This is a genomic window from Paracoccus aestuariivivens (genome assembly GCF_009711225.1).
GTDB classification, from domain to species: Bacteria; Pseudomonadota; Alphaproteobacteria; order Rhodobacterales; family Rhodobacteraceae; genus Paracoccus; species Paracoccus aestuariivivens.
Map to the genome: position 1 here is coordinate 1 of NZ_WMIE01000023.1, position 56,091 is coordinate 56,091.

The 56,091-nt window shown below is 60.4% G+C and carries 56 protein-coding genes and 1 pseudogene; 36 read left to right on the top strand and 21 right to left on the bottom strand.

Features of this window, described 5'->3' with window-relative positions; genetic code table 11:
• Positions 1–324 (bottom strand): hypothetical protein (locus GL286_RS22355; RefSeq protein ID WP_211596438.1); only part of this gene is annotated, 324 nt, incomplete at its 3' end.
• 1,531 nt (positions 325–1,855) lie between these two features.
• Here GL286_RS22355 and GL286_RS19590 point away from each other — a divergent pair.
• Positions 1,856–2,296 (top strand): PPC domain-containing DNA-binding protein, encoded by a 441-nt coding sequence (locus GL286_RS19590; protein ID WP_155097264.1) that lies wholly within the window; start codon positions 1,856–1,858, stop codon positions 2,294–2,296.
• 565 nt (positions 2,297–2,861) lie between these two features.
• Here the strand turns inward: GL286_RS19590 and GL286_RS19595 are convergent.
• Positions 2,862–3,533 (bottom strand): YciE/YciF ferroxidase family protein, encoded by a 672-nt coding sequence (locus tag GL286_RS19595; protein ID WP_155097265.1) that lies wholly within the window; start codon positions 3,531–3,533, stop codon positions 2,862–2,864.
• A 234-nt stretch (positions 3,534–3,767) separates the two neighbouring features.
• Between GL286_RS19595 and GL286_RS19600 the strand changes: the two genes are divergently transcribed.
• From GL286_RS19600 to GL286_RS19610, 3 genes are all read left to right on the top strand, one after another.
• Positions 3,768–4,376, top strand: coding sequence for a class I SAM-dependent methyltransferase (locus GL286_RS19600; RefSeq protein WP_155097266.1), 609 nt, complete (start codon positions 3,768–3,770; stop codon positions 4,374–4,376).
• Positions 4,373–5,482, top strand: coding sequence for a YihY/virulence factor BrkB family protein (locus GL286_RS19605; protein WP_155097267.1), 1,110 nt, complete (start codon positions 4,373–4,375; stop codon positions 5,480–5,482). The genes GL286_RS19600 and GL286_RS19605 overlap by 4 nt, the downstream gene beginning before the upstream one ends.
• A gap of 498 nt (positions 5,483–5,980) precedes the next feature.
• A complete protein-coding gene (locus GL286_RS19610) occupies positions 5,981–7,369 on the top strand; it encodes an alpha,alpha-trehalose-phosphate synthase (UDP-forming) (protein ID WP_155097268.1) in 1,389 nt (462 codons plus the stop codon).
• 278 nt (positions 7,370–7,647) lie between these two features.
• Here the strand turns inward: GL286_RS19610 and GL286_RS19615 are convergent, their stop codons facing one another.
• The 3 genes from GL286_RS19615 to GL286_RS19625 all read right to left on the bottom strand — a co-directional run bounded on the left by GL286_RS19615 (position 7,648) and on the right by GL286_RS19625 (position 9,067).
• A complete protein-coding gene (locus GL286_RS19615) occupies positions 7,648–7,923 on the bottom strand; it encodes a hypothetical protein (protein WP_155097269.1) in 276 nt (91 codons plus the stop codon).
• A gap of 18 nt (positions 7,924–7,941) precedes the next feature.
• The gene (locus GL286_RS19620) at positions 7,942–8,400 is read right to left on the bottom strand and encodes a host attachment family protein (RefSeq protein WP_155097270.1); all 459 of its coding nucleotides are present in this window, start codon (positions 8,398–8,400) and stop codon (positions 7,942–7,944) included.
• A gap of 304 nt (positions 8,401–8,704) precedes the next feature.
• Positions 8,705–9,067: a hypothetical protein gene (locus GL286_RS19625; protein ID WP_170295314.1), complete on the bottom strand. Its 363-nt coding sequence runs from the start codon at positions 9,065–9,067 to the stop codon at positions 8,705–8,707.
• Positions 9,068–9,069: 2 nt separating this feature from the next.
• On the opposite strand from GL286_RS19625, the gene GL286_RS19630 reads away from it, so the two are divergent.
• The 8 genes from GL286_RS19630 to GL286_RS19665 all read left to right on the top strand — a co-directional run bounded on the left by GL286_RS19630 (position 9,070) and on the right by GL286_RS19665 (position 16,710).
• A complete protein-coding gene (locus GL286_RS19630) occupies positions 9,070–9,441 on the top strand; it encodes a DUF2231 domain-containing protein (RefSeq protein ID WP_343038945.1) in 372 nt (123 codons plus the stop codon).
• A complete protein-coding gene (locus GL286_RS19635) occupies positions 9,438–10,835 on the top strand; it encodes a PQQ-dependent sugar dehydrogenase (protein WP_155097273.1) in 1,398 nt (465 codons plus the stop codon). Before GL286_RS19630 ends, GL286_RS19635 begins: the two co-directional genes overlap by 4 nt.
• Positions 10,836–10,934: 99 nt before the next feature.
• Complete coding sequence (locus tag GL286_RS19640) at positions 10,935–11,891, top strand: cytochrome c oxidase subunit II (RefSeq protein WP_155097274.1); 957 nt, start codon at positions 10,935–10,937, stop codon at positions 11,889–11,891.
• A complete protein-coding gene (gene ctaD, locus GL286_RS19645; protein WP_155097275.1) occupies positions 11,888–14,479 on the top strand; it encodes a cytochrome c oxidase subunit I in 2,592 nt (863 codons plus the stop codon). Before GL286_RS19640 ends, ctaD begins: the two co-directional genes overlap by 4 nt.
• Positions 14,479–14,838, top strand: a complete 360-nt coding sequence (locus tag GL286_RS19650; protein WP_155097276.1) for a hypothetical protein — start codon at positions 14,479–14,481, stop codon at positions 14,836–14,838. The genes ctaD and GL286_RS19650 overlap by 1 nt, the downstream gene beginning before the upstream one ends.
• Positions 14,835–15,395 (top strand): cytochrome c oxidase assembly protein, encoded by a 561-nt coding sequence (locus GL286_RS19655; RefSeq protein ID WP_155097277.1) that lies wholly within the window; start codon positions 14,835–14,837, stop codon positions 15,393–15,395. Before GL286_RS19650 ends, GL286_RS19655 begins: the two co-directional genes overlap by 4 nt.
• A complete protein-coding gene (locus GL286_RS19660) occupies positions 15,392–16,465 on the top strand; it encodes a c-type cytochrome (RefSeq protein WP_155097278.1) in 1,074 nt (357 codons plus the stop codon). The genes GL286_RS19655 and GL286_RS19660 overlap by 4 nt, the downstream gene beginning before the upstream one ends.
• Complete coding sequence (locus GL286_RS19665; protein WP_155097279.1) at positions 16,462–16,710, top strand: hypothetical protein; 249 nt, start codon at positions 16,462–16,464, stop codon at positions 16,708–16,710. Before GL286_RS19660 ends, GL286_RS19665 begins: the two co-directional genes overlap by 4 nt.
• 224 nt (positions 16,711–16,934) lie before the next feature.
• Here GL286_RS19665 and GL286_RS19670 read toward each other — a convergent pair whose 3' ends face one another.
• The 4 genes from GL286_RS19670 to GL286_RS19685 form a co-directional block, all read right to left on the bottom strand.
• Positions 16,935–19,130 carry a xanthine dehydrogenase family protein molybdopterin-binding subunit gene (locus GL286_RS19670; protein WP_155097280.1) on the bottom strand — a complete coding sequence of 732 codons (2,196 nt, stop codon included), beginning with the start codon at positions 19,128–19,130 and terminating at the stop codon, positions 16,935–16,937.
• Complete coding sequence (locus GL286_RS19675; protein WP_155097281.1) at positions 19,114–20,100, bottom strand: FAD binding domain-containing protein; 987 nt, start codon at positions 20,098–20,100, stop codon at positions 19,114–19,116. The genes GL286_RS19670 and GL286_RS19675 overlap by 17 nt, the downstream gene beginning before the upstream one ends.
• Complete coding sequence (locus GL286_RS19680) at positions 20,097–20,612, bottom strand: (2Fe-2S)-binding protein (protein ID WP_211596442.1); 516 nt, start codon at positions 20,610–20,612, stop codon at positions 20,097–20,099. The genes GL286_RS19675 and GL286_RS19680 overlap by 4 nt, the downstream gene beginning before the upstream one ends.
• Positions 20,613–20,969: 357 nt before the next feature.
• Positions 20,970–21,614, bottom strand: coding sequence for a hypothetical protein (locus GL286_RS19685; protein WP_155097283.1), 645 nt, complete (start codon positions 21,612–21,614; stop codon positions 20,970–20,972).
• 261 nt (positions 21,615–21,875) lie between these two features.
• Here GL286_RS19685 and GL286_RS19690 point away from each other — a divergent pair, with 261 nt between their 5' ends.
• The 9 genes from GL286_RS19690 to GL286_RS19725 all read left to right on the top strand — a co-directional run bounded on the left by GL286_RS19690 (position 21,876) and on the right by GL286_RS19725 (position 26,028).
• Positions 21,876–22,226, top strand: coding sequence for a PRC-barrel domain-containing protein (locus GL286_RS19690; protein ID WP_155097284.1), 351 nt, complete (start codon positions 21,876–21,878; stop codon positions 22,224–22,226).
• An 88-nt stretch (positions 22,227–22,314) separates the two neighbouring features.
• Positions 22,315–22,611 (top strand): PRC-barrel domain-containing protein, encoded by a 297-nt coding sequence (locus tag GL286_RS19695; protein WP_155097285.1) that lies wholly within the window; start codon positions 22,315–22,317, stop codon positions 22,609–22,611.
• 58 nt (positions 22,612–22,669) lie between these two features.
• Positions 22,670–22,855, top strand: coding sequence for a DUF3008 family protein (locus GL286_RS19700; RefSeq protein ID WP_155097286.1), 186 nt, complete (start codon positions 22,670–22,672; stop codon positions 22,853–22,855).
• 142 nt (positions 22,856–22,997) lie between these two features.
• Entirely contained in the window at positions 22,998–23,381 is a 384-nt protein-coding gene (locus GL286_RS22360; RefSeq protein ID WP_155097287.1) for a hypothetical protein, read from the top strand.
• 7 nt (positions 23,382–23,388) lie between these two features.
• Positions 23,389–23,523: a DUF421 domain-containing protein gene (locus tag GL286_RS22820; protein WP_281352161.1), complete on the top strand. Its 135-nt coding sequence runs from the start codon at positions 23,389–23,391 to the stop codon at positions 23,521–23,523.
• A gap of 120 nt (positions 23,524–23,643) precedes the next feature.
• Complete coding sequence (locus tag GL286_RS22680; protein ID WP_281352162.1) at positions 23,644–23,838, top strand: YetF domain-containing protein; 195 nt, start codon at positions 23,644–23,646, stop codon at positions 23,836–23,838.
• 107 nt (positions 23,839–23,945) lie between these two features.
• Positions 23,946–24,803 (top strand): SDR family oxidoreductase, encoded by an 858-nt coding sequence (locus tag GL286_RS19715; protein WP_155097288.1) that lies wholly within the window; start codon positions 23,946–23,948, stop codon positions 24,801–24,803.
• A gap of 13 nt (positions 24,804–24,816) precedes the next feature.
• Positions 24,817–25,029, top strand: coding sequence for a hypothetical protein (locus GL286_RS19720; protein ID WP_155097289.1), 213 nt, complete (start codon positions 24,817–24,819; stop codon positions 25,027–25,029).
• 3 nt (positions 25,030–25,032) lie between these two features.
• A complete protein-coding gene (locus GL286_RS19725; RefSeq protein ID WP_155097290.1) occupies positions 25,033–26,028 on the top strand; it encodes a DNA topoisomerase IB in 996 nt (331 codons plus the stop codon).
• Here the strand turns inward: GL286_RS19725 and GL286_RS19730 are convergent.
• The gene (locus tag GL286_RS19730; protein WP_155097291.1) at positions 26,025–26,264 is read right to left on the bottom strand and encodes a hypothetical protein; all 240 of its coding nucleotides are present in this window, start codon (positions 26,262–26,264) and stop codon (positions 26,025–26,027) included. The two genes, GL286_RS19725 and GL286_RS19730, sit on opposite strands and share 4 nt — an antisense overlap.
• A 420-nt stretch (positions 26,265–26,684) precedes the next feature.
• On the opposite strand from GL286_RS19730, the gene GL286_RS19735 reads away from it, so the two are divergent.
• Together GL286_RS19735 and ku (GL286_RS19740) are read left to right on the top strand one after the other, a co-directional pair.
• Positions 26,685–26,888 (top strand): hypothetical protein, encoded by a 204-nt coding sequence (locus GL286_RS19735; RefSeq protein ID WP_155097292.1) that lies wholly within the window; start codon positions 26,685–26,687, stop codon positions 26,886–26,888.
• Positions 26,889–26,891: 3 nt separating this feature from the next.
• Positions 26,892–27,692 carry a non-homologous end joining protein Ku gene (gene ku, locus GL286_RS19740; RefSeq protein WP_155097293.1) on the top strand — a complete coding sequence of 267 codons (801 nt, stop codon included), beginning with the start codon at positions 26,892–26,894 and terminating at the stop codon, positions 27,690–27,692.
• A 33-nt stretch (positions 27,693–27,725) separates the two neighbouring features.
• Here ku (GL286_RS19740) and ligD read toward each other — a convergent pair whose 3' ends face one another.
• From ligD to GL286_RS19765, 5 genes are all read right to left on the bottom strand, one after another.
• A complete protein-coding gene (ligD, locus tag GL286_RS19745; RefSeq protein ID WP_170295315.1) occupies positions 27,726–30,128 on the bottom strand; it encodes a DNA ligase D in 2,403 nt (800 codons plus the stop codon).
• A gap of 3 nt (positions 30,129–30,131) precedes the next feature.
• Positions 30,132–30,974, bottom strand: a complete 843-nt coding sequence (gene ku, locus GL286_RS19750) for a non-homologous end joining protein Ku (RefSeq protein ID WP_343038946.1) — start codon at positions 30,972–30,974, stop codon at positions 30,132–30,134.
• Between the two features lie 122 nt (positions 30,975–31,096).
• Entirely contained in the window at positions 31,097–31,648 is a 552-nt protein-coding gene (locus GL286_RS19755) for a PRC-barrel domain-containing protein (protein WP_155097295.1), read from the bottom strand.
• Between the two features lie 197 nt (positions 31,649–31,845).
• On the bottom strand, positions 31,846–32,940 hold the full coding sequence (locus GL286_RS19760) for a sensor histidine kinase (RefSeq protein ID WP_155097296.1): 1,095 nt from the start codon (positions 32,938–32,940) through the stop codon (positions 31,846–31,848).
• 198 nt (positions 32,941–33,138) lie between these two features.
• Positions 33,139–33,558, bottom strand: a complete 420-nt coding sequence (locus GL286_RS19765; protein ID WP_155097297.1) for a lysozyme inhibitor LprI family protein — start codon at positions 33,556–33,558, stop codon at positions 33,139–33,141.
• Positions 33,559–33,885: 327 nt separating this feature from the next.
• On the opposite strand from GL286_RS19765, the gene GL286_RS19770 reads away from it, so the two are divergent.
• Positions 33,886–35,124, top strand: a complete 1,239-nt coding sequence (locus GL286_RS19770; protein ID WP_155097298.1) for a DUF2254 domain-containing protein — start codon at positions 33,886–33,888, stop codon at positions 35,122–35,124.
• Positions 35,125–35,884: 760 nt separating this feature from the next.
• Here the strand turns inward: GL286_RS19770 and GL286_RS19775 are convergent.
• Both GL286_RS19775 and GL286_RS19780 read right to left on the bottom strand, forming a co-directional pair.
• A complete protein-coding gene (locus GL286_RS19775) occupies positions 35,885–37,939 on the bottom strand; it encodes a catalase (protein ID WP_155097299.1) in 2,055 nt (684 codons plus the stop codon).
• A gap of 77 nt (positions 37,940–38,016) precedes the next feature.
• Complete coding sequence (locus tag GL286_RS19780; protein ID WP_155097300.1) at positions 38,017–38,490, bottom strand: pyridoxamine 5'-phosphate oxidase family protein; 474 nt, start codon at positions 38,488–38,490, stop codon at positions 38,017–38,019.
• A 509-nt stretch (positions 38,491–38,999) separates the two neighbouring features.
• Between GL286_RS19780 and GL286_RS19785 the strand changes: the two genes are divergently transcribed.
• The 3 genes from GL286_RS19785 (at position 39,000) to GL286_RS19795 (ending at position 40,038) form a co-directional block, all read left to right on the top strand.
• A complete protein-coding gene (locus tag GL286_RS19785; protein ID WP_155097301.1) occupies positions 39,000–39,407 on the top strand; it encodes an antitoxin VbhA family protein in 408 nt (135 codons plus the stop codon).
• Positions 39,408–39,496: 89 nt separating this feature from the next.
• Positions 39,497–39,739, top strand: coding sequence for a type II toxin-antitoxin system CcdA family antitoxin (locus tag GL286_RS19790; protein ID WP_155097302.1), 243 nt, complete (start codon positions 39,497–39,499; stop codon positions 39,737–39,739).
• Positions 39,739–40,038, top strand: coding sequence for a CcdB family protein (locus GL286_RS19795; protein WP_155097303.1), 300 nt, complete (start codon positions 39,739–39,741; stop codon positions 40,036–40,038). The genes GL286_RS19790 and GL286_RS19795 overlap by 1 nt, the downstream gene beginning before the upstream one ends.
• Before the next feature lie 453 nt (positions 40,039–40,491).
• On the opposite strand, the gene GL286_RS19800 is transcribed toward GL286_RS19795, so the two are convergent.
• Together GL286_RS19800 and GL286_RS19805 are read right to left on the bottom strand one after the other, a co-directional pair.
• Positions 40,492–41,589: a ParB/RepB/Spo0J family partition protein gene (locus GL286_RS19800; RefSeq protein ID WP_155097304.1), complete on the bottom strand. Its 1,098-nt coding sequence runs from the start codon at positions 41,587–41,589 to the stop codon at positions 40,492–40,494.
• Positions 41,586–42,890 carry an AAA family ATPase gene (locus tag GL286_RS19805; protein ID WP_155097305.1) on the bottom strand — a complete coding sequence of 435 codons (1,305 nt, stop codon included), beginning with the start codon at positions 42,888–42,890 and terminating at the stop codon, positions 41,586–41,588. The genes GL286_RS19800 and GL286_RS19805 overlap by 4 nt, the downstream gene beginning before the upstream one ends.
• Positions 42,891–43,362: 472 nt before the next feature.
• On the opposite strand from GL286_RS19805, the gene GL286_RS19810 reads away from it, so the two are divergent.
• The gene (locus GL286_RS19810) at positions 43,363–44,037 is read left to right on the top strand and encodes a hypothetical protein (RefSeq protein ID WP_155097306.1); all 675 of its coding nucleotides are present in this window, start codon (positions 43,363–43,365) and stop codon (positions 44,035–44,037) included.
• 259 nt (positions 44,038–44,296) lie between these two features.
• Here the strand turns inward: GL286_RS19810 and GL286_RS19815 are convergent, their stop codons facing one another.
• On the bottom strand, positions 44,297–44,587 hold the full coding sequence (locus tag GL286_RS19815) for a transposase (RefSeq protein ID WP_155097307.1): 291 nt from the start codon (positions 44,585–44,587) through the stop codon (positions 44,297–44,299).
• A gap of 372 nt (positions 44,588–44,959) precedes the next feature.
• Between GL286_RS19815 and GL286_RS19820 the strand changes: the two genes are divergently transcribed.
• The 7 genes and pseudogenes from GL286_RS19820 to GL286_RS19850 all read left to right on the top strand — a co-directional run bounded on the left by GL286_RS19820 (position 44,960) and on the right by GL286_RS19850 (position 54,178).
• Positions 44,960–45,250, top strand: coding sequence for a helix-turn-helix domain-containing protein (locus GL286_RS19820; protein ID WP_170295316.1), 291 nt, complete (start codon positions 44,960–44,962; stop codon positions 45,248–45,250).
• Complete coding sequence (locus tag GL286_RS19825) at positions 45,247–46,554, top strand: type II toxin-antitoxin system HipA family toxin (protein ID WP_155097308.1); 1,308 nt, start codon at positions 45,247–45,249, stop codon at positions 46,552–46,554. The genes GL286_RS19820 and GL286_RS19825 overlap by 4 nt, the downstream gene beginning before the upstream one ends.
• Before the next feature lie 19 nt (positions 46,555–46,573).
• Positions 46,574–46,804 (top strand): annotated as a pseudogene (locus GL286_RS19830) (transposase); the annotation flags it as partial.
• Between the two features lie 331 nt (positions 46,805–47,135).
• Positions 47,136–47,561, top strand: a complete 426-nt coding sequence (locus GL286_RS19835; RefSeq protein ID WP_155097309.1) for a VOC family protein — start codon at positions 47,136–47,138, stop codon at positions 47,559–47,561.
• A 151-nt stretch (positions 47,562–47,712) separates the two neighbouring features.
• Positions 47,713–51,060: a DEAD/DEAH box helicase gene (locus GL286_RS19840; RefSeq protein ID WP_155097310.1), complete on the top strand. Its 3,348-nt coding sequence runs from the start codon at positions 47,713–47,715 to the stop codon at positions 51,058–51,060.
• 433 nt (positions 51,061–51,493) lie between these two features.
• Complete coding sequence (locus GL286_RS19845) at positions 51,494–53,740, top strand: calcium-binding protein (protein ID WP_170295318.1); 2,247 nt, start codon at positions 51,494–51,496, stop codon at positions 53,738–53,740.
• Between the two features lie 177 nt (positions 53,741–53,917).
• Positions 53,918–54,178 carry a WGR domain-containing protein gene (locus GL286_RS19850; RefSeq protein WP_155097311.1) on the top strand — a complete coding sequence of 87 codons (261 nt, stop codon included), beginning with the start codon at positions 53,918–53,920 and terminating at the stop codon, positions 54,176–54,178.
• 94 nt (positions 54,179–54,272) lie between these two features.
• Here the strand turns inward: GL286_RS19850 and GL286_RS19855 are convergent, their stop codons facing one another.
• Complete coding sequence (locus tag GL286_RS19855; protein ID WP_155097312.1) at positions 54,273–54,521, bottom strand: hypothetical protein; 249 nt, start codon at positions 54,519–54,521, stop codon at positions 54,273–54,275.
• A gap of 648 nt (positions 54,522–55,169) precedes the next feature.
• Between GL286_RS19855 and GL286_RS19860 the strand changes: the two genes are divergently transcribed.
• Positions 55,170–56,060, top strand: coding sequence for an ArdC family protein (locus tag GL286_RS19860; protein WP_155097313.1), 891 nt, complete (start codon positions 55,170–55,172; stop codon positions 56,058–56,060).
• Positions 56,061–56,091 lie beyond the last annotated feature (31 nt).

Here is a 56,091-nt window from a genome sequence, read left to right on the forward strand (position 1 = left end):
GGGCAGCTGCTTGATGGTAGTCAATGACATGTGGCGTATCCTTTTCTCTGCTGAGAACTGACGGCGTCTTGAACACCGCCTTGATATGCCACCCTTCAGGCCATCACCAACTTTCGCCCGTTTCTCCGCAACCATTTCGTTAATGCCGAGTTTCGTTATCTTTTCGGGTGCGGAACGGGCCTTGGAGCAGCCTTTGCCATTGCCTGCCTCGCAATCTCGGTGAGCGGCCCACAAGGCAAGAAAAATGTCAGGGCCAGCCCCTCCCTGCTCGGAGACAGCGAGAAGATGGGGATGATTTGCCTGATTGGGTAAGGTTTGTTTCACTAAAGGTTCAACTGTAAAGGGTGAACACTGTGACCACTTATCATTATCGAGCAGTGCATAGGCTTGATGGTCTAGAGATCCACAGCGACGAGGTTGAAGATCCTTTGGACGCCGGGATGGACGCGACCGCAAAGGCCGTTCGACAGGCGCTAATTGCACTCCACCCACACGCCGCGGGGCTGACAGAAGATGATATCGTTGTCGAGCTGCAACTAGCTAGATAAGCAAAACGCCCGGACGGACAGGCCGTTAACCGTCCGCTTGCAGTCTTTCTCATCGCTCCACTGGTAGTGACTGCCTCTTCAGTCGACCGGCGCATGCGTGCTGGAGTAACGGGCCCACCCACACGCCACACGATCCAGCCGCTCGCCCTGCCCCCCAATCTCTTGCAGCCCTGTTCTCGCGCGACAGCTAGGCGGTCTGAGCCGCCGCCTTGCGTCCGCCATGCTAGATCGGCAGCGCCTCGACGACTGCAGCAGCGATTGCCGCATCGGCTGCCGGATCATTCCAGCCCGAGCCGTAGATCAACACGCCGCCAAGGTCCTGCATCGGGACCGAGTGCTAGTGCGTATCAATTCCCTCGCGGACGCATTGATGGGTTTCGTACTGGTCAAAGTCGAGCGAGGCCCTCTTGGTCACGTAAGCCCGCGGCAAGGCTTACTGAACCGACATAAGGCGCGGATGATAACCTCCATAGAGCGTCGCTGGGTTTAATCATGCAATTGCGCCGAAGACGATGATTGCGCAACCGATGAGACTAGCGGCGACGATGAGGCGGTAAGTCGTGCGGCTCATTCATTCCCCCATGCGTTCCTCGCGCCGTTCCCGTTCATCTGCAGCAGCCGAAGCTGCTTGAGCTCTGGTTCGACACGCTTTGGCGCGAGCTGTCCGATCTGGAACTGATTGCACACCCGGCAGTGGTAGACCCCGGCGGGACGCTTGCGGTTTATCCGCTTTGCAACCTGCGCGGCAAGGGGCTACGACATGCGCATAGACCCCCAGCCTGCAAACGTTAAGATCCGTTGTGATGCGAAAGCCCGAGCTGTAATGCTGCGACGGGCCAACAAAAACCGCTGAATATGCTCTTACACTATAATTTTTGGGCATACCTATTGATTACGCGATAGCTTTCCGAACAGGCACGGCGGTATAGGAAAGAAATGTACTGGGAAAGTATCAAGCCTTTACGGACATCCAGCCGCCAAAGCGTTCTACGATCAGTTCGACTTCACCTACGGCTAATCATGCGATGCCATGCGAGGCGTCAGCATCGGTGCGATTCGTCGCGGAGGACCTGGCCATCAAGAAAATTGGGGTGCTGGTCTTTCTGTAAGGTCTTCACTTCCAGCAAAGCCACAGCGCTTGGAAGCTGCGCAGCAATTAGTGTTTTTCTTCCCTCCGATCGATTTTACCTAACGGCAGCATGAAGATACGCGTCGATCAACTGTTCCGTCCGTATTCCTCGGGAATCGACCGAGGGTCCGGGGAACGATCGCGCCCATTACGTTGTTGGTTCTGAGGAGGAAATGACATGAGAAGTAAGGTTCTTCATAACGCTGCTGGTCAAAGGACCTATGCTTTGATATTTGAGAGCGGCGACGAGGTTATGTCCTGCCTTCAGGAGTTCGCTAAAGCGAAAGGATTAACAGCGGCTAGTTTCAAGGCGATTGGTGCATTCGAAACCGCAACATTGGCTTTCTTTGACTGGTCTACGAAAACGTATTTGCCGATCCGGGTGGAAGAGCAAACTGAGGTCGCATCGTTTACCGGGGACATTGCTCAGGGCCCAGACAAGCAACCAGTAGTTCATGTTCATGCGGTCTTGGGACGGCGCGACGGTAGCGCCCTTGCGGGACATCTGAAGGAAGCAAAGGTGAGGCCGACGCTTGAGGTCATACTCATTGAATCTCCGCAGCATCTCCGCAAACATCAAGACACCGAGACCGGGCTTGCCTTGATCCGAATTGACTGACCTGCGGATAGCCTTCTGGTTCGGCGTGAGAAATCCTGTAGCCGCGACATTTTCTACAGCTGCGGGCCGTCATTACGATAAAATTCCTAGGACGGGCTGGCATTTGCCAAAATGAACTGCCCCCGGATTTTTATCCAGGCGTTACCGGAGCTGGGTGTTGATGCCCGCCGATTGGCGCGGATTGAGCAATTGCTCGGCGCGCGGGCCTCTTTTCGACAGTAATTCCAGTGACCGATGGTGGATCAATTTACATGCGACAAACCTGGATCAGTCGATAGGCTCTACGAGCCTGTGCCGGTCCGGTCGATCGCCGAGGATACGCAGGACATTAAGTGTCCCCCTCCTTCAGCCGGTAGATGATCAGTTGCGGACCGGAGGGGTGAGGCGGGCTTGGCGCATGGGAGCGGCAATGAACACAGGCCGAAGAATGCTACTTCGACGCTGCTACACAAATCCGGAAGCGGCCTTGCGCGCCGACACCTCTGGCCGTCAAGGTAATCTGGCGCCCGCCAAGTTCTCAAATGCACTTCGGGAGGCAGCTCCCCCCGAAGCACGCGCGACATGATCAAGACAGCGCGCTTTCCTCTTCGGCATCATATTCTGATGCCGCGTCATTGATCGAGCCTTCGGCCAATTCGTTCAGCGTTCCATCGGCAGCTTTCTCTTGCGCCAGGATCGCGTCGAGATGGTCGCGGATTTCCTCAAGGCCCAACTCTTCGGCAAAGGCGCGGAGCGAGCCATAGCGGGTGATCTCGTAGTGCTCGACCGCCTGACAACTGAAGATGATTGCCGCATCCGAGGCGACGCTGTCGCCGAAATCCTCGAGCAGGCTTTCGCCTTCCTCCAGGATGCCGTCTATTGCTTCGCATTTTTCGCCGCGGGCGCGTTTTCCCAAGAGTTCAAAGACATTCTCTAGGGTCTCGATTTGGGATTCGGTCTCGGCGCGGTGATTTTCGAGCGCCTCTTTCAACTCAGGATGATCAGCCTTGCGGATCATCTTGGGCAAGGCGCGATAGATTTTCTTCTCGGCATAATACATGTCCTTGAGGCCATGTTCGAGCAGGTCCGAGAGTGTTTTTTGTGAAGATCTAGGCCGTTTCGACTCGGTGGAAGCGGACTTTCGGGCGACGTTCTGCGCGCGCTTGCTTCGCTGCTCCCGGCTAGATTTGGCACTCGCACGGCCTTGGCTGCGGGCGGTCTTACGGGAATTCGACTTTGTGCTGGGTTGGGTTGCCATCATCATCCTCCATGGACTGAAATCCAACTTGCGGGGCTGAAAATCGCACTAGGGGGCACTTTGTTCCCGATCGGCACGTAGATTTTTATTGAACGAAGGGGCTTGGAACATTGGGTCCAGATCGAAGTTAGCCTCCGCTGCTCAGTCACAATCGGCCTCGCAGATCCCGGGAACCGAATTCAACGGTCCGGGTTTGGCATACCAGGCAAGAACAACCATCAAGGACTGCGCGATATGAATTTCCAACTGCGTCATGGACATTCTGGCCTCCTCAGCGCAGATCAAAACGCTCCGATCAGGACTGCCGAGCACAGCCACGCCCTAATTGCGCATCTCAGCCGTCGACACTATTCCAGCGTATTGTCATTAGGTTGCTCGCCCATCACCGCTAACGCTGATCTTGCGCGGCGTGCTGACCGTTTTCTGGCTCTAGATGACGATCCGCGTTCCGTGGCAGCGGCAAGGGCCAGATTGATTTGTCGCCCGCAGGCACGGGTACGGCATACGACCGCGCCCAAGAACTGGCCGAGACGCGAGTTCGATCTGATCGTGATCTCGGAGATGATCGGGCGACTGAACCGTTTTGAACAGCGCGAGCTGGCGCGGAAATGCGCCGAAAGCCTAAGCGATTGCGGTGAACTTATCCTGCTCTGCGATCTTGAGGGCAGCGCAAGAACGATCGAATGCATCTCTGCGATCGAAGAATTTCGCCGCTCATTCGAACGCTTTCGACATCTGGACATCACCCGGCATGCGCATGCCGGCCCCATTCTTCATCTGACCATTACTGCTCGGGGGAAGATGAACCGCAGCTCCTTCTCTGACATCCGCCAGCACGCATGAGGCGCCAAGCGAACTCCGTTCAGCCAGATTCCCCGCAGCCCGCGAGCTCACCCGCAGAGATCCCGGTCCGTGGCTGGAAAGCGATAGCCGCCCGGCTCTGGCACGAAATTTCCGAGGACCACATCTCGGTCGTCGCAGCCGGTATCGCTTTCTATGCCCTTATCGCCTTGTTTCCGGCCATCGCCGCCTTGGTCGGGCTTTCGGACGTTTTTCTTGATCCTGGAGATCTGGCTGGCGAATTGACGCGCCTCTCGTCGCGTCTTCCCCCGAGTGCGGCCGCGATCGTTGAAGAGCAGGTTGTCTCAGTAACGGACGGGAACGGTGCCCGAAGCGGTCTGGTCGCGCTCATCGGAATTGCAATTGCAATCTATGGTGCGATGAAGGGCGTGCTGACCCTGATCGAAGGGCTTAACATCGCCTATGATGAACAGGAAAAGCGAGGGCTTGTCAGGCTCTATCTCACCGCTCTTGCGTTGACCCTAGCCATTCTGTTCGGATTTCTGCTGACTGTTGGGCTTGCCCTGATCCTGCCCGCGATCATCAACCTGCTGCCGTTGGGAGCCCTTGCCGAGACCCTCGTGCCTTGGGCCAGCTGGCTGGTCCTCGCAATATTTACCATGGTCGGTTTGGCAGTCGTCTACCGTTTTGGCCCCTCGCGCGAACCCCCGCGCTGGCGTTGGATCAGTCCGGGCGCCGCGCTGGCCACGCTGATCTGGATTGGCGGAACAGCAGCGTTCTCGCTCTACGTCCAGCAGATGGGCTCTTATGCCGAAACCTATGGTGCGCTTGGCGGTGTCATTGTGCTTCTGACTTGGCTTTGGCTCTCTGCTTTCTGTGTGTTGGCCGGCGCCGAATTGAATTCTGAAATCGAAAGGCAGGTCGGGCGAAGCACAGATAAGCAGCCCGCCCCGCAGTCCGATGTTGCCAAGGCCCTGCAACCGGCAGACACGACAACGCCCGTCGAGTCGACGCAGCAGAACTCGCCGATTTTGGCCACACGGGCATCCGGGCCATGCCGGTTGTCGCCGCTGCTTTTGTTCGCCGGGCTGGTGATCTGCCAGGCGATCCGACGGGATCGTCCCACGACACCGCCGAAAGCACGCTAACTCGCCTCGCAATTCCTCATCGGAGCGCAGATGCAGAGATATGACCCAAAGACGTTGCGCAGCGCGCTTCTGATCTGGCAGCGCAGCAGCCAGATTGCATGGCAGGCCCAACTGGTTGTCGCCCTGCGGCTTGCGGGGATGGCTGGCGCCTTGCCGCAAGATCCGACGGAAGCCTGCAGTATGGTCTGGGAAAAGCCCCAGGCCGCCTCCGATGCCCTTATCGGCATGTGGCTTGCAGTGGCGCACGGCCAAAGCGCTGACAAAGTAGTTTTAGCCGCGCTACGACCCTATCACCGTCGCGTCCATGCCAATGTTACGCGACTGTCGCGGCTCTCGCGCGCGAGCGGAGCTGATAGCAGCATGCCTCGTCGATAATTGGCAGCCAGTCGAGCTCCGACAAATCTGTTCCGGTTTGCCGCAGTTCTGCAGGAACAATCCGCTAACGAAGCTGGTTGAACGATCATTGCAAAGATCATGTAAATTCAATTCGAGGTAGAAATGGCCGGACGATTAATCGTCATTTCAAACCGTATTCCGATGGAAAAAACGGTTTCCGGTGGGCTGGTGGTCGCGTTACACGACGCACTTGGTTGCGCGGGAGGAATATGGATCGGTGCCCATCCCGAAACTGGAGTGGCCGACGAAGCCGTCGAAGAACTGGGCAGCTCGCCTTATCGGCGTTTGGCTTTCCGCCTGACCGAGGACGAGCAGGCCAACTATTATCTGGGCTACGCGAATTCCGTACTGTGGCCTCTCTGCCACCGCCGCGGCGATCTGGTCGAAATGCGATCGGAATATGAGGCGGCCTACCGAGCGGTGAATGCCCGTGTGGCGCGTATCGTTGCCCGGATCGCTGAACCCGATGATCTGATCTGGGTGCATGATTATCATTTCCTGCCCTTGGCCACAGAATTGCGCCGGCTTGGCGTAAGCAACCGGATTGGCTTTTTCCTGCATATTCCGTTTCCCGCGCTTGGCGACCTGTCCGTTCTGTCGCAGCCCGAGCGGTTTGCCGATGATCTGGCACATTACAATCTCATCGGGCTGCAAACCCGTGGCGATGTGGCGCGCTGTCTGGAAATGTACCGTGCCGATCCGAGGGCCGAATTCATGCCTGACGGTAGTATCAAATTCCGCGACCGTGTTACTGCAATCCGTTCGTTTCCCATCGGCATCGACACTGCTGGCTTTGCCGCCGATGCTTCTCAAGAGACCGTCAATCCCTTTGGGCGGGAGGAACCGGGCCGCTTCATCATTGGTGTAGACCGGCTGGATTACTCCAAGGGCCTACCGAACCGCTTTCGCGGCTTTGCCCGGTATCTGGAAACCCGCCCCGATGGCGCGCGTCCCTGCCTTGTGCAGATTGCGCCGCCGACCCGCCAACAGGTGCGCGCCTATCAAGACATCACCCGGGAGCTTGAAGAGATCGCGGGGCATGTAAACGGTGCCTTTGCCGAACTGAATTGGACGCCGGTGCGCTACATTCACCGCGCTGTTCCTCGGGTAGAACTGGCCCGGCTTTACCGCAAGGCCAGCGCCTGTCTGGTGACCTCTTTCGCCGACGGCATGAACCTGGTCGCAAAAGAGTTCGTGGCCGCGCAAGACCCGGGAAATCCTGGTGTGCTGCTGCTTTCCCGATTTGCTGGAGCTGCCGAAGATATGACGGAGGCCCTACAGATCAACCCGTATGACATCGAGGACATCGCAGCTGCGATTGGCACGGCACTCGAGATGCCGTTGGCCGAACGTTTGCGCCGGCATGAGGCCTGCCTTGATGTGGTTCGGAAAACCGATGTTGCGAAATGGTCAACCGATTTCCTGCGGGTCTTAATGACCTGCGGCGCGTCAGCGAATTTTCGTGATTTCGAGAAGCGTGGCGCATGGTGAGCAACTGCCGCCTTCTGACAGCACCAACAATGGAGAAGAACCGATGGCACGTGAAGAAAAGACGAACAGCCCCGTAAAACCCGAAAGTCCCTTGGGTGATGGCGCATATGCGACGGCCGATATCCCACCTGAAGCCGAAAAAGATAAGTTGAGCGCTGATCGGAAAACTACGGCACGTCAGCCACGCTGGAACAGGCCTACGGGAAGCGGCGCTGCGAGCGGTGATCCAACAGAATAGACATCGCATCGACCGCGCGCCGGTCTAGGTAATCTGCAGCTCAGGGCTGCGGTGCATTCTCGCTTCGCAGAATGATCCGTCCCCGGAATAGGTCCATATTGCTCTGTTCCTCAACTCGGGCGACATTGACATTCTCAAGGTGCACCCGCTGCTCTGGGCTGCCTTCTACGACAAGAGACGCGACATTGTCGCGCGGCATTTCGCCCTCGGGCAGGATCATGCGCTCGAGCGCGAATGTGTAGCCGGTCGGAGTTGGCTCTACCGACCCAAGGACCGGCTCAATATTGCTCAGAAAAAGTGTGGCGGGTTGCGGCATCGTCCTCGGCGTCCTTGCTCAGCTTTGCGATAGTTGTGCCCGGATCAGGTTCTCGATTTCAGGCAACGGATGGTTGGTCAGAACCTTCGGGATTTCCCTAACGACGCGGTCGGACACTTCCTTGTGCATCTTCTTGCGCAACTCGGACAAAACCTCGGGAGCGGCGATCAGCAGGATCTGTTCAAATGCCGCGCCATGCGCCTTTTCATACAGGAACTCGGCGAGATGATCTGCAAAGCGTTCCTTCGCCAATTCATGCCAGTCCGTGTCTTCATAGGCGGAGCGCGCCGAGCCGACGCTTTGCTGCTGTCGGCCGGGGCGGTTGGCTGATTGCTCGCGGTCCGGCGGGTTGTCTTGGGTGATCTCACGCTGGACCTGCAGGTCAGGGTTTTCGGTGTCCCCCTCGTTGATGAGGAAAAGCGCCTTATCGCCATCCGCGATCAGGACCCATGTTCCGTTCTTCAAGGGCTGAGCCATATCAATCTCTCCGCGCTGGACGAAGGTCCTGGACCATCGCTCTCGTTTGCTCAACCTGAAGATCCTGCGGATTGTTCCTGCGCATTGTCGTACCATCACGCCCTATCCAAGATTCCGCAGAGCCCTTCTGGAAGAATTTTGAACTTTGTCCCAGACCGGAATCGGGCAGAGGCGCATCGCATACACGACCCGCTTAGGCTTGAATGATGTTGGTGGGCCGCGGTTAAGGATCATCCGGCTATGCCGCCGCGATTGTGGAAAAAGACAAGGCGACGTGTGAGCGTGCGATAACGGTTTCCGTCAGCTAGGGCGCGCCGCTGCCTTGGTTCTGATCCGGGGCCTGCTGGCTTTGCGGATCCTCGGCGCGTTCATCACTGTGCCACACAAGCCGACCCGCAAAAAACACGCAGACCGTGACGCCAAAAATCGCGATCACGGCGATAGCAGCGCGCCAGAGGCGGTGAGCACTTGGATGGTTTCTGATCATTTCAGACACTCCGTTCGAGTGATTGGAACCAGCAAAGCCATCGTCTGTTCCCAGCATGAAATTTTCGTGAGCCAAGGGAACAACCTTCTCTTTACGCGGGTAGCCCTTGAGACCACCACGATCCGGGAGAACCCGCCATGTCTTGGCAACCTGCCACTCCGGTCCCAGCTGTCCGGTCACCCATGATTTCCTTGCTGGGGTCGTTTCCGATCGCCTGCTTCAGCCTGACCCTCGCCGCCGACATAGCCTATTGGCAGACGGAAAATTTGATGTGGCTGAACTTCTCGGCTTGGTTACTGGCGGTTGGCCTGCTTTTCGCAAGCCTTGCTGCGATCTGGTGGCTGCTGGGTCTGCTGCTTGGCTGGTGGCGTGCGCGGGGTTGGACCGTAGTGCTGGGCGCTCTGGTCCTGATCGTGGCCTTCCTGAACAACCTAGTCCATGCCGGAGATGGCTGGACCGCCGTAGTTCCTTTGGGAATCTCGCTTTCCCTGCTGACGGTGCTTCTGATGTCGGCCTTGGGGTTTTCCGCGGCTAGTAACAGGGGACAGATATGATGTTGTCCACCGCCATGCACCTTGCCCTTGCCCTTGCCGCAGGCTGCGCCCTGTCCTTTGCGCCGGTCGCAATAGCACAGGACGATTTCGACACGCTCAGCCAGACCGGCGCGGATCCGGTCCTGCCGGAACCCGATTACATCAGCCTGTGGCCGCAACTGAAGGTGGCCGAGGTCATCGGTTGGTCCGACGGACGGGCCCCCGCCGTTCCCGATGGGCTGACGATCACCGCCTATGCCAAGGATCTCGTCAATCCGCGGGCCGTCCATACCCTGCCCAATGGCGATGTGCTGGTCGTTCAGTCCCGTGGTCCCGAGGGCGCGCCGAAATCCCGTCCCAAGGACATCATCCGGGAGTGGATCATGGCGATCTCGCATGGCGGAGGTGGCCCGCAAAAAGAAAGCAACATCGTCACCCTGCTGCGCGACACGGATCGCGACGGCGCCGTGGATGAACGCAGCGACCTGCTGACCGGGCTGGATTCCCCCTTTGGCGTCGCATGGATCGATGACACGCTTTATGTCGCCGAAAGTGCTGCGGTCGTGGCCTATCCCTATGCTTTGGGCCAGACCGAGATCACCGAAGGTCCGCGCATCCTGACGCCATTGCCCGGCGGGCCGATCAATCACCACTGGACCAAGGATCTGGCCCTTAGCCCCGACGGACGGCTGCTTTACGCCTCGGTCGGGTCGAATTCGAACATCGCCGAAAACGGTATGGAGGCCGAGAAGCGCCGCGCCGCGATTCTCGAGATCGACCGCGCGACGGGGGCTAGCCGCATCTTTGCCTCCGGCCTGCGAAATCCCAACGGGCTGACCTTCCATCCCGAGACCGGCGCGCTTTGGACCGTGGTCAATGAGCGCGATGAACTCGGTCCTAATCTTGTGCCGGATTACATGACCAGCGTGCAGGACGGTGGTTTTTATGGATGGCCCTATAGCTATTACGGCAATCATGTCGATCGCCGGGTCAGGCCGGAACGACCGGACATGGTGGAAAAGGCCATTGCCCCCGACTACGCACTGTCGAGCCATGTCGCGGCGCTTGGTTTGACCTTCACCAACGGCTCGGCCCTGCCCACGCAGTATGCCAATGGGGCCTTCATCGGGGAGCATGGCAGTTGGAACCGTAACCATTTCAATGGCTACAAGGTCATCTATGTGCCGTTCGAGGGTGGCCGCCCTGCAGGCCCGCCGCAGGATGTCGTAACCGGATTTCTGGATGGCGACAGCGCGTTAGGGCGGCCTGTTGGGTTGGGCATCGACGGCACAGGGGCGCTTCTGGTCGCCGATGACGCCGGAAACACGGTCTGGCGGGTCGCGCCGTCCGATGGGACCGTCATTCCACAGCCCATCGGAACGGATATGCGCGCCGCCCCCGCATTGACGCAATAAGTCAGGGCACTTTTTCCTGCCCCGATGGTTGTGGTCTGGCAAGCCGACAGGGAGCCCATGCCAAACCCAGTTCCGCAGCGATATCACGGCCTTTCAGGAATGGCGTGGCTTTCCACGCTGTTTCTCGCCGGATGCAAGGGGCAGCAATCCGTCCTTGCACCGGCCGGACGCGACGCCGAGGTGTTGGCGGGGCTGTTCTGGGTCTTGCTTGCGGGTGCGGTAGTCCTGTGGCTCGCGGTGAACGGGCTCATGCTTTACATCGCGCATCTGAACCCCCGCCCCCAGTCGCGCCGCATGGCCGAGGGGCTCATCATCGGCGGGGGTATCGTACTGCCAACGCTGCTGCTGACCGCGCTGCTGATCTATTCCCTGCGCGAGATGCCGCGCCAGCGCGAAGCCGGCAGCGGGCTGACCGTGAGGATCACCGGGGAAAGCTGGTGGTGGCGGGTGGAATATCTGCGCGAGGGCACCCCCATCGCTAGCGCGAACGAAGTGCGCCTGCCCACCGGAAGCCGCAGTGAACTGGTGCTTGAAGCCAGCGAATACATCCATTCCTTCTGGATCCCCGCCTTCGGCGGCAAGACCGACATGATCCCCGGACGGACGACGCGCATGTCGCTGGAACCCACCAAATCCGGGGAATATCGCGGCCAATGCACAGAATTCTGTGGCGAAAGCCATGCGCGAATGGCGCTGATCGGCGTCGCAATGGAACCGCAGGATTTCGCGGAGTGGCTGACAGCTCAGGCAGGCCCCGCCGATGACCCACTGACCCCTCAGGCGATGCGGGGCCGCGACATTTTTCTGCGCGAGGGCTGCGGCGGCTGCCACACGATCCGCGGCACTCCGGCGCAGGGTGCGGTTGGCCCCGACCTGACGCATTTTGGCGGCCGCCGGTCCTTGGCCGCCGCTACGTTGCCGATGGAACGGCAGGCGCTGATCGACTGGCTGCGCGACCCCGCCGCGATCAAACCCGGTGTGCGCATGCCCGCCTATGACCACGTGCCCGAAGCCGACCTTGCCGATCTTGCGACCTATTTGGAGGGTTTGGAATGAGCGCGAGTGATGTTTCCCCGACCGCTCCAGGTTCGGATGTCCTGGACAGCCCGATGCAGGGCGTCTGGCCCCCCACACCGGCCATGCTGGCCAGCCCCGTCGATCCCGACCTGTCCCGCGCGCAAGCCAAACGGCTGCGCAAGGCATGGGAAACGCCGCGCGGCTGGCGTCATGTCACCGCCGTCAACAACACCCATGTCGGGAAATGGTATGCGATGACGGCCTTGGCCTTCATGCTGGGGGCGGGGGTGCTGGCTCTGCTGATGCGCATCCAGCTTGCGGTGCCGGAGAACGGCTTTCTCGATTCCGACCGTTTCAACCAATTTTTCACCATGCATGGCTCGGCGATGATGTTCCTCTTCGCCGTGCCGATGTTCGAGGCGATCTCGATCCTGCTGCTGCCCGCGCTTCTGGGCACGCGCGACATGCCTTTTCCCCGGCTTTCCGCCTACGGTTACTGGTGTTTCCTGATCGGCGGAATTTTCGTGCTGGGCTCGGTGCTTTTTGATGCCGCACCCAGTTCCGGCTGGTTCATGTATCCGCCGCTTGCCACAGAAAGCGAGGGGATCGGCGCGGATATCTGGTTGCTAGGGCTGTCCTTCATCGAGGTCGCCTCGATCGCCGCGGCGGTCGAACTGATCGTCGGCGTCATCAAATGCCGCCCGCCGGGGATGCGGATCAACCTGATGCCGCTTTACGCATGGTATGTACTGGTCGTAGGCGGGATGATCCTGTTCGCCTTTCCGCCGCTGATCGCAGGGGATTTCCTCTTCGAGTTGCAGCGCTCGCTGGACTGGCCTTTCTTCGACCCTGATCGCGGCGGCGATCCCTTGCTGTGGCAGCACCTGTTCTGGATTTTCGGCCACCCCGAGGTCTATATCATCTTCCTGCCCTCGATCGCGATCGCGGCAATGGTCGTGCCAACTGCGGCCCGCGTTCCCATCGCGGGCTATAGCTGGATCGTCCTTTCGGCTGTCGGGACGGGCTTTTTAAGCTTCGGGCTGTGGGTGCACCACATGTTCACCACCGGCCTGCCCGCCTTGTCGCTGGGCTTTTTCTCGGCTGCGTCCGAGGCTGTGGTGATCCCGACGGGCGTGCAGATATTTGCCTTTCTTGCCACGCTGATGGTTGGGCGGGCGCGGATGATCCTGCCGATGCTTTGGATTGCAGGGGCCGTCGCGATCTTTACCGCCGGAGGTCTGACCGGAGTGATGGTGGCGCTGGCCCCCTTCGACTGGCAGGTACACGATACCTATTTCATCGTGGCCCACCTGCATTACACGCTGTTCGGAGGAATGGTCTTTCCGGTGATCGGCGGGGTCTATTACTTCTTTCCCGTTATCAAGAAGAAGAAACTGTCCGAGAGACTGGGCCGCTGGTCCTTCTGGCTGTGCTTTACAGGTTTCAACATCTGCTTCCTGCCGATGCACCTGACCGGCCTTCTTGGAATGCCGCGCCGGGTCTATACGTATCAGGCCGATCTGGGCTGGAACGCGCTGAACCTCGTCTCGACGGTGGGGGCCTTCGTGCTGGCCTTGGGCATTCTGGTCTTTGTCTGGGATCTGGTGCGCCCCAAGCGCCACGAGCCGCATACCCCGCGAAACCCCTGGGGCGCGGGGACGCTGGAATGGACGCATGACGTACCGGATGAGCCGTGGGGCGTGCGTTCCGTGCCCTATATCACGTCGCGCTATCCGCTGTGGGACCAGCCCGAGTTGCTGGCGCGGATGGATGCCGGGCGCTTCTACCTGCCCGACGCGCCCGAGGGCCTGCGCGAAACGATGATTACCTCGGCCGTGGATGCCGTGCCCCTGCATGTTGCGCGGCTCAGCGGGCCGGGATGGTCGCCGCTTGTCGCTGCCCTGTTCACCGGCGGGGCATTCATCCTGCCGACTTTCAAGATCTACACCCCCGCGGTCATCTGCGGGCTGCTGGCCATTGCCGCGATCCTGTTCTGGCTATGGACGGCAACCGCGCGCATTCCCGAAAAGCCCTTCAAGGATGGAGGCTTGGGGCTGAGGCTGCCGACCTATGTCTCGGGGCCGAAGGCGCCGGGATGGTGGGCGGTCTTCATCACCATGCTGGGCGATGCGACGGGTTTCGCAAGCCTTGTTTTCGGCATGTTCTTTTATTGGACAGCGCGGCCTGACTTTCCGCCGCCGGACAGTCCCCATGCCGATCCTGTGCTTTCCGGGATCGCGGCATTGCTGTTTGGCGCCGCATGGGCCGCCACGCGTCTGGCGCGCGGGCTGAACGCGGCGGGCCTGATCGGTGCCGCGCGGGGGTCGCTTCTGGCCGGGCCGCTGCTTGCGCTGGCAGGATGCGGTGCGCTGATCGCCGCGATCCTGCATCTAGCCCCGCAAACCCATGTCTATCCCGCGATGGTCTGGGCGCTGGTGATCTGGACAGTCAGCCATGTGCTGTGCGGCGCGATCATGCAGGGCTATTGTCTTGCCCGCAGTCTGGCGGGCCGCATGACGGCGCAGTATGATGCGGATCTGTGGAACACCACGCTGTTCTGGCATTTCCTGCTTGCGACCTGTTTGATCGGCACGGCGATGGTCGCCTTGATCCCGAGAGCGATGTGATGGCGCAAAGGCATCGCAGCCTGTGGCACATGATCATCGCGCCCGTGATCTGGGCTTTGCATTTTCTGGCGGTCTATTGCTTTAGCGCAATCGTCTGCGCCAAGGCCGCGCCCTTTGGCTGGGCGCAGGGTGGTGTTCTGGCGATGACCGCCGTCGCGCTGGCGCTGATCTTTTGGCAAGCCGTGCTGGCGTGGCGGCAGTGGGACTTTCTTGACGATGGGGATCATGTCCACGAACGCCCCACGGCCACTTCGCGGCGCGAGTTTCTGGGCCATGCCGGCCTGCTGCTGGCAATCGTCTCGTTCATCGCAGTCACGTTCGTGACCCTGCCCGTGCTGTTTGTGGGTGATTGCCGATGATGTGCAGGATTGCCGCTGTCCTTGTCCTTGCGATCCTGTGGCTGCCCGATTGGCCCGTCCTCTTTGGCTCATTTCCCGGCCATATGATCCGCCATATGGGTCTTGTCGCCATTGCCGCGCCGTTGGTCGTCCTGGGCTGGCCGCGGCTGCAACGCTTGGCCCCGCCCGTTCTGCCCGCCACCGTCTTCGAGGCCGTCATCGTCTGGGCCGCCCATATGCCGCTGCTCCACGCTGCCAGCCGCCAGCAGGGTCCGGCATTTGCCGCCGAACAGGCGTTGTTCCTGTTGGCCGGGATTGCGGTCTGGGCGGGGGCAGGGCGGCAGAACGCGGCAATGCCAGGCGCTGTCGGATTGCTGCTGACCTCGATGCACATGACGCTGCTGGGCACGCTTCTTATCCTTGCGCCGCGCGATCTTTACGCGGCCTTGTGCGGGACGCCGCCCGACCTCGGCGGGCAGCAAATGGGCGGACTTATCATGCTGGGCATCGGCACGCCGATCTATCTTTTTGCCGGACTGGTCCTGACAGCCTCGGCCCTGAAAGAGAGGTCCGCATGACCCGCCTGCGCCAATTGCTTGACCGGATCTGCGGCTTCAGCGTGATGGTCACGATCGCTGCATTGGCGTTGGCAGGCTTGGTCGCGGCAGCACTGGTTATCGGGGTCGGACTTTACAATGTCTCGGCCCGCAAGGGACATTTCGCGCCGGTCGAATGGGCGCTACACACCACCTTTCGCAATTCGGTGAAGCTGCGGGCCTCGGAACCCGCGCCGGACGCGCTGGACACGCCCGAGATGATCGCGCTGGGGGCCGGCCATTACGAGCAGGCCTGCCGGATGTGTCACGGCCGCCCCGGCGCGACCCAATCCGCGACCATTCGCGCCATGGAACCGGCCCCGCCGCATCTGCAATCTCTGGCCGGCGATTGGAGCGCCGGCGAATTGCATTGGATTATCCATCAGGGGGCCAAGATGACCGGCATGCCGGCTTGGCCTGCTGCGCGAAAGGACGATGTCTGGCCGGTCGTCGCTTTTCTGCGGGCTGCCGTGCAGATCGACGGCGCGAGCTATGATCGGTTGACCGGCGGCGAGGCGCAGGGGCGATGCAGCATGTGCCACGGCGCAGATGGAGCATCGCGAAATCCCCTTGTTCCCCGTCTGGATATCCTGTCGCCCGACTATATCGCGGCCAGTCTGCGCGCATATCGTGGCGGCCAGCGCGACAGCGGCATCATGGCGCAAGCGGCATCCGGCCTGAGCGATGCGGAAATCAAGCGCCTGTCCACAAGCTTCGACGCACCACCGGGCGCAATGCCCGCCACAGCCACAGGCCCAAGCGTGGCGGTTGCCGCGCGGGGTCGCGGTTCCGTTCCCTCGTGTCGCGCCTGCCACGGTCCGTGGCCCGCGCCCCTGAACAGGGGCTTTCCTTCGCTGTCCGGCCAACATGAACCCTATTTGCGGCGCCAGCTTAAATTGTGGCGTGACGGGCCTCGGGGCGGTGGAGAGCTGGCGCAGTTGATGCATATTGCCGCGCGCGACCTGAGTGATGCGGAAATCGACGCACTCGCCGCATATTACGCGACAATGCCCCAGGCGCGGCTTAACCCGAACGAAGGAAGCGGACGATGACGAATGTTCAGATCAAGACGGATGCCCAGCGGATTGCCTGTGACAAGCTGCTTGTGGCCTTACCCGCCCTTGTCGATCGTGAAAGCTTGCATCGCGTACTGGATTGGCTGGAAACGCGGCAGATCCTGCAGGACGGGCAAGAGGATCCCGGCGTGGTGGAAACCGATGGGCTGGCACTGGAACTGGCTCTCGCCGACGAGTTTCGTCATATGGCAGAGACTTTGCGAAAAGTGATACGGACTTAAGCGTGACCTGACAGCTTTACGATGCTCACCCATACCAAGTCGGCGACGCCGATAAAGACGTGGGCGATCTCGCCCGTGCCGACGCAGCACTAGGCGGGCTTCTGGCAGTTGTCGCGCCAGTTTCCTGCGTTCAGATTCGACATGCTTGAACACGTCGCCCTTGGCCGTGGCGAAACCCGCGCCGGCCGATGTTCCTGCCGTTTGCACAGATTTTCCGGCTGCATTCAGAACGGATCAGGCAGCTTCGGCAAAAGCCGGGCTGGGGTCATCGGGAAATCATGCATTCGCACTCCGCAGGCATTGTAGATTGCATTTGCAACTGCCGCGGCCGCGCCGCAGATCGCCAGTTCGCCCACGCCCTTGGCCTGAATCGGACTGGCCGGGGCGTCGCGCTCTTCTAGCAGGATGACCTCAAGCGCGGGGATATCGGCGTGGCAGGGCACATGATAGCCGGCCAGATCGTGATTGGTCATCTGCCCGTCCCGCAGGTCAAAGCCCAATTCCTCGGTCAGGGCCGAGCCGATGCCCCAGACCATGCCGCCAAGGCATTGCGACCGCGCCGTACGGGCGTTCAGCACGCGGCCGAACCCGAATGCGCCCAGCATGCGCCGCAACCGCGTCTCGGCGGTAAAGGCGTTCACCGCGACTTCGCAGAAAAACGCACCATAGCTTGCCTGCGCATAATCCTTGTCGGTCTTGCCGGGCTTGATGCGACCGATCTCTTCCATCGCCTCGCCGCGCAGAAGTTCGATGACCGCCACCTCGCGCCCTGAGGCAATGGCCATGCCGTCGCGCAGCTCCAGCGCCTCAATCGGCACGCCCAGCCGATGCGCCAGCTTGTCGCGGATCGCCTCGCAGGCGCGAAAGACGGCCGAACCGGTGGAACTGGCGCCGAAACTGCCGCCCGAGCCCGCGCCCGAAGGCAGGCTGCTGTCGCCCAGTTCGACGGTGACCCGCGCGATTGGCACGCCCAGCATTTCGCCCGCGATCTGGCCCAGAATAGCATAGCTGCCCGTGCCGATATCGGTCTGGTCGGATTGGACGCGCAGACTGCCATCGGGTTCCAGCCGCACCCTTGCGGCGGCGGGCCTGAGCATATTGACCCGCGCCGCCGAGGCGACGCCCATGCCCAGCCACCATTCGCCCTCACGGGTCATGCAGGGGCGTGGCTTGCGGTCCTGCCAGCCAAAGGCACGTGCTCCCTGATCCAGCGCCTCGATCAACATGCGTGAGGAATAGGGCCGGTCCTTGCCTGGCTGGCTGGAGGGCAGGTTGCGCTTGCGCAATTCGATCGGGTCAAACCCTGCCTTTTCGGCAAGCTCGTCCATCGCGGCCTCGAGGACCTGCATCCCAACTGCCTCACCCGGCGCGCGAACCGAGCCGCTTGTCACCCGGCTGATCCGGGCGAGATTCACCGCAAGCTTGCGATTTTCACCGCTATAAAGAAACTCGGTGGCTTGGGTCACAGGTTCGGCAAAAGGTTCGTCCGGCAGGTTCGACACCCATGCCTCATGTCCGATACCAGCCAGGTACCCCCCCGCATCCAGCGCGAGGCGCAGGCGCTGTCCTGTCTCGGAACGGCGAGTGATCGTGTCAAAGACCTGCTGACGGCTCAGCACGACGCGCACCGGCCGCCCCAACTCGCGCGCCGCGATGGCAGCGGCGACCGCATCGTGCGAGATGCCGAGCTTTGACCCGAAGCCGCCTCCGACATAGGCCGAGCGGATGCGCACATGGCGCGGCGCTATACGCAGCGAATCCGCCAATTCCTTGACGTTATGCGAGATCATCTGGAAGCTGCCCCACAGCGTCAGATCGTCGCCCTGCCATTCGGCGACCGAGGCATGAGGCTCCATCGCGGCACTGGCATGGCCTTCGGTCGTGAAGGTCAGATCGACGCTATGGGCCGCCTCTGCCATCGCCTGATCGAGATCGCCCAGCACGACCGGCTTGCGCCCCGGTTCGGTTTCCAAGCCTTCAGGATCAAGGGGGACCGTCGCGGAGGCTTCGTATTCTACCCGCAGCGCCTTGGCGGCATGGGTGGCCTGCTCGAATGTCTCGGCCACGACAAGGGCGATGGGCTGGCCGTGATATTCGACTGCGCGGACATCCTGCACGGGTGCTTTCCCCGCCGTGCCCTGCGCCGGACGACGCAGCATGCGCTTGTCGGCAAACACGCCCAGAACGCCGGGCATGGCCAGAACCTCGTCCTTGTGCAGGGCAATGACCCTGCCTTGCGGGATTGTCGCGGTGACAAGTACCCCTTCGGCGCAGTTCGGGGGATGATGCTCGGCGGCATAAGGGGCGACTCCGCAGACTTTCAGGCCGCTTTCGGGGCGCTCCAGCGGCGCGCCTATCAGCCCCTGGCGGGTTCGATCCAACAGGTTGCGCTGATCGGGAATGTCATAGGTTCCGAACATCATTGCCTCCGATTCCAGTTGCTTCGCGCAGCACCGCGATCAGGCTGCGCCGCAAGAGCGGGATCTTGAAATCATTGCCGCCCTGCCCTTTCGCCTGATTGACCAGCAAATCGGCGGCCTCGGAGAACAGCTGGTCGGACGGCTCGTTGCCGATCAACGCCCGCCCCACAGCCGGATCATGCCAAGGCTTGTGCGCGACGCCGCCAAAAGCCAGATCGGCGCGGGTGATGCGGCCTTGGTCCAGCGTGACGATCGCCGCGACGGACACCAGCGCGAAGGCATAGGAAGCTCGGTCACGGATCTTGCGATAGATCTGCTTACCGCCCACTGGCGCGGGAAGCTTGACCGAGGTGATGATTTCGCCCCCGGTCAGCACATTGTCGAGATGCGGATCCCCGTCCGGCAGCCGATGGAAGTCCCGCAGCGAAACTTGTCTGGAGCCGTCGATGCCCTCGATCTGGACCGAGGCGTCGAGCGCTGCCAGTGCCACGGCCATATCCCCCGGATAGGTCGCTATACAGTGCTCCGTCGCACCAAAAATGGCGTGATCGCGGTTGACCCCGCCGATCGCATCGCAGCCGCTGCCCGGTTCGCGCTTGTTGCAGCGCGTGCCAAGGCGCATGAAATAGGTACAGCGGGTGCGCTGGCACAGATTGCCCCCTGTTGTTGCCCGATTGCGCAATTGCGGGCTAGCCCCGGCCAGAATGGCGCGTGCCAGCAGCGGATAGTCGCGCCGCACCCGCAGATCGGCAGCGCAATCGGCATTGCGCACCAGCGCCCCGATCCGCAGTCCGTCTCCGTGCGGGGAAATCTCGTTCAGGCCGATATGGTTGATATCCATCAGGCGCGAGGGCGTTTCGACCTCGAGCTTCATCAGGTCCAGAAGATTGGTACCCCCTGCGATGGGTTTGGCAAATTCCCCGATGGCCTCGGAAAGTTCGGTGGCGCGGGCATAGTCAAAGAATTTCATCGCGCCGCCTCCATCGCGTCGCGAATGGCCGCGAGGATGTTCGGATAGGCCCCGCAGCGGCACAGATTACCGCTCATTCTCTCGCGCAACTCATCGTCGCTCGGCACGGGATTATTCAGATCGGCGCTGACATGGCTGGGCCAACCCTGCGCCAGTTCCTCGATCATCGCGGTGGCCGAACAGATCTGGCCGGGCGTGCAATAACCGCATTGGAAACCGTCATGCGTGACGAACGCCCGCTGCAGGACCGAAAGCGCCTCAGGTGAGCCCAGCCCCTCGATCGTGGTGACCTCGCAGCCATCCTGCATCACCGCGAGCGTGAGGCAGGAATTGACTCTGCTCCCATCGACGATGACCGTGCAGGCCCCGCATTGACCATGATCGCAACCCTTCTTGGTCCCGTACAGGCCCATATCGTCTCGCAGAAAGTCCAGAAGGCTTCGTCGCGCATCGCCCGAATATCGGCAGGCTTTGCCATTGACGCGGAAATTGGCTGGCGGATTTAGGGGCATGGGATCCTCATCGTGCCGCTTGGCTTGTTTTGGTGGAACCACGTTACACCCGGGATGTTCCATCAGCAGGCAACATCACTGGCCCTTACAAGCATCGGGCAGGCCGTCGCAAATGCCGGCAAGGCCCAGATCGCCCGGTGGCGTGCTCCGTGAGGAGTCACATCGGTGGTCGCTCAGCGCGTGACCCACCCCAAACGCGCCGCAATCGCGCTGGCCGAGGCTGAAAACCGCCAGCGCCGCCAGCGCGAGAGCACGCGCTGCACTATCAAATTGGCGCAAAAACGAGCTACATGCTTGTTCTGACGGTGTGAATTGCGTCCTCGCGTTCCCGATCTCGGGAAAGCCGGCGCGCAACGGTCATTCCTTGCCGTAATGCGGGCTGTTGCGGTTCGGGTCTTCAGTGACCGAGTTACCGGCATCAATTCGCTGCTGGCGCTGATCGATCACATTGGGGGCGGGGTGGCGCAAGGCCTCCGGCCCCGTCAGGGGCGGCTCGCGCGGCGTGGGGACCAGCCGCTCATGCCCGGACGCACGCTGCGTCGATTTAGGGGGAGTTCTTGAAAGGCCCGTCCACAGGCCAAACCCCATTGCTGCAAAGCCACAGACCACTGCAGGGAAGGCAAGCGCCAAATGCCAGCCGGGGCTCAACCTCTCCGGCAAAATACCGTAGTCGATGACGAGCGCGAGGAGCGCAGTCCCGAACCCGGCCACGGCAGCCGAGCTGATCAGCCTGAATATGCCCCAAGCGATTACCGCCCAGAACAGGCAGGAAACGATATGGATGGCGAGCCCCAGTATCGTATGGGCCATATCAACGCCACGGAACTGTGCAACCTCCGGTCCCCATATGGCCTGCGTCGTGACATTCAGCGGCATCCAGAACCCATGACCGGCCAGCACCGCAAGAGTGCTGAGTGCAATCAGCGAGAACGCCGCCGCGATCAGCCCCGCGCGCAGGATTATGGTGGTATCAAAAACAGACCTTTCGCGCGACATGGGCATACTCGCAACCTTGCTTTCGCGTCTCAAACCACTGTCGCCGCGCATTGTTCCCGGCCGATCACCCTGTCTTCAAGTTGATGGGTCCTCGGATCTCGCCGGAACTTCGACGCGGTTTAAGCGATCCGCGTGCTCATCGCTGCGGTACGCTCACGGCGAACAATCTCAGCCCCATTTTCCGCACAGCACCGGAAACATTCAGCCGCGTCGCGGGTTACCAGCCCTCGAAAACGGGCAACAGCTCGATGCAGAAAGGAAGACGCCATGAATAACGCGGTTGGAACCTTGGTTTCGTCGGCCAATGTAAACGGCACGGCGGTCTATGGTCGAGACGGCAGCCATATCGGCACCATCGACCATCTGATGATCGACAAGCTTTCGGGCAAGGTCGCCTATGCAGTGATGGGCTTCGGCGGGTTTCTGGGTATGGGCGAGGAACATATGCCCGTCCCATGGAATGCGCTGAGCTACGACACGGCGATGGGAGGATTCGTCACCGACCTGACCGAAGATCAGGTCAGCGGTGCCCCCGCACGTAGCGAGGGGTGGGATAGGGATCGCGACTGGGAGACCCGGACCTACGATTACTACGGCATCCCACCCTACTGGATCTAAGTTCATCGCCTTTCTGTGCTTGAACGGCGAACCGGCAAATGGGTCGGGATCGTTTGTTTGCCAATACCACCACCCAGGAGAACCAGAGATGGATCACGCATCCCACCAGCGCCTGAATGAAAACGAACTGACCGATGCTGTGCTTTCCGGCGCAACTGTTTACGGGCCGGGCGACGAGCACGTCGGCACTGTCTCGCATTTGCATGGCAACGGCGCAGCTGCTCAGGCGATCATTGATGTTGGCGGCTTTCTTGGTATCGGCGCCAAGCCCGTCGCGATCCGCGTCAGCGAGATCGACTTCATGCGCGATGAAGCGGGCACCGTTCACGGCGTCACTCACCATGACAAGGACGCGTTGAAGGCCCTGCCCGAACATCACCACTAAAATAGAACAATGGCGGCGCCGCGACCGCGGCGCGGCCTTTTCGGCAAGGAGTTGAATCATGCCAGCCAGATCGAAAGCCCAGCAAAAGGCCGCCGGGGCCGCTCTGTCGGCGAAACGCGGCGACACCAAGAAAAGCGAACTCAAGGGTGCGTCAAAGGAAATGTACGATTCCATGTCCGAAGACCAGCTTGAGGATTTCGCCAGCACCAAGCGCAAGGGCAAGCCCGAGCACGTCAAAAAGTAGCGGCCTTGTAGCTCGGCCCCCCTGCCTCGCCCGTGCCGCTGCGGGTGGTGTGTGACGCCTGCAAAGCGTCACGGAGTTTGACGATGATGCGGGGGATTCAAGATCTGGATAACGTAAAGGCCGAGTTCATCACCGGTCTGCAATGATCGCATTTCTCGGCCTGACCGGCAGCGGAGGCGTCTTCCATATGCAAGAGGTCCGCTTGGGCAATGCCGTGGCCCAGATTCCTCGGGTCGCCCGGTGGGAGGCCTCCGACGAGATCAGGATCACCTTCAACGCGCCGCGCGGGGACCATAACGTCACCGTGGGAATGGGTTTCTTTGACCGGTTCGAGATCGGATACCTCCAACCCGAACCGCAGGCTAGCACGCTAACTTCAAGCGGCCATCGCATGCGATTTGCTGCGGAGCTCCCATCCCCCCACGGCGTCCACATCTCAATCCGGCCGATGCATTTCGGCTGGACCAGCTTCACGCTGGAGCTGGATGGAGAAAGCAGGACTGTCCACGTCCTGATAGTGCCATAGGTGCGGCATGAATTCTGTCATCCGAGGCGTCGCAATCTACGCGATCCTTTTGCTGATAACCCGTTTATCGGGGCGCCGCACCCTTGCGCAGGCCACGCCCTTTGATTTCGTACTGCTGATGATCATCGCGGAAATGACCTAACAGGCGCTGCTCGGTGATGATTTGTCCTTAATCAATGCAGTGATCCTGATCTCGACGCTGTTTCTGGCCGATATCCTGCTGTCCTGTATCAAGCGCCATTCGCGCCGCGTCGCGCTGTAGTTGGACGGAGCGCCGACGGTGCTGATCTCGCAAGGTCGGATCGACGCCGACGCCCTGCGCCGATCAAGGATCGGCGTCAGCGACATTCTCGAGGCCGCGCGCCACCAGCAAGGGTTGCGCAATCTGGACGACATCGACGCCGCGGTGCTGGAAACCAGTGGCGGCATCAGCATCATCCCCAAAGCGGGGCGGTGACGCGGGAACAAGTGTGCCGAACACGGGTTTTTCCTTCCAAGACCAAAGCCCGCTGCGCACCCGGCCTTTATGGCGGCGCGGTCGGCTCCGGCCAGTGAGGATCGCGCATGAATGACTATCCCAAACCCCCCTTTCCCGAACAGAGCCAGGATCTTCCCGGCAGTTTTCAGAAGATGCGACCGCGCCCTGATCACGGTGAGAAATCCTGGCGCGGCGCGGGTAGGCTGGAGGGCAAGGTGGCCTTGATCACAGGCGGCGACAGCGGCATCGGCCGCGCCGTAGCCATTGCCTATGCCCGCGAAGGCGCGGATCTGGCCATCGCTTATCTGGACGAAAGTGAGGATGCGCAGGACACCGCCGCCATTGTAGCCGAGGCGGGGCGCGAATGCCTTCTGCTCCCCGGAGATCTGGGCGATGCCGGGCATTGCCGTGACGTGGTGGCGCGCACGGTCGAGAAGTTCGGTCGCGTCGATATCCTGGTAAACAACGCCGCCCATCAGATGAAATTCGATGAACTCGGTGATATTTCTGACGAGGAATGGCGGCGCACCTTCGCCGTCAATATCGATGCGATGTTCTATCTGTCCAAGGCCGCGGTCCCACATATGTCGCCGGGCGCGGCGATCATCAACACCGCCTCGATCAATGCCGACAAGCCCAATCCGACATTGCTCGCCTATGCCACGACCAAGGGCGCGATCCAGAATTTGACCGCCGGATTGGCGCAGATGCTGGCCGAAAAAGGTATCCGCGTGAATGCCGTTGCCCCCGGCCCGGTCTGGACGCCGCTGATCCCGGCCAGTTTCCCGCCCGAAGATGTCGCGAATTTCGGCGAGAAGTACCCGATGAAACGCCCGGCCCAGCCGGTCGAACTGGCATCGAGCTATGTTATGCTGGCTGAGCCAATGTCCAGCTACGTTTCTGGCGCCACCATCGCCGTGACCGGCGGCATGCCGATGATCTGAGAAGGGATTGACGATGAGACAACAGTTTTTGCGATTGGGCATAGGCATAGCGGCGGGCTTTCTGCTGAAATCCTTTCTGGATGCGCGCCGAAGTCGGCTCGGACAGGCCAAGCTAATACGTGACGCCGGTCCCGCCGCCATGGATGAGCCTCCAGAGAACTGGGACATGGTGGATGAGCAGGCCGACGAATCCTTTCCGGCCAGCGATCCTCCGGCCAATTACTGAAACATGCCGGAAAGGCTGGTTTTCGTCTCGGATCGCGAACCCGGTATCTCGCGCCGCCGCGCGGGCAAGGGGTTCAGCTATCGCGGACCGGATGGCAAGGCGCTTGACCGCGACGAACTCGTGCGGATCAAGGCTCTTGGCGTACCCCCCGCATACCGCGATGTCTGGATTTGCGCGCGCGCCAATGGCCATCTGCAGGCCACCGGCCGAGACGATCGGGGCCGCAAACAATATCGCTACCATCCGCTATGGAGCGAGGCGCAGGCACGCACAAAATACGAACAGCTGGCGGCCTTTGGGCGCGCCCTGCCCGCCCTTCGCCGCCGTCTGTCGCGTGATCTGCAAGGCGAGGTGGGCGACCGCGATTTCAGCCTCGCAGCGCTCGTGCTGCTCTTAGACCGAACCTGCTTACGCATCGGCAACCCTGCTTATACCGCCGCAAATCGCAGCTTTGGTGCCTCGACCCTGCTGACGCGGCATCTGAGCTTAAGCGAAGAGGGGCTGATCCAGCTGAAGTTTCGCGCCAAGGGCGGCAAGCTTTGCCGCCATATCCTGCGCGACAAGCGATTGAACCGCATCCTGCAAGAGATCGGCGACCTGCCGGGGCGCAACATCTTTACCTATCTGGATGCCGAGGGCGAGGCTTGCTGCCTGCATTCCCATGACGTCAACGAATACCTGACCGAGATCGCGGGCGAGGGCATGACTGCCAAAACCTTCCGCACATGGGGCGGAACTTTGGCGGCGTTTGAACTGGCGGCAGGCCTACCCCCGGATGCTCGGCTGAGCATTCGGATGATGGCAGATGCGGCGGCGGAACGACTGTTCAACACCCCCACGATCTGCCGCAAGTCCTATATTCATCCCCGCGTATTGGACTTGGCCGCGCATGAGCCAACCGAGCGCACGTCACTGTTTCATGGCCTCGCCCGACCCGAAATTGCCGGTTTACGCGTCGCCGAAGCACGGCTGTTGGCCTATCTTGAGAGTTTGGCTTAAGCGGCCCGCACCCAATCGGCGATTTTCCAAGTCCAACCGATCTCGCGCGAGCGGTTGGGCCGCAGATAGGCCCAATTCAGCAGTGCCGCAGGCACGCCCAAGACGATGCCGATCAGACCCGCCCAGGCAAAGGTGGCGACTGAAACCTGCTCCATCGCCAAGCCCGCGACCACGACGGCCCCGGCGATGCAGGCAACCCAGAGATGGATGAGAAATACACGAAGATAGGGGATCATGGTGATGCCCTCCCGATGATTTTCCAATCTTAGGAACCAGCGGGCAGGCCTGATGTTCCAATTTGCGATCATCTATCCACGCTGCTGCCCCCACCGCTCACGACATCTTGAGCGAACCACAATCAGAGAAGACGGTTTGATTACAGCGGCCTGACAGACGAAGCGATGCAGGACGCACAAACAAAGTGAGCAGCATCTGGCGAACACACCCGGATCGGAAATCGCCATTTCCGCCTCGGGAGTAGCCCGAGAGTGGCAGCCAGAAAAACCGAGCAAACAGAGCCGAACTCTCGCTCGAAGATGACGCATCGGCCAAGAAAAGGAGCTTACATGAAAGGTATTGTCGCATGGTTTCTCGGTGTCCCCGTCATCGTCATCATCCTGCTTTACGTAAGCGGAATCTTTTAAGGGAGTTGCGCCATGTCCCATAACACCGAGCCCGAACGCGCCATGCGGCGGCATCCCGCCGCGATCATCGGCATCATTCTGGCGCTCGTGGTTGCGGGGGTCGCCTTGGTCTGGTGGATGGGGGCCGATCCCGTAGCCGAAGACGATGTCAGTCGCACAGCGATGCCCGAGGCTCCAGCGGGCACTCCTGCCGCCGGCAGCCCGCCTGAGAACTAGCCTATGGCTCCCCGCGTCTTCTGGAAGGGATATCTCAAGCTGTCTCTGGTAACGTGTCCGGTTACCATGATGCCCGCCACAAGCGACAGCGGAAAGGTCCGGTTCCACACTTTGAACGCCCGCACCGGACACCGCATCGTCAGCCGCTTTGTCGACGAGGTCAGCGGCAAGACCGTCGAGGATGACGATCAGGCCAAGGGCTATCCTAAGAGTGAGGACGAACATGTCCTGATCGAGGATGAAGAACTCGACGCCGTGGCACTGGAAAGCACCCGCACCATCGATATCGAGATGTTTGTCCCCAGCGCCAGCATCGCGTGGATATGGTATGACAAGCCGCATTTTCTGAGCCCTTCGGATAAGATCGGCGAAGAGGCGTTCTCGGTCATTCGCGATGCGATGGCCGCGACAGGCAAGGTGGGGATCGCACGGCTGGTTCTTTATCGCCGCGAGCGCGCGGTGATGCTTGAGCCACACGGCAAGGGCATCGTTCTTTGGACTCTTCGCTATGGCGATGAGGTCAGGGATGCGGACGACTATTTCAACGAGAGCGGCAAGATCAAGCCAGATGCGGCACTGATGAAGCTGGTTGGCAACCTAATCGAACACCAGATCGTCGATTGGGATGACAGTCTTGTGCAGGACCCGGTACAGGAAAACCTGCTGGAACTGATCGCCGCAAAGGAAAAATCTCCGAAAAAATCACGCCGCTCCGCCGCGCCCGCAGCGGAACAGCCCGGCAATGTCATCAATATCATAGACGCGCTGAAGAAAAGCATCGCCGCCGAGCGAAAGGGTAAGTAGCGAGACCCGGTCCCACCTTCTTCGACGCGACCCTCAGGGTTTTGCGGGCAATGGCACAGCCGCGCCTCGAAATCCGTCCCAAGGATCGCTTTCCTGCATTTCAAGTCGGTCGCGCAGGTTTGCCACGGTGAAATACGCGGGGCCGATATCGGGACCAAGCTCGGCCCAGTCGAGCGGCGTGGATACAGGCGCTCCGGGCCGGGCACGGGTCGAATAGGGCGCAACTGCGGTCGCCCCGCGCTGGTTGCGCAGATAGTCGATGAGGATGCGGCCCCTGCGCTTTGATTTAGCGATCGTGGCGACATAGCGGTCAGGACTGTCAGCGGCCATCGCCTCGGCCAACGCCTTGGTAAATGCCTTGGCGGCGCGCCAGTCTGCCTTGGGCGTCAAAGGCGATACGACATGTAGCCCCTTGCCTCCGGATGTCTTGAGAAAGGCCGCAAGCCCAGCCGCCTCGAGCCGCCGTCGGACCTCCTGTGCGGCCTGGATCACCGCAGCCCAATCGACGCCATCTCCGGGGTCGAGATCCATCACGATCATATCGGGCCGTTCCCAATTGGCGACGGTCGCGCCCCAAGGGTGGATTTCCAGCGCCGCCGCCTGCACCAGCGCAATCAACCCGTCCAGATCGGTAATGCTGATCAGCGGGTTTTCGGATTTATGCTTGGGATCTATGACCGGCGCGACCTGTTTCCCCATCCCCTTCCAGACGTGTTTTTGAAAGAATTTCTGGCCCTCGATCCCCTCGGGGCAGCGCAGCAGCGCGAGCGGGCGTCCTGTGACAAACGGGACGATGCGGGGCCAGATTTCGGCATAATAATCGGCCAGCCTCTCTTTTGTGACACCCGCTTCGGGCCAATAGATGCGGCCGGGATGCGTCAGCTTGACCGTGCGGCGCTGGTCGGGAGCCGGTTTGGCGGGGGTTTCGCGCATGATCTCTCGCGGCTCTTTATCCTCGCGCAGCCCCCGGAACGAGGCATGGCGCAAATGGCCGTCGGCGGTCCAGGCCCGGAACTCCACCTCGGCCACCAGTTCGGGACGAACAAAGACAACCTGCCGCGCCGCATCAGCGCTCAGCTTGTCGTCAAAGGGGCTTTCCTTGACGCGCAGCGCCTGAAGGCGCTGATACAATTCACCCGCCAACTTGCGGCTGAAACCGGTCCCGACCCTGCCAACATGGTGCAACTTGCCGCCCTCATAAACACCCATCACCAGTGAACCGATCGCCTTGAGTGCAGCGCTCGAGGGTGTAAAGCCGGCGACGACAAACTCCTGTCGCGCCGAGCATTTCGATTTCACCCATGCCCGTCCCCGGCCCGAGCGATAGGTCGAATCCCGCACTTTCGAAACGATCCCCTCAAGGCTAAGTCGGCATGCGTGGCGCAGGACCAGCGAACCGTCATCTTCGAAATGGTGGCTCAAGCGGATCAACCCGTTACCATCGGGGACCAGCGGCGCGAGCAGCTCTTTGCGTTCGACCAGCGGCAGGCCGCGCAAGTCACGCCCATCGAGATAGAGCAGGTCAAAGACATAAAGGCGAAAGCGGTGATCCCGCCCGGCACTGAGATCGGCCTGCAAGGCCGAGAAATCTGAGGCGCCACTTCCCCCCTCGACCACCAGCTCGGCATCCAGAATGGCGTCCGTGAGAGGGAGTTCCCCCAATGCTTCAAGAATGCGTTTCCCGAATTTTGCCGTCCAGTCTAGGCCGCTGCGGGTCAGAAGCGTGGGCTTGCCGCCCTCGACCCGCGCCTGAAGCCGGTAGCCGTCAAATTTGATCTCGTGCAGCCATCGCACCCCCGAGGGCGCGGCACGGCCCAAAGTCGCCAGCATGGGTTCGACAAAACCGGGCATCGCGGCCTTTTTCCCGCGCCGCGCCGTCTTGCCCGACACATCCGCGCTATCGCTGTTTGAGATGACAGAGTGCGGTCGTTCCTCAAGGATATCCGGTGCGGCGCGGGCGAACTCGTCATCCCCTTTGATCAGCAGCCAATTATCGCGCTTTTCATCTGGCTTTCCCTGCATCTGCACCAGATGCCACCGCCCTTGCAGCTTCTCCCCTTGCAGCGTGAATTCCAGATGCCCCTTGGCATAGCCCTTGCTGGCATCACCTTCCGGCTGCCAGGTGCCGCGATCCCACAGGATCACCTCACCCGCGCCATATTGGCCCTTGGGGATCGTGCCCTCGAAGTTGCCATATTCCAGAGGGTGATCCTCGACATGCACGGCAAGGCGCTTTTCGGCGGGATCAAGGCTTGGACCGCGCGTGACCGCCCAGCTTTTCAGAACGCCGTCCATTTCAAGCCGGAAATCGTAATGCAGACGCCGTGCCGCATGTTTCTGGATCACGAACGCATTGCCGGATTTGCGCGCCTTGCGCCCTTTGGGTTCGGGCGTGGTGCCGAAGTCGCGCTTTTCGCGATAGGTTTCCAGCGCCACGTCTTAGCCCGTCTTCTTGCGCGATGGCCGCTTTCCCGCGAGGTCGGCACTTTCGAGCAAAGCGGCCATCAGATCCACGACCTGCGCCTTGGCGCGGCGTGGCTTCGCTGGGATCGTTTTACCCGCCGCCTTGGCCTTGACCAGAGCGGCCAGAGCGGCCTCGTAACGGTCGTCAAATGCCGCAGGATCAAAGCTGCCCGTCTTGGTCGTGATGATATGCTTTGCCAGATCAAGCATCTCGCCCTTGATCTTACGCTCGGGAATATCGTCAAACGCCTCTTCCGGGGAGCGGACTTCATGATCGAAATTCAAGGTATGGGCGATCAGGCCGCCATCGTCGGCGCGGATCAGCAGCACCCGAAGCCTGCGGAACAACACCGTCCGGGCCAGCGCGGCGACGTTCTTTTTTCGCATCCCGTCGCGGATCAGCACATAGGCTTCCCGCCCGGTGGGATCGGCGGGGGCAAGATAGTAGGGCTTGTCGAAGTAGAGCTTGTCGATCTGGCCACAGTCCAGAAACCCTGAGACCGCGAGCGTCTTGTCACTTTCTGGAATGGCATCGGCGATCTCGTCGGGGGTAAGGATAACATGCTCGCCCGAGGCGATCTCATATCCCTTGACCTGATCCTCGCGCGCCACCTCCTGCCCGCTTTCCGCATCAACGAATTCACGGCGAAGACGATCGCCCGTCTTGCGATTGATCATGTGAAAGCTGATCCGATCGGAGGTGGAGCTTGCGGTGTAAAGCGCAACCGGGCATGTCAGCTCGGAGATCTTCAGCATTCCTTTCCAGTTCGCCCGTGGTGCCATCGCACTGCCCCGCTTCCTGCCGCTCTGGATAAACATTTTCAGGAATGGGAGGTTCCGGAAACGATGCGTCCGGCTAAAATCAAACCCTCCGTCCCGAAAGAGGGCGGAGGGCTGACTTTACGTCCACATGACTATCGCAGGCATTCACCCGCGAAGGATCACATATCCGGCCACTCGAAAGCCGGAGCGGCCTCGAGCGCGGCCTTGTCGGCGGTGAAGACGATGAAATAGTCGTTTTCGGAGTCGCCGTCACGGATCACGCGAAGCTGGTCCATTGCGACAGCAACGGATTTCTCGCCCATACCGAGGAAGCCACCCACGTCAACAAGCACCGCCTTGAGCTGGCCGTCCTTGCTTAGAACCAGATCGCTGATCTCACCGACATTATCCCAGCCCTCGTCGACTTCGTTGATCTGGGCGCTGGCATCCACATCGGCCTCGGATACGTAAAGCCGCTTGCCGATAAAGGTCTCGGCGGACATATCGCCTGCTGTGGCCATATAGCTGAAGCCGGACGCCGGAGCAGCCGCGGTGGTATCCGCCGGAGCGACCGCAGTGTCCGCTGCGGGCGGAACGGTTGCATTATCTGCCGGCATTGGCGTTGCCGGTGCTTCTGTCGTCGCAGGCGGCGTGGTTTCCGTCGTGGTCTGAGCGAGGGCGGGACCAGCCAGCAATGCGACAACAGCGGAAGTTGCAAAGAATCTGTTCATGTCTCGATCTCCTTCTGAGCGGTCCGGTCTATCCGGTTGCCAGTTCAACGGGCGGAAGGCGGCATTGTTCCGACTAAAAACTTATTGTTATCAGGGATCAGAATACGGAACCGAACCAGTTTGCCTCAATGAGAGCGACTAGCAGCGATTGGCGGGCAATCTCACCTATTTCCTCAGTGATCGTTAGGATGCCCGCCTCAGAGCCTTTCGGGCAAAAACTCGAAGCTGGCCCGCAGTCCCGGATCATTGCTAGAAAAAGTGATCTCTGTCCCCAGTTCGGCGGCTGCGAGTCTGGCGATCTTCATCCCCAAACCCGTGGAACCTGCCATCGTCATCAGCCCCAATCCGCGACCGTTATCCGAGATTGTCACCCGGACTATGCCCTGCCCGGTTTCTTCCAGACTGACTGAAACGAGACCGGCCTTGCCGGGTGTAAACGCGTGCTTGAAGGCGTTCAGGACCAACTCGTTGACCAGCGTTCCGACGGCCACCGCCTGATCCGACGACACGTCAATCGAGACTAGCTTGGGAATGATGGTCACCCGAGGCGGAGCGAGCGCGGAAAGTTGCTCGCAGATCGACGCCAAATACTGGCTCAGATCGATGTGGTTGCTCCGTTCCGTCTTATAGAGCAATTCATGCATGGTGGAGATGGCGTCCACGCGGCTTTTCATCGAAGCAATTGCCGCAATCGACTCTGGTTCGCGCAGGTCGCGCATCTGGATGCGCAGTAGTGACGAAAGGGATTGCAGCGAATTCTTTACCCGGTGGTCGACCTCAAGGCGAAACATCCTTGATGCTTCCAACTCCTTGCGGAGTTCAAGTTGCACCATCACCTGTCGTGCAAGGACCCGCAGAGCATTTTTCTGGTGCGAAGAGAGTCTTCGCGGCCGATGATCCAGAACGCAAAGTGTTCCCAACGGCAGCCCCTCCGGCGTTTTCAGAAGGGCACCCGCGTAAAAACGCAGACCCGTATCTCCAGCACATAATGGATTGTCCGCCATGCGCGCATCCAGCGCGGTGTCTTCTATCTCGGTAAACTCATCCCGCAGGATCGCATGGGCACAAAATGACGTCTCGAGCGGCGTTTCTCGGGCACCCAATCCTACCTCAGCCTTGAACCACTGCCGCTCGGCATCGATAAGATTTATCACCGAGATAGGTGTAGCACAGATCTCCGAAGCAAGTTCGACGATTTCATCAAAGTCGGTTTCAAAATCGGTGTCGAGAATGGCGTAGGATCGAAGAGCCTTGAGACGCTGCCTCTGATGCGGGTGCGAGTCGGCTTTCATGATGTTCCTATTTCCAGAACCAGAATTCATAATTTTATAGAGAGATCAGAGTTGTCGGCAAGTCGCGAGGTTGGGTGTGCGCCAATAGGATACATCCCTTGGCACCGCCACTCTAATCTGCGCACAGCGCCTCGTCGACTTCGTAGGTCAAGCAGCATGAGATAGCCTAGGGCATTCGCAAGTTCTTACAATCTGAAGTCAGTCGAAGGGGGCTGGACAGCTGAGATCGCCCTCTTCGCAGTTCAGGAGTGATTGCAGCGCTGTAGATCTCGCCTCGGTCAACTCGGCCAAACATGAGCTGTGGATCATCGGATAGACGCTGCCCTCGACGACGGACGACGCGCGAAAGTCGCAGTCGGCATCGCGAAAAGCAATCCAAGCGCGTTGCGCTCGGACGAGAGCCGCCTTGCTGTCTGGTATATCCGCAAGCCGCGCCGAGACCTTCCCGTAGATCTCGTTCAACCGCCTGTCCGCTGTTCTATAATCTTGTTCGGCACATGCGTTCAATGTGAACTGATCAATCGCGTCCGCACAAACCGTCGGAGACTGGGCATCAGCGACAAGCGGCAACGCTGTAGTCAGGGTCGTTAACGCGATCATCATGACACGTGATTTCATGCGACTTCTCCGTTTCGCCGGTCTATCGTAAGTACCTGATTGTTGCCGCCAAATGCCTCGGTGCGGCGACGTGATCATTCTTGACCCAGAGGGGTTGCCCCAAGGATTAGGTCACGTTGATAAATGTCCAACCCAGAACATAAGGTCTCTGGTGGGCAGTCACACAAAACAGCGGACAATTCAGGCAAGTTTTTGAAAAGGCCACAATCAAAGATCTCCCTTTGCCGCAAACCCGCTCTTACGGCGCCTATCAAATCCACAGAGAAAGCAGTTGATTGCCGAAGCCCTATCCGTGTCAAACGGTAATGACGGGATAGGGAGACGTGTATGACGCGATGGCAGTGGCTCTTGCAGCGGTTGACGCGGCGACTTTGGCTGCGCGCTTCGTTGATCGGGTTCTTGGGAATCGCGACGGCAGCGCTTGCCGCAGTGGTCGAGGGTTTCCTGCCTTGGCATCTGCCGGGGACTATCGGTGCAGATGCCGTCGACAGCCTGTTGAACATCATCGCGTCCAGCATGCTGGCGGTTACGACATTCTCGCTGTCAGTGGCGACCTCGGCCTATGCGTCGGCCACCAGCAACGTGACGCCCCGCGCAACGCGATTGCTGGTCGAGGACCGGCTGACACAGAACGTTCTCTCGACTTTTGTCGGATCGTTCCTGTTCGCGGTTGTCGGCATTATCCTGTTGCGCACGGGGGCCTATGGCGATCGGGGCCGGGTCGTGCTGTTCGCAGCGACGATCTTCGTAGTTGCCCTGATCGTGCTGACTCTTCTGCGCTGGATCGACCATTTGACACGCCTTGGCCGGGTCGGTGAAACGACCGAACGGGTCGAGGATGCCGCGCGCGAGGCGCTGGAAGCGCGCCTGACCAGACCCTATCTTGGCGGCAAGCCATTGGTCGGACCCGCCAACGGTATTGAAGTCTGCAGCACCGAGGTTGGCTATCTTCAGCATATCGACATGGCCGCCCTGTCGGATTGGGCCGAGAGCGCCAGCGCGACCATCGCGTTGCTCCACACCCCTGGGGCCTTCCTGCATCATGGCCGCGTCATCGCCGTGGTGGACGGGCCGCTGGACGATCCCACGCCGATCCGCGACGCATTCACAATCGGCACGATCCGGAGTTTCGATCAGGATCCGCGCTTCGGTCTTGCCGTGATGAGCGAGATCGCCTCGCGCGCACTCTCGCCTGCGGTCAACGACCCGGGCACCGCCATCGACATCATCGGGCGGAACCTGCGCCTTCTGACGCTGTGGGCAAAAGGAGGAAATGCCGAGGACGTCATCTACCCACGCATCCACGTCTCCCCCTTAGCCGATTCCGATCTCGTCGAGGACGCCTTCTTGGCCATCGCCCGCGATGGGGCGGGCATGGTCGAGGTTCAGTCACGCCTGCAAAAGGCGCTTATGGCCTTGGCCGATCAGAGCAGACCAGATATGCGCGCTGCGGCACTGGATCAATCGACGCTTGCGCTGGCTCGAAGTGATCAGGCTTTGCCGCTGCCGCAGGATCGCGACAGGCTGCATGCTATCGTTCGAGGGCACCGCCTCTCTGCGCGTTAGCCATGATTGACGAATTTGGTAAAAAAATCCGACAATTCGATGATGTTATGATACCGAAATGCGCGCGTTCCGGCACATAGTATGCGCCAATTCTCACTGTCGGAACCAGCGGTCGGATGCTGCTCCGCTTGCCACGGAGGGCGAATGACCTGCATAGTCATTGCTCCGAAAGGTCGGCGCAAGAGGAGTCACATCCGAGCCTGCGGACGCCCTGTTGCTATAGAATGTCGTTTGCCTACGGCCTCGCAAGGTCGTCAGAACGCTGCAGAGGCATGACGAGTCCGCAAGGTGCGGCAGGAAGCGAGAGGGTCTTGAGGTCCAAAGGCACCCGCAATGCTGGCTTCGACGCACGCCGTGCCGAATTGTTGGGGCGGATGCGAAACCGGCTTTTGCGACGCGATACACCCCGACCGACACTGCGCGAACTTGCCGCGGAGGCCGGTTGCAGCGTCTCCACCTTGAAGCATTACTTTGGCAAACGAGACGACATCGGTAAGCGATGTCCCGATCACACGTTGGTGGCGTAGTTCCATGGGAGCAGGCCTTGGATCTGGCTTTGTTTGTGGCCGTTGACGATGGCGGTGAGCGTAGTTGTCAGCCATCAACGCACCGCTGATTCCGGTCCCGACGATGATCACGTCCCATGTCTTCGAGGATGGCGTCTTGATCGAGGGGGCGCCGATGCCCCTTGTCGCCGCCCAGAAGGGCTTCGCCAGATGCAGCCGACGCTGCTTTGTGCGGGTCGGTCGCGCGGCCACGATCAGGCAAGATCCCGCAGCGAGGCCTCGCGATCCCAATAGCGCAGGGTCGCGGCCTTGGGCAGTTTCGGAAGGTCCACCACGCCCGCGTCCGGCTTGACCCCGGCACGGTCAAGCAGCGCTTTCGCGCCTTCGTCATGGCCGAGCGCCTTGAGATGGGCATAAGCATCCGCGACGAAACCCACCGCAGCGCTATCCTGCGCCAAACGCCGGGCTGCATCCTCAGTCAGGACCAACGCGACCGCATCGAACAGCCATGAGGGCGAGCCGGCAAGCTGCCCGTCGGCCTTCATCTCGCCGCCTTGCAGCTTCATCCCGCCGACCTTGGAGGCGATGGTAAAGGGCGTGGCGCCAGCGTCCTTGACGGCTTTGATCAAGGCCTCCAGCGCCGCTTTGTCAGACCCCTCATCGAAAAGGATGCCGACCTTGCGCCCCTGTAGCGTGGCCTGCCAACGCTTCTGGATCGACAAGGCATCGCTTGGCTCAAGGTCGATGGGCTCTTTCGCGGGCGGAGCGGCGTTCGGCAGATCCAGCCCCAGCCCTTTGGCGACACGTTCGGCCAGAGTCTCATCGACATTGCGCAGCTGCGACAGGACCCGCAGGCGGATGTGATTGAGCGCCAGCTTGGATAGTTCGAAAGTGATGGCCGAGGCGATATGGGCCTGTTCATTTTCGGTCTGCGATTTCCAGAACATGCGCGGCTGGCTGTAATGGTCGGCGAAGCTCTCCGAGCGCACCCGCAACTTCTCGCCCGCGACCGGTTGCGGCGCAGTGCAAAACCCGTCGGCGCGGGGGCGCGGGCCGGGGTCTTCGCCCGCCTCGTCCAGACTGTTCGGCTCGTAATTGGCGCGGCCCTTGGGGATCTGGGTCTGCATCAGCCCGTCGCGCATCATATTCGCATAGGGGCATTTCGGGGCATTCACCGGGATCTGGTGGAAATTCGTCGTGCCCAGCCGCGATTTCTGCGTGTCGAGATAGGAAAACAGCCGCCCCTGCAGCAGCGGATCATCCGAGAAATCTATACCCGGAACCACGTTCGACGGCAGGAAGGCCAGTTGCTCATTCTCGGCGAAATGGTTGTCGGGATTGCGATCCAGAACCATGCGCCCGATCACGCGCAGCGGTACGACTTCCTCGGGGATGATCTTGGTCGCGTCCAGAACGTCATAGGGCAGACTGTTCGCCAGTTCCGTATCAAAGCTTTGGATCGCGAGGTCATATTCGGGGTAATCGCCTGCGGCAATCGCCTCCCAAAGATCGCGGCGGTGATAGTCGTTATCCGCGCCTTGCAGTTTTGCGCTCTCGTCCCAGACCAAGGATTGCGTGCCCAGACGCGGACGCCAATGGAACTTGACGAAGCTTTCCGCACCATCGGCATCCACCAACTTGAAGGTGTGGATGCCAAAGCCCTCCATCATCCGGTAGCTGCGCGGGATGCCACGGTCGGACATGGCCCACATGACGGTATGCAACGTCTCGGGCATCAGCGAGACGAAGTCCCAGAACGTGTCATGCGCCGAGGCGGCTTGCGGAAATCCTCGGTCAGCTTCCATTTTCACGGAATGGATCAGATCGGGGAACTTGATCGCGTCCTGAATGAAGAAGACCGGAATATTGTTGCCGACTAGGTCCCAGTTGCCTTCGTCGGTATAGAATTTCGTCGCAAAGCCGCGCACATCGCGTGGCGTATCGACCGAGCCCGCGCCGCCCGCGACAGTGGAAAAGCGCACGATCACCTCGGTCCGCTTGCCCTTCTTCGCGAACAGGCTGGCGCGGCTAAGCTCCGGGATCGGGTCGGTGCATTCGAAATGGCCGTGCGCGACCGAGCCACGGGCGTGGACGATGCGCTCGGGGATGCGCTCATGGTCGAAATGGAAGATCTTCTCGCGCAGGATGAAATCTTCCAACAGCGTCGGGCCGCGCGCGCCTGCGCGCAAACTGTTCTGGTTGTCCGAGATCGGCGCGCCGTGATTGGTCGTCAGCTTCGGCGTAGCGCCGCGACCGATCTGCTGCGTCTCGCCGCCTTCGCCGGTCGTTGGGTCATAAGGTTTTGCCATCTTCCTTGCCTTCCGATTGGGGTGGGCCAAATCTTCTGGGATTGCGGCGAAGCAAGCCTCGCCCGGCATCTAACGCCCTAGAACGTCAGCGTGAAATGATCGCCGATATCGGGTTCGGCACCGGTCAGATTGGCCTTGGCGACCTGATAGAGAAATCCGATCCCGCCGGTGGTCGACCAGATTTCGGCACCGGTAAGGCTCAGCCTCAGCAGTCGCAGGTCAGGGTCTTCTTTACCGCCCTCGAACCAAGCCGAGGCCACGCTGCTCCAGATCTCGTCCAGCTTTTCGCGGTCCTCCGATAGTTCCAACCGTCCCTCGATCTGCGCGAAAAGCTTGCCAGATGCATCGCCGACGATATGGATTGCGTCCTTGGCGCCGCCCTGTACATCGGCAACCAGATCGGTGCCGTCTGCGGTAATGAACCACAAAGCGCGTGCCTCGGGGTCGGCATAATGCGACATCGGCACCAGCTTCATCCGCTCACGGATGCCCAGCATGCCAGCATTGATACCATCGAGGCGCTTCCAGAAAATCTGCTCGTCATTGGCCATGGAACTCTCCCTTCCTAGGTGAGGATTGTGTCGTCGTCGGCACAGGCCACCGGCCTCGGGCCGTGGCGTGCAGACTGACTGATGTTTCCGAGATCGGCATATCCTGCCGGTTCTGGGGCAAGCCGCTACTCGCCCGATGCGGGGTAAAACGTGCTTCGCGGGTCAAGGTTCCCACTTTGGAAATCTTGCTCGAGGCCGGCACCGCGAGCGGCAATAGTCGGCTATACCGTCGAAATCAGCATCGAACCAATCCATCGAATCTTATCGGTCCTTAATAATGGCGGGCCGGCTTTCGCACTCGCATTGGTTGCGGCCTGAAGCAATCGCCCTTTCTGTTCCGATCCGACGGATCCAAGCGGTCAAGCAGCAGTCGTGGTGGGGTGATTGGAGAGGTCATAAAAAGGTGTATGTCGACACACATGTTCCGCATAATAAAGCAAAGATACGGATTGCTTGAGAGGAAGATGGTACGGTCAGTTACCCCTGCTAAGGCGCAATTATCGAGAGTCATGAAGAGCACCTTCAAACCGCGCTATCCGACGACGTCAGGTGCAGGGAATGCGGGGACATTTGGGTCTTTAACCCAAAAATTTCCAACCACCCTGCCCTTCCGCATTGCTATCCATGCCACATATGCAACCGTGCATCTGTTTCAGCATTCGATAGTCCAAGTTGCCATGGTATGGATAAGAACCATGCGTTCGAAGCCAGCGTCTGCCGCCAAGGCATCTGCATCGCCTCGGGGTTGCCTCGGCGACCTCATTGCGAGCGCCAGCGCCAGCCAGAGGATTGAGGGGCTGGAAATCGACGCACAGGCGCGTGCCGACTTCATTGAGTTCGAAGCAGGTCGAGTTAGCCTAGCGGATCTTCGAGTCCGCATCCTGGGGAGATACGGTTTGGGCGCAGATCCGAAATGAAGGCGAGCCAAGCGCGATCCAGCAGGCTCCTTAGCCCTTGTCGCGCATCTTTTATGCGCATATCATAAGCGCATTGATGGAGAAGTATAATGCCCCCAATCCAAACTGATGGTGTGCGCAAACCAGCAAACCTGTCGCTAGACCAAACGTTGCTGGCGGAAGCGCGGGCACTTAACATCAATCTGTCTCGCGCTGCAGAAGCTGGCTTGCGTGAGGCCGTGCGCCAGGCACAGGCAGAACGCTGGCGACGCGAGAATGCCACAGCCATGGCGGCGTCGAATGCTTGGGTCGAAGAAAACGGCCTCCCACTGGAACGCTACAAGCCATTCTGATGAGCCGGTTCACGCTATACCCAGCTCTTTCCGGCGACGGTTTTCTGTTGGATGTTCAATCCGATCTATTGGATGGATTGAACACGCGCGTGGTCGTGCCGCTAATGCCGCTCGCGCAGGCACCTCGACCAATGTCGGTTCTGAACCCGGTTTTCGACATTGCTGAACGCCCGCATGTCATGGTCACCCAGTTCCTCTCAGCAGTGCCAGCAGGACTTCTACGTCAGCAGATCGGCTCGTTGGCGGTGCAATCCGAACAGATCACGCACGCGTTAGATTTTCTGCATCAGGGTTTCTGAACAAACGCATTCATCGCGAGCGTTGCGCTTCCCCGACACTGCGCCACCTGGATTTCTCATTGAAGCAGAGCCCCGAACGCTGCAGACCGGTTCCAATCATCGGACGCAAGTTGGCGTGCAAAGGCTTCGATTTAAGTGCAACGTATCCAAAGGTGCTTTTTTTTTTCAGGTCTACTTGGCTTGCGATGCAAACACTGCAGTTGGCACGGTCTCAGTAGGTTGTGCGCCCCATTCTAGTTCGCGCTCACTTTCCTTAGTAGGTAGGACATGGTTTCAATGGTCGGAATCGGGCTCGGCATGAGCAAACAGTAGTCAACCGAGTTCGCCAGCCACCATCGCGCCGAATAAGGTTGGGCGGCATTCGCGGCCAACCAGTGCGACTTTTCATCTTGGAAGCGGTGCAAACAACAACTTCACGAGCTTTGACGGCAAGTGAACATCCTCCTGAGAAAATCATTCGATTTGGTCGAGAAGCTTCGCCACCGCCACCTCTAGACGCCGACGCTCCACCGTCGAAAAATCACGCGCTAGCCGGATTTCCAAACGTCCGTTCGCAGCCGTGCATTTAGCACTTCCCTGAGGGCGGGCGATCTGAAACGTCGTCTTAGCCTTGCCGACGGGAACATTAGCCGCTGGCTGACGAGGTGCTTTTCCAGTGTGTTCAAGATCACCCCCCTGCCCCGCATAACGACGCAAAGTGTCCAGTTCATCCTTAACCGAGCGAGTGTCCCAATCCTTGAGCTCGGCCTTGACAGCCGCGACCAGCCCCGGCACATCTTCCAGCTTGGCCGCCAGCGCCAGACCGAGCGCGCGTGGGATTTCCTGTGCATATATCAGCACCTCACCCAGCTGCTCGACCAGCGGGATGAAACTGCGGATATAGCTGCGTTTCTGGTAGCCGGCGGATTTAAACAGGATGGCCACCGCCTTTTCCGGGTCGTTCTCGGCAGTCAGCGGGTCCATGGCATAATGCAGAGCCAGCTGGGCCATCTCTGCAAACGAGATATCTTTGCGAACCATGTTCTCATCGACCATGCGCCGGTATAGCTGCTCCAATTGATCGCCGCGCGCTGCAATTCCAGCAGGGATTCGCCCCCATTTTTCAGCGTCCCCGGTTTCATCCAGCAATTGCCGATAAGCCGAGAGACGGCGCCAACCCTGAATCAGCTCGTAGCGACCATTCACAGCGGGCTCGACCTGGATCGGGTTCGACAGCCCTATCTCGCGAATGGATTCGACTAGTTCTGCCAGTTCGAAATCCGCACCCTGAGCGCGGTCGCGGACCAGCTTGAGCGTGTCGATCACATCAAGTGGGATCATGTCGACGATCAGCCCCGCACGCTTCAGGCGGACATGCTCCCGCGCCAATGCGTCGTTTTCCTGACGGATTTCCGCTTCGATACGGGCACGGTCACGAGTGGACTCGGCGGTCTCTACGATGGCCGACGCCATCGGGCCACGACGCCCACCCTCCTCATCTTTCCCCGCGGGGAAGATTTCAGCGTCACCATCGGGCATCTCTATATCGAACATGCGGCGCTTGCGGCTCATGCTTCGACCTCCACCTTCTCCCATGCGGCAATGACATGGGATTTGAACTCTTCATAGGCCTGATCGAAAGTCGCGCGTGCCCGACGCCATGTGCCGCGGGTCATCTCGCGGTAGTCGATCTCGTAAATCGAACTGAGGAAGCGCCCGGACTGTTCGACCGCGCGGGTCAATTCGATCGGGTTTTCCGCCATGCGTTCACCAAACACCTGCCGGAATGCATTCAACATCGCGGTGTGCAGCTCGTTCGAGGGCTCAAAGCGGGTCATCAGGAAGCGGACATCGGCAAAGGCCTTGGGCAGCCGAACCTTCCCCGTGGGGAAGTTCTCAAAGCCATGCGACAAATCCTCCAAGGCCTCGGCCAACTGGCCGATGAAGCTGGTGGTCGAGTCGTATTCCCAATAGCCGGGGCCAGAGGGAATATAGAGCATGTCGGCCGCAAAGACCGCGTTCATCGACTGATAGCCGATGGCTGGCGGGCAATCGAACAGAATCAGGTCATAGGCATCATCGGGCAAGCTATCAAGGAAGCGCGACACCGCACCAAAGAAGGTCCATTCGGGATTCAGGTGCCGGTACTGCGCGCTGGCAAACTCGACGAAGGCAGCATTGGCACAGCTGGGCACGATATCGATGGTCGACCAAGCCGTGCGCTTGATGAAGTCGGCAGGCCGCAGGGTGCCAAGCCCCATGTCGCTGATCGACACGGGCAGCTTGCGCTGGGGCAGGGCGGTCCCCGACTCGGCTCCGGCGGCGGCAGCATTCATCCGCTCGGTCTCGCGCTGAAGGTCGCGGGCCATGATGCCCCAGACGGTATGATCCTCGCCAACGTCGGACAGACCCATCGAGTGGCTGAGCGTCGCCTGAGGGTCGAAATCGACGACCAGCACGCGATAGCCGTCTAGCGCCGCGGCATGGGCGAAATGCAGCGCAACCGTCGACTTGCCCGCACCGCCCTTGAAGTTGGCGATGGCAGCACGCAGTGCGCGCTTGCCTTCGGGGCGGGGCGGCATCAGCGTCTTCTTGTTGATGCGCACACGGCGGCGCAGCTCATTGATCTCATCTAGCGAGAACCAGCGTTGGCGGCCATCCTCTTCAACTTCCCCGAGGGGAAGGTTCGGATCAGCCGCCAGCTTGCCGCGGAAGGTGGACTGGTTGATGCGGAAGATCAGCTCGGCCACTTCCCAGCTGGAGAAACGGCGCAGGGTCTTTTCATTATCCGGGCTAAAGGTCTGGCGCCGGATCCAGCCCTGCATCTTCAGGGATTGCGACTGCAGTCGGGCAAGGTCTTCGTGTGTATACATGTTGTGCCTGTATTCGAGGACGCTAATTTTTGTCTGTTCCGCTTTTACGCCGGATTTGCGCTTTAAGCAAAAGCGAAGTTCAATCGAAACAGGATTTCGTCAATGTCGGTGTTCTTTGGGCGAATCGCCATTCGAGACAGCGCGAGGCGCGGCTCAACCACAACGCAGAATAGGGGACAGGCAATTGAGTGAGATTGACGAATAGGGGACGTCTGCGCCAAAATGAGGGACGCCATGGATGACCCCCTATACCAATAATACCATTCTTAATCATGGTTTCAGATCAAGGCTGGCGATCTTGAGCCAAGGCGCTTGACAGAATCAATCAGCCGGACGCAAATTCGATGAAGAAATCGAAAAGCGTTGTGATCGCCTCAGAAGGCAGCATCGAAGCAGGACGCTTACCAAGACAGAACCGCCCTCAAGGCGGTCATTGACAGCGACCGGATAATTTCCGGCAGGCAGGGCAGTGATGCAGACGATCAGGGCCGTCGGTCGAGAGGCGGCGTCGAAGAAATACGACCTTCTCTCGGCCATGATGGCGCATGCGCTGGCGGGTGACCAGCACCGCCAGCGGCTGGTGCTGCGCCTGATGGCCCTGATGACAGCGCGCTATAATTGGCAACGCGACGAACTGACGGTCGGCCAGCGCGAGATTGCCCGGCTGTGGTGTGTCGATGCAAGGACCGTCAAACGTGACATGGCCCGGCTGCGCGATCTGGGCTGGGTCGAGGTCAAGCGTCAGGGCGCGCGGGGCCGGGTTTCGGTTCTGGGTCTGAACCTTGAACGGATCATGCTGGATACTCGAAAAGAATGGGTCAATATCGGCGAGGACTTCGTGAGCAGGGTAGGGGGTGCGACCGTCGAGCCAATCTCGCAGGTCATTCCGTTTCCGCGCTCCGTCGCTTCAGTGCCGAAAGGGACGTGGGGTGAGGCATGCCGCAGGCTGGCTGATGAGGATCAGGGACTTTGCGACAGTTGGTTTGGTGCGCTGGTCGATGGCGGCATTGTGGACGGTTGCCTGACGCTGATCGCTCCCAGCCGCTTTCACGCGAATTACGTTCGTACTCACTTGCTGGACCGTCTGATTATCGCAGTCCGGCGCAGCGACGCCTCAGTCGGTCATGTGCGGATTGAGATCACCTGACACTGTCTGGTTTTCTGAACGCGCTTCTTAATTGGTCCCCAAACCGAGTGCGTCGTCTCCGCAGGCGAGGCTGACATGGCCCTTGCTGAGCGACCCACGGGCGCCATTGGTTCAAGCCCAATGGCGAGCGATGGCCTTCGTTGCAACCATGATCCGAACCCGGTTCGACGGGAACATCACGAGCGGGCCTTCTGCGGTCAAGACCAGCTCCGCAACACGTTCTGCGGGCGCCGTCCGATTCAGACGCAGTGTGAGAGGGCTAATGATTAGATCGATCGGCGCCGTAACCGGCGTTTCGGACGGCTTTTGCTACGCCAAAGAGCGCACCAAGCTCCGCTCCCGTAATCTCGGGCACCACCAGCTTGCCTTGCCGGGCCAGCATGCACCACGCGGACAAATGGTTCGCTTTCAACGACGCGCGCCGCGGCACCTCGTTCACCGACACGCCTGCCACCAATGTCTCGGCAACGATCCGGGCCTTCGCCTCGTCGGATTGATACCGCTTGGCTGCTGGAGCCGCCAAAAGCTCCACAAACCCAACGGCCTCCATAGGGCGCTCACGATGACACCTCCCGTGCAAATCTCCGCAGGGAGCCGCATCGCAGCTTCCGGATTCTGCAGGAAGGTGCGGTGAGGACGCCGCTTACTTCCTTCATTCCACCACCAACTTTCGCCCGTTGCTCCACGGTGCCGCGATTTGGGAGGCTTTGCCTAAGCGGAGGCCATCGGTAACATAAGCGGCCTGAACTAAGCTGATAGAAGCAGAGATTTGCGAAATCGCACGCTCAGACTCACTTACTGTTTTGGATAATAGTTCGTCTGTTGGGCGGCCCTGATGACTATCTTACCCAAAAAGATAAAATGGATTGCTGAAGCCCGTTCATCGCTGTAATCTTACCTAAATAGGTAAGGAGTTGAACCGGTGATCACTGATAACGAGCGCCAACTGCTTCATCATATGGGCCAACGCATCCGAGAGGTTAGAAACTCTCAGGGCCTGACGCTGGATCAACTCGCCCGTCTCACTGGTATCAGCGCCCCGGCACTGTCGCTGATAGAGACGGCGAAACGTGATCCTCGATTGACAACGCTTGCCCGTATTGCAGATGCGCTACGCTTGCCAGTTTCGAGATTGATCGAGGCCGAGGCCGCAGCCAGCACAACGCTTAGCGGTGACGCATCACAAGGCTATGACCTCGGAGACTACCAATGACGGCCTCTGTCCCGATTTGGTTTGACCAATTCCAGGTTGGACAAGTCGAAGTCGCAGCCGATGGTGCGCTGTCACTGCGATATGCAGAGCCATGGCTGCAGACTGCCGGGGCATTTCCGCTTTCCGTTACCATGCCGCTGCGGCCTGATCCTTTTCCGTCCGATCTCATATCGCCTTGGCTTGCGAACCTGCTGCCGGAAGAGCAGCAACTGCAGCTCCTGACGCGGTCACTGGGTTTGGACCAGGCGGATGTGCTGGCAGTGCTTAAAGAGATAGGGGGCGATACTGCGGGCGCGCTATCGTTTGGTGAACCGTCGGATCGTGGCCGCTGGGCCTATACGCCGCTCACGGAACTCTATCGGACCAGCGATGAACAGGAAGCACTGGAACGTCATTTTCAGGATCTGGGCCGCAGGCCGTTCCTTGTGGGCGAGGAGGGCGTGCGTCAGTCCCTTGCAGGGGGTCAGAAAAAATCAGCTTTAGCCGTTCTTGCTGCCGATGGAGCGCCTGTGCTGCGCTTGCCCGGCAAAGGAGACATACTTGCCGTACCCCGCAATGGCGCGCCCTCTACGCTGATCGTGAAACCTGACAATCCCAATCTACCCGGCATCACCGAGAATGAAGTCTGGTGCCTGCGCATGGCACAGGCTATCGGCATTGAAGCCGCACAGACGACGGTCTTGCAGGCAACCGAGCGCACGGCAATCTGCGTCTTGCGCTATGATCGCAGGCTTGGCCGCGACGGTCAGTTGTTCCGCCTGCACCAAGAAGACTTCGCTCAAGCGAATGGTTTGCCGCCTGGGCGTAAGTATGAGCGCGGTACCTTGCCCGGTCTCGACTTGAAAACGCTTCTCGAAACAGGACGCCATGTCAGCGCGAGTGACGCGCTGGCGCTGCTCGACCAGGTCATCTTCAACATCCTTGTTGCCAACACCGATGCCCATGCGAAAAACTACTCCTTGATCCTGCCCGTGGGGGCGACACCGCGACTGGCGCCACTTTACGATGTGTCGTCGGTATTGCCTTGGCCGCATGTCGTGCAGAGCTTCGCGCAAAAGATCGCCGGGAAAAAAAGGACATCAGAGCAGATCTCGGGTCGACACTGGGAAGCGATTGCCCGCGAGATCGGATATCGCCCGACCGATGTTCGCAATCGGGTTCAGGAGCTCGTCGACAAAATGGTGGCCAATAGGGTGGCGGTCACCGAGCAGGTTGCTGCGTTGGCGGGTGCGACCGAGGGCTATGCCGCGGAGGCTGCCGAGTTGATTGAAGAGAATGCGCGTCGCATCGCTGGGCGATTGTAATCGATAACTGGGAAAGCTGCGAATTTCTGAAGGGCGGTCAGAGCACTGTTGGACACCCAATGCCATCGAGCGTCTGAACGAAGAATTCCGACGCCGCATCAAGACCCAGACCATGCTGCCCTGCGCCGAAACTGTTCCGATGCTGCTCTGGGCGCTTCTGGCATAAGGCCAGATCCAGATGCGCAAGATCGACGGCTGGGAAACCATCTCTCAGCCTCTCGAACCGATGTCTCTTGACCTCGCCGCCTAACCGGAGCCAATTTCACATGCTCGGAGCGAGCCGCCAGCGAATTTCCACAGCATTCACGACACGACCCCAACTCCTGTTCGGCCTGGCATGGGACATGGCGCGGCCCGAGGCGATCACGGCGCAGGATGTCCTGCGCGCCGGGCTTGGCGCGGTGCTTCTGGTCACCGGCGCCTTCGTCATCCTGTCGCGCCATGCTTAGGCAGCTTGCCTTGAGGTGGCCAGCTTTGGGAGATCTGCTCCGGCAGTCGGTTGACGGCTCCCGGCTTTCTGCAAGAAATGGTAGGGGAACGCGTGACTGAACCGCGCTTGGCCCGGATGCAGGAGGGTGAGGATGCAGCCCAGAATTTCCGTGCTCACGCTGGGTGTCGCCGATCTTGATCGCGCGCTCGCCTTCTACCGCGATGGCCTCGGCCTTCCGACCGAGGGCATTGTAGGTCGCGAGTTCGAACATGGCGCGGTTGCCTTCTTCGAACTCGCGCACGGGTTGCGGCTCGCAATATGGGCGCAGGATGACATTGCCCATGACACGGGAATGCCGAAGCAGCCGGTCAGTTCCACGTCCTTCACCATCGGTCACAATGTCAGGCATCGCGAGGAGGTGGATCAGGTGATGGAGGCCGCTCGTCGCGCCGGTGCGGAGATCGTCAAGACAGCTCAGGGCACGTTCTATGGCGGCTATGCTGGCTATTTCCGTGATCCCGATGGGCATCTGCGGGAGGTCGTCTGGAATCCCGAAATGATGCCTCGGGACGATTGACCGGTGGCCCGGGATGCTGCGCGGCGGTCGGCGCATGCCTATGGCTTTGGCCTGAACGTTCGTCGCAATTCATCGTTGCGCCTCTCCGCGGCAAGGCCTTGCCTTTCCGCGTCGCCTTGTGCTCAAGCCTTCTGGCGGGAACTGTGGTTGCATGATGCGGATTGAAGACCATTTTGACAGCGCCACGGCAGCGCGGGGCAGGGATTATTTCCGGCGCGGCTTCGTGCGGGACGTCGATGCCTTGCCGAATGGACATTTGCAGGCGCGGGTCGTGAATGACCGGGGCAGAACCTATAAGCAACATATCGTCTTCCAGGGCGGTTTGATCGACGGGCTGTGCTCCTGCCCGGTCGGCTATAATTGCAAGCATGTCGCTGCGGTGCTGCTGCAATGGGATAAGCGCGAAACCCCAGGAATTTCTGCCGCTTTGCCCATGGGGACGCGGAACTGGCTGGAGAGCCTCGAGAGATATACCGCAAAGCCCGATCCGGCTCCGAGCCGACCGCAGGAATACCCAGCCGCGGTCAAGGAACGCCTGCTCTATGTACTGATGGCATCGGGGCCTCAGGTCAAACTCGACATCTACAAGGGTCGGATCAATGCTGCTGGGACTGGGCTGAACCAATCCATTACCCGCTACGACGCCCTGCATGCGATGCGCAGCGCGGAACCAGCGAAGTTCATCCGCCCCTTGGATTTGGAACTCCTCGCGGCGTTGGCACAGGCGCGGCTTTGGGATGCTTCCTACAGCTATGGCCTGCCCGAACTTCTGCGTCCCAAGGGAGAGGACGCGCTCGCCCTGTTGCGCAGGCTTTGTGAGAGCGGGCGCTTCCTGCATGCCAACGCGCCGGATGCGCAGCTGCGCTGGTCAGACACCCGTCACGAGGCCAGATTGGGCTGGCGGTTGAGCCCGGATGGCAATCAGCGTCTGGGCTTCGAGGATGGGGCAGGGCAGGTCCTCGAGCTTTGTGCGCTCGAGGGGGCGACCATCTGGATCGACCGGCAGGGCGGGTTGATCGGCCATCTGGCCCAGACGCTCGATGAGGCTGCATTGCGGCTGGTTACCGCCAGCCCGCTCGTCACCTCACAGGAAGCCGCAGCGCTCGCCGTGGCCCTGCCCGAGGCGATTGCGGGCATAACCTTGCCGCCACCGCGCAGCACAAGGCGGGTGAAACGCGCATCCAGGACCCGTTGCGTCCGATTGATCCTCGGCGCCGAGCAGGCCAAGGACGGTCCGCGCGGCTGGGGCAATGCTGTGCAACTGCCGACGCTCAGCTTGGGCTTTGCCTATGACGGCATCGACGCGCCCGAGGACGGCACAGATCCGCGTTTTGTCGATGCCGGAGAACTCGTCAGCCTGACCCGCGATCCCGCTTGGGAAACCTCCTGCCGAACCCGCCTGCTCAACGCCGGGGCCCTGCCGGTCGAGGAATTGGAGAACTACTGGCCCAGCGAGCGTATGCTCTCCGGCGGCTTCGTCTTCGCCGATGGCGAGATGAGCCTGCATCGCGATGAAATAACCCGAACGCGCGACGCCTTGGATTTCGCGTTCGGTCTGGTGCCCGCGCTGCGTCGCGAAGGCTGGGAGATCACCGAGACGGCGAAATGGCCCTTCCGCCTGAGCCCGGAAGCGGCCTCGCTCTCGGTCTTCACCCGCAATGAAGCGGGCGAGGCCTTTCAGGGCCATGACTGGTTCTCTCTGGGCTTTTCGGCCGAGATCGGCGGCAAGGCGCTCGACGTCGCCCCCATGCTGGCGGCCTGCCTCGAGCAGATCCGCGCGGATTGGGACGAGGTGCCCGATCTAGAAACCCTGACGCGGCTCCTCGCCGAGCGGCCGATCTATCTCGATCGCGGCAAGGCTGGCTATGTGGCGCTGGACCTCTCACCTGCCGCACCGCTGATGCATCTTTTCCTGCGCCATCACGCCGAGTTAGGGGCGCTGCATCCGACCGATGCCGATGTGGCGCGACTGGCCGAAGAGGCGCTCTCCGGAAGCACGGTGCGCTTCGCAGACCATGCCGGCATTCTGCCACTGGCCCGTCATCTCGCGGCACTGGCCAATGCCGAAGAACTGCAACCGCCTGCAGGATTGAAAGCGCAGATGCGGCATTACCAGGCCTTTGGTGCGGCATGGATGAACAGCCTGCTGACGGCGGGTTTCGGGGCTGTGCTGGCCGATGACATGGGTTTGGGCAAGACTGTCCAGACCCTTGCGCTGCTGCAGGCCCGTCGGGAGGCGGGGGCAAAAGGCGCGGCGCTGCTGATCGTGCCGACCAGCCTGCTGCATGGCTGGCAGGCGCAGGCCGCGCAATTCACGCCGGAACTGCGCTTGCTCACCCTGCATGGCCCGGAGCGCAAAGGCCAGCGCGAGCAGATCGACGAGGCAGATCTCGTCATCACTACCTATCCTTTGCTGGCCCGCGACCGCGACTGGCTGGCCGGGCAGGAATGGCCTCTGGTCATTCTCGACGAGGCCCAGACTCTGAAGAACCCGGCCTCGCAATTGGCCAAGGCGCTGCGCGAGATCCCGGCGCAAGGGCGCCTCGCCCTGACCGGCACGCCGATGGAAAACTCGCTGCAAGATCTCTGGACGCTCTTCGACTGGGTCCTGCCCGGGCTTTTGGGCGATCGGAAACGGTTCCAGACCCTGTTCCGCAGCCCGATCGAGAAACATGGCGATGCGACTGCGCAGGCCCGGCTGAACCGCCGCCTGCGCCCCTTCCTGTTGCGCCGCACCAAGGAGCAGGTGGCTGCGGAACTGCCGCCGCGCACCGAGATCCTCGATCTGGTGACGCTGCCCAAGGCGCAGCAGGCGCTTTATGAGACGGTGCGCAGCGCCATGGATCAGCGCGTGCGCGAGGCCATCGACGCGCGTGGGCTGGCCGCGGCCCGGATCACCGTGCTCGATGCCCTCCTGAAACTGCGGCAGGTCTGTTGCGATCCGGCTCTGGCCAAGACCGAGGCCGCGCGTTCGGTCAGTGACAGCGCCAAGCGCCAGCGGTTGCGCGAATTGCTGGCCGAACTCGTCGCCGAAGGCCGCCGCGTTCTGGTGTTCTCGCAATTCGTCGAGATGCTGAACCTGATCGAGGCCGACCTGAACGCTGCCGGAATTGCCAGCCTGCGCCTGACCGGCGAGACGCGCGACCGTGCCGACGTGCTGGAAGCTTTTTCCCGCGGCGAGGCCGCGGTCTTCCTGCTCAGCCTCAAGGCCGGAGGCGTCGGACTGACCCTGACCGAGGCGGATACCGTGATCCTTTACGATCCCTGGTGGAACCCTGCGGTCGAGCGCCAAGCGATGGATCGCGCGCATCGCATCGGCCAGACCAAGCCGGTCTTCGTCCATCGCCTTGTCGCCGCCGGAACGGTGGAGGAGAAGATCCTCGAATTGCAGGCCCGCAAACAGGCCCTGGCCGATGCCCTCTTTGATGAGACGGGCGATGTCGCCTTGCCGCTGCTTGATGAGGCTACGCTGCAGGATCTGTTCGCGCCCTTGAATTGACCTTGCCCCGTGATCCCGGACTGGGTCGCACTGCAGGTCTATACCGTGCAGGTGCCTGCCAAGGCGCACGCCCTTCTTATTTCGGCGGGCCATGTGTCATTTCACCACTCCGAATTGCGTGGCGAGCCGTTCTATGTGCGGACAATACCGCGCTTTACCATGCGGATATGGGCCTCTGGTGGGAACATGCCGAGTATCTGGGATGCCGAGCAATGAGATATGGCGAGCAAAAACCTAGCCTAAAAGGTAGGCATATTTACGGTTGCAAATTCCCCTTTCGGAGATAGCGTCAGAAAAAAATCAACGAGGGATAATGGTTTACGGTATCCGTCTGCATGTATGGGGCCAGACTCTTTTGTAATTCTTGAGGTTTCAAGAAGGACGAAGCTGGCATGTGAAAATAATTGAAGAACGGGACAGAGAAAGAAGTCGAATGAGAATCGTTAACGAGTCTGCATCACAAGATTTGTCAGGTGGAACACTCTTTCCCAATCTCTACCCCGAATATGGAGACTTTAGCACTATCCGCTCCAGCAGCGATTATCTCGTTTCATCGCTGTCCCTCGGTACGATGACCGAGGCGTTTCTGCAGGTTTCTGATGGAGCAGTGCAAGACGTCGACACCTTCGTTATGCATCTGGATGCGGGCGACACCTATCAGATCGTCTTTTCGAGCGCAGAGACCGAGCAATTTCTCAGCAACCGTGGGATGACCGTCTTCGGGGCTGACGGGGATTACGTTGCCCTCATTCTGAATAATTATGGCAACACATTCTCTGCCACTGGAACTCTGACCAGTCTGACCTTCACGGCCGAGACCAGCGGCGACTACCTTTTGTTTTCTAGTTTCTACGCAGGTTCCGTACCGGTCACTGCCTCTTACGGGCTGACCTTGGAGAGAGTTGAAGATGTCACCCCGTGGGACATATCCCTTAACCGAGACGGAATGGGTGCCAAGGCCATCATTGCTTCGGGCGACGAAACCATTGCTGCCGGCGCCCGGATCACCATGTCGCTGAGCTTCGCGACATCCAATGTCACCTTCGACGATGTCCGCATGCTTGTCTCTGGCAGCATGTCGACCGGGATGTCGTCTAGCAACCATTCGACCACGATCTGGATTACCATGTCCCCCGCCCAAGCGGTCAATATGCGAGACCTGCTTGAGGTCAGCTTCACCGGTGGCGGCAGTGCGGGCTCGGTTGAGGTCTCAAGCGTTTCGGTACAGGTCGCTGGCGCATCGACCATCGTCGATATAGGCGAGCCGGTCTCCACCCCCGGTCATCAGGTATTAACTGGGACCGCCGGGAATGAAGTGCTGTCAGGTGATATCGGCAACGACAGGCTGTCAGGCCTGGCAGGCGATGACACTCTGACAGGAGTGGCTGGAAATGACACGCTTAACGGTGGCGCGGGCCGCGACCGCATGATCGGCGGTCAGGGAAATGATGTTTACGTTATCGACAACGCGTCCGATATCGTTCTCGAATATGCGAACCAGGGCACGGACTTCGTGCAGAGTACCATCAGCTACAGCCTGGCGGGCAATGTCGAAAATCTCACCCTCCTCGGCACAGCGGCGCTTTCCGGAACGGGCAATGCGCTTTCCAATTTGATCAACGGCAATGCCGGCAACAATCTCCTGAGCGGCCTCGCCGGGAACGATACTCTCAATGGTAGGCTGGGAAGCGACCGGATGTCCGGTGGCACAGGAAATGACACCTACATCGTCGATAACGCCGGAGATGTGGTCATCGAGGCTGCAGGTGAAGGTATTGACCTCGTCCAAAGCGCTGTCAGCCATGCTCTCCGCGTCAATGTGGAGAATCTGACACTGCTGGGAACCGGCAACCTCGCGGGAAGCGGCAACGCCGCCACCAATCTGATTACCGGAAATGCCGGCAATAACCGACTGAGCGGTCTTGCCGGAAACGACACGATCAATGGCGGTTCTGGCAATGACATCCTTGACGGCGGCGCGGGCACAGATCGCATGTCCGGCGGAGCTGGTAACGATGTCTACCGCGTTGATGCCATAGGGGACCTCACCCTCGAGTTGGCGGGCCAAGGCACTGACCTCGTCCAAAGCGCTGTCAACTATGCCCTCCGCGTCAACGTGGAAAACCTGACCCTGCTGGGAACAGGCAACCTCGCGGGAAGCGGCAACGCGACCGCCAATCTGATTACCGGTAATGCTGGCAATAACCGACTGAGCGGTCTTGCCGGGAACGACACGATCAATGGTGGTTTCGGCAATGATGTCCTTGACGGTGGGCTCAACAATGACCGGCTCAATGGTGGGATCGGCAACGATCGGCTGATTGGCGGCGCGGGCTCCGATCATATATCAGGAGGGGCCGGTGCAGACAGATTCGTGTTCGTCTCCCTATCTGAATCGACGGTCGGGGTTGCTGGACGCGATACGATCACCGATTTCAGCCGGGGGCAGCAAGATCTAATCGATCTCAGTGCGATAGACGCCAACTTTGGCCGAACTGGTAATCAGGCCTTCAGCTTTATCGGTGACGCCGCATTTACGGGGCAGGCCGGTCAGCTCTCGGCGCGGACGGTCACTGGAGGCACGCTGGTCTCCGGGGATGTGAATGGCGACCGGATAGCCGACTTCGCAGTTCTGCTGGATGATCGGCTTAATCTTGGTACCGATTGCTTCATCCTTTGATTCTCTTGCGGCGCGCTTCGGCGCGCCGCCTCAGCTGGGCGGATCCTCGTTATTCCATCTTTCTTCGCACGCGGCTTGCGCTTACCTCGCACCCAAAATGTAAGCGAAGGATTTCAGGCCCTTGGCGAGAAACGCCTGCTGCTGCTATTCTGGCCTTCCTTGGGGTGCAGGATCCAGATGCGCGATCTTGAAGATCAGATCGATGTGTTTCCGCGCGAGATGGTGCTGCGGCGGATCGATCCCGGCCGCAATATGCGCCGCTTCTATCGCCTCTCGGTTGAGCCTGATCTCTTCGGTGGTGCCAGCCTGGTGCGGGAATGGGGCCGCATCGGTAGGCCAGGGCAGCATCTGAGCGAGCCGCATCCGGATGAGGGCCAGGCGATCAATGCCTTACTGCGCCTTGCCGCCACCAAACGCAGGCGCGGCTATCAGGCCTGAACACAAACTTGCGCCAGCGCAGACGGGACTGGGCAAGCCACGCGAAACGCGACCCATCCGATCAGGCAGGCTTAACCGTCCCGGCAGGCCTGGCTCAGGCTTCGACGGAGAGTTTCGCGAGCGCTTCCGAGAGGTGAATCGGATCATGTGGCAAATCCACGTCGAAAAGCTTGTCGGCGAGTTGGCGGAGCAGCACGATCTCGGTCGCCATCACCGACGCCACCTTGCCCTGTAGCTTGGTGAGATCGGGCCCATGCAGGACCGTATCGAGTTCGCTCAGCGCGCTTGCGGCGCTGGTGATGTCTTTGAGGATCTCGGCGCGGGTCTGGTCGTCGAGTGGCAATGCGTGGCTTCCTTTTCTGGTCTTCGGCGCGGCAAATAGTCACGCAAAGTCCGGGTGACCATGACGCAACGGAACGTTCGGCGGATTCTCGCGGCAGCTTGTCGTTGAAACCGGCGGAGAATTGCCCCCGCGAGCCATGGCCGCGGCACTCATTCAGGGTAGAAGGCCAAAAGGCGTCGATTTCTGCTCGACCTGACGCATGCCCGTTCTCGTTTCGGCGGCGGAAGCGATCGGATGAAGTTTCAATGATCCAATGAGACCCGCGCCAAAGGCGCGGCCCGAGCCGGGACATTGTCGGTGCGGCGGATCGACCGGGCAGAGCCCGGCTCACCACCGCGCCGCGGTCCTTTCCAATCCTGATTTGTCCGCCTCGCATCCCCGGCGCGGTCGGATCAATGGGCAAGCGCCGCGCGTGACGCGCGTCGTCGCGGGACCGGGCCGTGTCCTCGCGCTTGCGCCGCTGCGGGCCGCACCACCCCGATCCCGCGACCCATGACCGCCCGCGCCGGGGCCACGGGCAGGGCTTTGCCCTTCCCGCTCTGCCCTCCGGAAAACACGGGGTTTTCCAGAGACCAGACGGAAAGGCTCCGCCCAAAGCGGACAAGGGGGCGAGAGCTTCAAGGCCGCGACAGCATTGGAGGGCCGAAGATGGCATTCGATCTTTATCAGCAGGTGACCGACAGCATTATTGCCAGCCTTGAGGCGGGCAGCCCGGCATGGCGCAAGCCCTGGACCGGCGAAGGCAGGGCAGCGCAGATGCCGCTGCGCGCCAATGGCGAGGCCTATCGTGGCATCAATGTGCTGATGCTTTGGCTCGCGGCATCGGCGCAGGGCTATGGCAGCGCTTACTGGTTCACCTATAAGCAGGCCGAGGCCGCAGGCGGTCAGGTCCGCAAGGGCGAGAAAAGCGCCACCGTGGTCAAATATGGCACCCTCGCACGAGAAGACGAAGACAGCGGGGCCGAAAAGCGCGTCCCCTATCTGAAGAGCTACCGCGTCTTCAATGCCGATCAGATTGATGGCTTGCCCGAGGAGTTCCATGCCGCGACCGCCGAACCTGTCCGCGATCTCGGCACAAAGCCCGATCCGCGCCTTGAGGCTTTCTTTGCCGCGACTGGGGCGGATATCCGCGTGACCAATGAACCGCAGGCCTATTACGACCCGCAGGCGGATTACATTCATATGCCGCCGATCTCGAGCTTTTATGACGCGGCCGGATTTTATGGGACCCTTGCCCATGAGGCCTGCCACTGGTCTGGCCACGGCTCGCGCCTCGACCGGCTCAGCCGCTTCGCCGAGCGCAAGGCCTATGCTTTCGAAGAGTTGATCGCCGAGATCGGCAATTGCATGCTCTGCGCTCAGCTTGGCCTGACGCCGGATTTTGGTCAATCGGCGGCGTACCTTGAAGGGTGGTTACGCGCACTTCAGGATGACAAGCGGCTGATCTTCAAGGCCGCGACCGAGGCCCAGAAAGCGGCAGATTTCCTGCTCGCTTGTGCCGGTACGGCAAAGCCGTTCGACCGAGGCGAGGCCGCCTAGCGGCCCGCGATCTCCCCGCCAAGTTTCGGCC

Coding starts and splice junctions, on each gene's coding strand:
- GL286_RS19795 (WP_155097303.1), top strand. CDS start 39,739: ATGAGCCGGTTCACGCTATACCCAGCTCTTTCCGGCGACGGTTTTCTG.
- GL286_RS19665 (WP_155097279.1), top strand. CDS start 16,462: ATGACGAATGTTCAGATCAAGACGGATGCCCAGCGGATTGCCTGTGAC.
- GL286_RS19715 (WP_155097288.1), top strand. CDS start 23,946: ATGAATGACTATCCCAAACCCCCCTTTCCCGAACAGAGCCAGGATCTT.
- ctaD (WP_155097275.1), top strand. CDS start 11,888: ATGAGCGCGAGTGATGTTTCCCCGACCGCTCCAGGTTCGGATGTCCTG.
- GL286_RS19785 (WP_155097301.1), top strand. CDS start 39,000: ATGAAGAGCACCTTCAAACCGCGCTATCCGACGACGTCAGGTGCAGGG.
- GL286_RS19670 (WP_155097280.1), bottom strand. CDS start 19,130: ATGTTCGGAACCTATGACATTCCCGATCAGCGCAACCTGTTGGATCGA.
- GL286_RS19680 (WP_211596442.1), bottom strand. CDS start 20,612: ATGCCCCTAAATCCGCCAGCCAATTTCCGCGTCAATGGCAAAGCCTGC.
- GL286_RS19810 (WP_155097306.1), top strand. CDS start 43,363: ATGCAGACGATCAGGGCCGTCGGTCGAGAGGCGGCGTCGAAGAAATAC.
- GL286_RS19630 (WP_343038945.1), top strand. CDS start 9,070: ATGATTTCCTTGCTGGGGTCGTTTCCGATCGCCTGCTTCAGCCTGACC.
- GL286_RS19650 (WP_155097276.1), top strand. CDS start 14,479: ATGGCGCAAAGGCATCGCAGCCTGTGGCACATGATCATCGCGCCCGTG.
- ku (WP_155097293.1), top strand. CDS start 26,892: ATGGCTCCCCGCGTCTTCTGGAAGGGATATCTCAAGCTGTCTCTGGTA.
- GL286_RS19610 (WP_155097268.1), top strand. CDS start 5,981: ATGGCCGGACGATTAATCGTCATTTCAAACCGTATTCCGATGGAAAAA.
- GL286_RS19720 (WP_155097289.1), top strand. CDS start 24,817: ATGAGACAACAGTTTTTGCGATTGGGCATAGGCATAGCGGCGGGCTTT.
- GL286_RS19805 (WP_155097305.1), bottom strand. CDS start 42,890: ATGTATACACACGAAGACCTTGCCCGACTGCAGTCGCAATCCCTGAAG.
- GL286_RS19780 (WP_155097300.1), bottom strand. CDS start 38,490: ATGGCCAATGACGAGCAGATTTTCTGGAAGCGCCTCGATGGTATCAAT.
- GL286_RS19730 (WP_155097291.1), bottom strand. CDS start 26,264: ATGATCCCCTATCTTCGTGTATTTCTCATCCATCTCTGGGTTGCCTGC.
- GL286_RS19825 (WP_155097308.1), top strand. CDS start 45,247: ATGACGGCCTCTGTCCCGATTTGGTTTGACCAATTCCAGGTTGGACAA.
- GL286_RS19735 (WP_155097292.1), top strand. CDS start 26,685: ATGTCCCATAACACCGAGCCCGAACGCGCCATGCGGCGGCATCCCGCC.
- GL286_RS19595 (WP_155097265.1), bottom strand. CDS start 3,533: ATGGCAACCCAACCCAGCACAAAGTCGAATTCCCGTAAGACCGCCCGC.
- GL286_RS19835 (WP_155097309.1), top strand. CDS start 47,136: ATGCAGCCCAGAATTTCCGTGCTCACGCTGGGTGTCGCCGATCTTGAT.
- GL286_RS19700 (WP_155097286.1), top strand. CDS start 22,670: ATGCCAGCCAGATCGAAAGCCCAGCAAAAGGCCGCCGGGGCCGCTCTG.
- ku (WP_343038946.1), bottom strand. CDS start 30,974: ATGTTTATCCAGAGCGGCAGGAAGCGGGGCAGTGCGATGGCACCACGG.
- GL286_RS19620 (WP_155097270.1), bottom strand. CDS start 8,400: ATGGCTCAGCCCTTGAAGAACGGAACATGGGTCCTGATCGCGGATGGC.
- GL286_RS19605 (WP_155097267.1), top strand. CDS start 4,373: ATGAGGCGCCAAGCGAACTCCGTTCAGCCAGATTCCCCGCAGCCCGCG.
- GL286_RS19840 (WP_155097310.1), top strand. CDS start 47,713: ATGATGCGGATTGAAGACCATTTTGACAGCGCCACGGCAGCGCGGGGC.
- GL286_RS19600 (WP_155097266.1), top strand. CDS start 3,768: ATGAATTTCCAACTGCGTCATGGACATTCTGGCCTCCTCAGCGCAGAT.
- GL286_RS19850 (WP_155097311.1), top strand. CDS start 53,918: ATGCGCGATCTTGAAGATCAGATCGATGTGTTTCCGCGCGAGATGGTG.
- GL286_RS19765 (WP_155097297.1), bottom strand. CDS start 33,558: ATGAAATCACGTGTCATGATGATCGCGTTAACGACCCTGACTACAGCG.
- GL286_RS19845 (WP_170295318.1), top strand. CDS start 51,494: ATGAGAATCGTTAACGAGTCTGCATCACAAGATTTGTCAGGTGGAACA.
- GL286_RS19815 (WP_155097307.1), bottom strand. CDS start 44,587: ATGGAGGCCGTTGGGTTTGTGGAGCTTTTGGCGGCTCCAGCAGCCAAG.
- GL286_RS19690 (WP_155097284.1), top strand. CDS start 21,876: ATGAATAACGCGGTTGGAACCTTGGTTTCGTCGGCCAATGTAAACGGC.
- GL286_RS19640 (WP_155097274.1), top strand. CDS start 10,935: ATGGCGTGGCTTTCCACGCTGTTTCTCGCCGGATGCAAGGGGCAGCAA.
- GL286_RS19655 (WP_155097277.1), top strand. CDS start 14,835: ATGATGTGCAGGATTGCCGCTGTCCTTGTCCTTGCGATCCTGTGGCTG.
- GL286_RS19660 (WP_155097278.1), top strand. CDS start 15,392: ATGACCCGCCTGCGCCAATTGCTTGACCGGATCTGCGGCTTCAGCGTG.
- GL286_RS22820 (WP_281352161.1), top strand. CDS start 23,389: ATGAATTCTGTCATCCGAGGCGTCGCAATCTACGCGATCCTTTTGCTG.
- GL286_RS19635 (WP_155097273.1), top strand. CDS start 9,438: ATGATGTTGTCCACCGCCATGCACCTTGCCCTTGCCCTTGCCGCAGGC.
- GL286_RS19770 (WP_155097298.1), top strand. CDS start 33,886: ATGACGCGATGGCAGTGGCTCTTGCAGCGGTTGACGCGGCGACTTTGG.
- GL286_RS19760 (WP_155097296.1), bottom strand. CDS start 32,940: ATGAAAGCCGACTCGCACCCGCATCAGAGGCAGCGTCTCAAGGCTCTT.
- GL286_RS22360 (WP_155097287.1), top strand. CDS start 22,998: ATGATCGCATTTCTCGGCCTGACCGGCAGCGGAGGCGTCTTCCATATG.
- GL286_RS19775 (WP_155097299.1), bottom strand. CDS start 37,939: ATGGCAAAACCTTATGACCCAACGACCGGCGAAGGCGGCGAGACGCAG.
- GL286_RS19790 (WP_155097302.1), top strand. CDS start 39,497: ATGCCCCCAATCCAAACTGATGGTGTGCGCAAACCAGCAAACCTGTCG.
- GL286_RS19755 (WP_155097295.1), bottom strand. CDS start 31,648: ATGAACAGATTCTTTGCAACTTCCGCTGTTGTCGCATTGCTGGCTGGT.
- GL286_RS19615 (WP_155097269.1), bottom strand. CDS start 7,923: ATGCCGCAACCCGCCACACTTTTTCTGAGCAATATTGAGCCGGTCCTT.
- GL286_RS19800 (WP_155097304.1), bottom strand. CDS start 41,589: ATGAGCCGCAAGCGCCGCATGTTCGATATAGAGATGCCCGATGGTGAC.
- GL286_RS19725 (WP_155097290.1), top strand. CDS start 25,033: ATGCCGGAAAGGCTGGTTTTCGTCTCGGATCGCGAACCCGGTATCTCG.
- GL286_RS19860 (WP_155097313.1), top strand. CDS start 55,170: ATGGCATTCGATCTTTATCAGCAGGTGACCGACAGCATTATTGCCAGC.
- GL286_RS19685 (WP_155097283.1), bottom strand. CDS start 21,614: ATGCCCATGTCGCGCGAAAGGTCTGTTTTTGATACCACCATAATCCTG.
- GL286_RS19590 (WP_155097264.1), top strand. CDS start 1,856: ATGAGAAGTAAGGTTCTTCATAACGCTGCTGGTCAAAGGACCTATGCT.
- GL286_RS19695 (WP_155097285.1), top strand. CDS start 22,315: ATGGATCACGCATCCCACCAGCGCCTGAATGAAAACGAACTGACCGAT.
- GL286_RS19675 (WP_155097281.1), bottom strand. CDS start 20,100: ATGAAATTCTTTGACTATGCCCGCGCCACCGAACTTTCCGAGGCCATC.